Consider the following 57,173-nt stretch of genomic DNA (forward strand, 5'->3'; position numbering starts at 1 on the left):
CGGCATTGCGCCGAGGCGGGTTTTTTGTTTTTACATCAGCGGCATTGCTCGCTGCACGATATCAATCAGCGGCTGCGGATAGATACCGAAGATCAGCACCAGCAGCGCAGAGATAAGCACTACGATACCACCGGCGCTGTACTGCCAGTTGGATGGCGCATCGCGGTTGAGCTGCTGAGGCGCGCTCAGGTACAGGCTCACGGCCACGCGCAGGTAGTAGTAGAGACCAATCGCGGAGCCAATAACCACGCCCGCAGTCAGCCACCACAGGTGCGCCTGCACGCCGACGGCCAGCACGTAGAACTTACCGATAAAGCCGAGCGTCATCGGAATACCTGCCAGAGAGAGCATCATCACGGTCATCACCGCGGACAGGATCGGACGGTGCCAGAACAGACCACGGTAGGAGAACAGTGAATCGGCATCCGGGCCACGGTACGGGCTGGACATCAGGCTCACCACGCCGAAGGCGCCGAGGCTGCTGAACAGGTAACCGGCCAGATAGACGCCCACGGTTTCCATCGACATCTCACCGCTCTGCAGCGCAATCAGCGCCACCATCAGGTAGCCCAGATGAGAGATAGACGAGTAGCCCAGCAGACGTTTGATGTTGGTCTGGCTCAGCGCCATCAGGTTACCGAAGATGATGGAGACGAACGCGATGATGCCCAGCACCACGCGTACCGCTTCACTGTCACCCACCGGGGCGTACAGGAACAGACGCATGACCACACCGAAGATAGCGATTTTGCTCGCCGTCGCCAGGAAGGTCGACACCGGAGCCGGCGCACCCTGGTAGACGTCTGGCGTCCACAGGTGGAACGGAACCAGAGAGAGCTTGAAGCCAAGGCCCACGATCATCATGCCCAGACCCGCCAGCAGCAGCGGCTCATGCAGCATGCCATCACCGAGGCTCTTGCCGAGCGCCATGAAGGAGAGGTTACCGGACTGTGCGTACAGCAGCGCAATACCAAACAGCAGGAAGGACGACGCAGCAGCAGACAGAATGGTGTACTTGATGCTCGCTTCAAGAGAGCGCTTCTGACGGAAGGCGTAACCAATCAGGCCGAACAGCGGCAAAGAGATCAGCTCAATACCGAGGAACAGCGCGGCCAGGTGGTTGGCATTCGCCAGCAGAATGCCGCCCAGCGCGGCAATCAGAACCAGCAGGTAAAACTCTTCTTTGTTGTCGTTGTAGCCTTCGAGCCACGGGTACGCAAAGGTACAGGTTGCCAGGCTCGCCAGCAGCACCAGACCGGTATACAGCATGGCGTAACCGTCAACGCGCATCAGCGGAGTGACGTCCATCGCCCCGCCCTGGCCAACAAACCAGAGAGAGACTAACGCGGCGTTCAGGCCGATGACCGACAGCGTGGCATTCAGGAAGTGATTGCGTCGCCACGCAATGGAGAGCATCACAACCACCACCGTCAATCCGACGATCAGCAGCGGTAGCAGCGCGATCAGTTGTTGTGGAGTTATTGTCATGGCGAATTACGGCCTTGTAGTAGAAGCAGAATTAACAAACCACTGCTGGATGTTACCCATCGCACTATGCGAGGTATCCAGAATCGGCTGCGGGAAGAAGCCCAGCAGCACCAGCAGTACGACCAGCAGCAGGATGATGAACAGCTCACGCAGCGACATCCCCGGCAGTTCTTGTGCAGCAATTTCGCTCTTCGCTTTACCGAAGTAAGCGCGGTGCAGCATCGCCAGCGAGTAGACGGAAGCGAACACCAGACCAAAGGTGGAGATCACGGTAATCACCGGTACCACTTTGAAGCTGCCGAACAGAATCATAAATTCGCCGACGAAGTTACCGGTACCCGGCATCCCCAGGGTAGCAACAGCGAAGAACATGGAGAGCGCTGGCAGCCACTTAATTTTGCTCCACAGACCGCCCATCATGCGCATGTCGCGGGTATGCAGACGTTCGTACAGCTGACCACACAGGATGAAGAGACCGGCTGCGGACAGACCGTGCGCAATCATCTGGATCACCGCGCCCTGGTACGCCAGCTGGCTGCCGGTGTAGATAGCAATCAGCACGAAGCCCATGTGGGAAACGGAGGTGTAAGCAATCAGACGCTTGATGTCATACTGCGTGAAGGCCATCCACGCGCCGTAGAAGATACCGATCACACCCAGCCACATGGCAATCGGTGCGAACTCTGCGGAGGCGTTCGGGAACAGCGGCAGTGCGAAACGCAGCAGACCGTAGGCCGCCGTTTTCAGCAAGATGCCCGCCAGGTCAACGGAACCCGCCGTTGGTGCCTGAGAGTGCGCGTCTGGAAGCCAGCCGTGCAGCGGAACCACCGGCATTTTCACCGCGAAGGCAATGAAGAAGCCCAGCATCAGCAGGTATTCAACGCCGTGGGACATTGGCGTTTTAAGCAGATCTTCGTAGTTGAAGGTCCAGGTGCCGGTCGCGTTATGGTGAACAAACACCAGCGCCAGAATGGCAATCAGCATCACCAGACCACTCGCCTGGGTATAGATGAAGAACTTGGTGGCCGCCGTGATACGCGTTTTACCGTCGGAGGCCTTGTGGCCCCACAGCGCGATCAGGAAGTACATCGGCACCAGCATCATCTCCCAGAAGAAGAAGAACAGGAACATGTCGATGGCAAGGAACACGCCGATCACGCCGCCCAGGATCCACATCAGGTTCAGGTGGAAGAAGCCCTGGTATTTTTCGATTTCTCGCCAGGAGCAGAGTACCGCCAGAACGCCGAGCAGACCGGTCAGCACCACCATCAGCAGCGACAGACCGTCAATCGCCAGGTGGATCGTAATGCCGAAACGCGGGATCCACGGCAGGATGAACTCAGACTGCCACTGCGGAATGCCCGCAGACTGGGTCAGTGAGTAACCGCCCTGCAACCACAGTTGCAGGCCAAGCGCGAGCGTCAATCCCATGGTGATCAGCGCGATCCAGCGCGGCATCTTCACGCCAAAGCGTTCGGTCTGCCAGCACAGGAAGCCGCCGATGAAGGGAATTAATATTAGCCAGGGTAGTAACATGGCGATTTACATTCCTTTTTAAGGCCCCCAGCAGGGGCCTGATTTTCAACGAATTCGAATAAAATTCACTTAACGATCAACGCAACACCATCAGCAGCGCCAGCACGACAACCGCACCGATGCTCATGGACGCCACATACCAGCGCAGGTATCCGTTCTCGCTGTACAGCAGGCCTTTACCTGCAAAGCGGGAGAGGATCGCCGGGATGTTCATCAGGCTGTTCAGCGGGTCGCGTTTCAGCAGCCACGCAATGCCCAGGAACGGCTTAACGAAGATCATGTCGTACAGCCAGTCGAAGCCCCACGCGTTGTACCACCAGGTGCCCAGCAGACGGCCCGGCGCACTGTTGGCAACGGCAGTCACCAGCGTACGTTTGCCCAGCCACAGCCATGCTGCAATCAGGATGCCCGCGATAGCGACCACACCGGAGGTGATTTCAAGCGTCAGAACGCGACCGTGCTCAAGCTCGGTGGTGTCTGGCAGTACGCCCTGCAGCGGAGGCACAATCATCGCGCCAACGAAGGTGGAGAGTACCAGCAGCACAATCAGCGGCAGGTGGTGGGTAATCCCCTTCCCTGCGTGAGCGTGAATTTGTTCTTTACCGTGGAATACGATGAAAATCATACGGAAGGTATACAGGGAGGTCATGAACGCACCGACCAGACCCGCAACCATCAGATTGATATGACCATTCGCCATGGCACCGGCAAGGATTTCGTCCTTACTGAAGAAGCCCGCGGTAATCAGCGGCAGTGCCGCCAGCGCCGCGCCGCCCACCAGGAAGCAGACATACACCAGCGGAATGGACTTACGCAGTCCGCCCATCTTGAAGATGTTCTGCTCGTGGTGGCAGGCCAGAATCACGGAACCGGATGAGAGGAACAGCAGCGCTTTAAAGAACGCGTGCGTCATCAGGTGGAAAATGGCTGCGTCCCACGCCTGAACGCCCAGCGCGAGGAACATATAACCAATCTGGCTCATGGTGGAGTACGCGAGAACGCGTTTGATGTCGGTCTGCACCAGCGCGGCAAAGCCTGCCAGCACCAGCGTGACCGCACCGACGATACCCACCAGGTGCAGAATTTCCGGAGTCATCAGGAACAGGCCATGGGTACGCGCAATCAGGTACACACCGGCGGTAACCATGGTCGCGGCGTGGATCAGCGCGGAGACAGGGGTTGGACCCGCCATCGCGTCGGCCAGCCATGTCTGCAACGGCAACTGTGCGGATTTACCCACAGCACCACCCAGCAGCATCAGCGTTGCCCACCACAGCATGTTGTTGCCTGCAGCGAAGTGCGCTGGCGCCAGTTCCACCATTTCGCGGAAGTTCAGCGTGCCCAGTTCGTTGTAGAGAATGAACAGCGCGAAAGCGAGGAACACGTCACCCACGCGGGTCACGACGAACGCTTTCATGGCCGCTGCGCCATTCTTCGGATCGGTGTAGTAGAAACCGATCAGCAGGTAAGAACACAGACCTACGCCTTCCCAGCCCAGATACATCAGCAGCAGGTTATCGGCCAGAACCAATACCACCATGCTGGCGATAAACAGGTTGGTGTAGGCGAAGAAGCGGGAGTATCCCTCTTCACCGCGCATATACCAGGAGGCGAACATGTGGATCAGGAAGCCGACGCCGGTAACCACGGAAAGCATGGTCAGCGAGAGGCCGTCCAGCACCAGGTTGAAACCGATGTTGAAATCACCGACCGACATCCAGGTCCACAGCGGTACGCTGAAAGGCTGACGTCCGTTGTTAAAGAAGTCGATACCCGCATACGCTGTGACCAGCGCAGCCAGACCGACAGAGCCCATGCCAACGGCCGCAGACAGATTCTCAGACCAGCGGCCCCGAGAAAACGCCAGCAGCACGAAGCCAATCAGCGGAAAAATAATGGTTAAGGCAAGCATGTTCATCCACGCAACTCACTTACTGAATCGATGTTCAGATTCTGGCGGCGACGATGGAGCTGCAGCAACAGCGCCAGGCCAATACTCGCTTCGGCAGCCGCGAGGCTGATGGCGAGAATGTACATCACCTGACCATCGGTCTGGCCCCAGTAGCTTCCGGCGACCACGAAGGCCAGCGCGGAGGCGTTAATCATGATTTCCAGGCCGATCAGCATAAACAGCAGATTGCGGCGGATAACCAGACCGGTCAGACCCAGAACGAATAAAATCGCAGCGAGGATCAGTCCATGTGTTAAGGGGATCATGCGCGCTCCTCCGTTTTTCTTTTCGCGCGGTCGTCAGTGCGGTTGCTCAGCACCTCGCCAGCACGCTCTTCGCGGCCAACGTGGAAAGCCACAACCAGGCCTGCCAGCAGCAGCATTGAGGCCAGTTCCACCGCCAGAACGTATGGGCCAAAGAGTGTAATACCTACCTCTTTCGCGCCGATTGGCGTGCCGTCGATGCCCTGATCGTTAACACCCAGAATGGCGTAAACGATCACCACCAGCATGATGGCCGACAGAATTGCCGGACCAATCCACACCTGCGGTTTTAACCACTGACGTTCCTGCTCAATTTCAGAGCCGCCCAGGTTCAGCATCATCACCACGAACACGAACAGCACCATGATGGCCCCGGCGTAGACAATGATTTCCAGCGCACCGGCAAAGTGCGCGCCCAGTGCGAAGAACACCCCGGAAATGGCCAGCAGCGAGATAATTAAGTACAGCAGCGCATGCACCGGATTGGTGTGCGTGATCACTCGCAGCGTAGCCAGGATGGCGATAAGGCCACAGATATAAAAAGCGAATTCCATTGCCCTCTCCTTACGGTAACAGGCTCTTGACGTCGATAGGCTTAGCTTCGTTCTCTGCTTCGCCCTTATCTTTGCCGTCGATTGCCATACCCGCCATCCGGTAGAAGTTATATTCCGGGTATTTGCCCGGACCGGAAATCAGCAGATCCTCTTTCTCGTACACCAGGTCCTGACGCTTGTACTCACCCAGCTCGAAGTCTGGAGTCAGCTGAATCGCCGTGGTTGGGCACGCTTCTTCACACAGACCGCAGAAAATGCAGCGTGAGAAGTTGATGCGGAAGAACTCAGGGTACCAGCGGCCGTCTACCGTCTCTGCTTTTTGCAGAGAGATACAGCCCACTGGACACGCTACCGCACACAGGTTACAGGCAACGCAGCGCTCGGAACCGTCCGGGTCGCGCGTCAGCACGATACGTCCACGGTAGCGCGGCGGCAGATATACCGGCTCTTCCGGGTACATCCGGGTTTCGCGTTTGGCAAACGCATGCAGGCCGATCATCCAGATACTGCGTACCTGGGTACCGAAGCCTACCAGTAATTCTTTTAAGGTCATGGTCTATAGCCCCTTATGGCTGCTGCCAGAGAATGACAGCTGCCGTTACCAACAAGTTGACGAGCGTCAGCGGCAGGCACACTTTCCAGCCGAAGGACATTACCTGGTCATAACGCGGACGCGGTAACGCTGCGCGAATCAAAATGAACATCATCATGAAGAACGCGGTTTTCAGCGCGAACCAGATGAACGGCGGTAAGAACGGGCCATGCCAGCCACCAAAGAACAGCGTTACCATCAACGCGGAAATGGTGACGATACCGATGTACTCGCCCACGAAGAACAGACCGAACTTCATACCGGAATATTCAATGTGGTAACCGTCGGCCAGTTCCTGTTCGGCTTCTGGCTGGTCAAACGGGTGACGGTGACACACCGCCACGCCCGCGATAGCAAAGGTAATAAACCCAAAGAACTGCGGGATAACGTTCCAGATGTCGGCCTGGTTGTTGACGATGTCGGTCATGTTAAACGAACCGGCCTGCGCCACCACGCCCATCAGGGAGAGACCCAGGAACACTTCGTAGCTCAGCGTCTGCGCGGAAGCACGCATCGCACCCAGCAGGGAGTATTTGTTGTTACTGGACCAGCCTGCGAACAGCACCGCGTAAACCGCGAGGCCTGCCATCATCAGGAAGAACAGAATGCCGATGTTCAGGTCAGCGACCACCCAGGTCGGGCTGACCGGAACGATAGCAAACGCCAGCAGCAGCGAGGTGAAGGCGATCATCGGTGCCAGAGTAAAGATCACGCGGTCCGAGAAGCGCGGGATCCAGTCCTCTTTAAAGAACATCTTGATCATGTCCGCGACCAGCTGGAGTGAACCACCCCAGCCTACGCGGTTCGGTCCGTAACGGTTCTGGAACAGACCGAGCAGACGACGTTCACCAAAGCTCATGAACGCGCCGCAGGTGACCACCACCAGCAGGATAACAATCGCTTTCAGAATGCTCAGCAGGATGTCGATAAGATCCGGCGTTAACCAACTCATGCTTTTGCCTCCTGCAGATTATCAAGACGCGCACCCGCCAGTACCGGCGCGATGCCAGGCATACCCATCGGCAGACCCACCTGCCCTGCTGTCAGACCTTCAGAGATAATCAGCGGCAGGCTGATTGTCTGGCCGTCATAGCTAAAGGCGATGTTCGCACCCGCGTTGACGCCAAGCTTCGCGGCATCTGCCGGGTTGAGCTTGATGTACGGCTGCGGCATGCGGGTCTGGAAGACCGGTGAACGCTGGGACAGCTCGTCGCTACCAAACAGATGATAGTACGGCGCAATACGCCAGCTACCGTCCTGCGCCTGGAAACTCGCTGGAACGGTAGTGAAGAAGTCCAGACCGGTTTCGGAGGCTTCAATCAGACGCACGCCCGGATCGCCGTGCCGCAGGGAGCCACCCACTTCAGCCTGGAACTTGTTCCATGCCTGCGGGGAGTTCCAGCCCGGCGCCCATGCGAATGGGATTTGCGAACGCGGCGCAGACGGCTGGTTGTTCCCTTCCATGGAGAAGGCGAACATGGTGTCTTTATCCTGCGGCTGGCGCGGTTCGTGCACGCTGATATTGGCGCGCATCGCGGTACGGCCGCTGTAGCGGTGCGGTTCACGCGCCAGTTTCTGGCCGCGAATGCGGAAGCTTGCTTCAGGTGCGGCATCTTTAATGCCTGCCAGCTGAGGCAGTTTTTCGACTACCGCGTCGATAACGTGGTCAAGCTGCGTCCAGTCCACTTCACGGCTCTGCACGGTGCTGTGCAGGGAGTGCAGCCAGCGCCAGCTTTCCAGCATCACGGTGTTGCTGTCGTAGTACGCCGGGTCGTAAACCTGGAAGAAACGCTGCGCGCGGCCTTCGTTGTTGATAACGGTACCGTCGCTTTCTGCGAAGCTTGCCGCAGAGAGCACCAGGTGCGCTTTGTCCATGATCGCGGTGCGCTGATGGTCAATCACCATTACCAGCGGCGCTTTGGAGAGCGCGGCGTCAACGCGAGCGGCAGACGCGTGGCGATGCAGGTCGTTTTCCAGCACCACAACGGCGTCAGCAGAACCGGATTCCAGTTCGCTTAACGCTTCTTCCAGCGAACCGCCGCCAATCATACCCAGACCGATGCTGTTCACCGCACGGGCAATCATGGTGACGCCGACGTCCGCACCGCGGCCTTTCAGGGCTTTGGCAACGTTGGCTGCCGCCTGAATGATCTCGGCGCTGCCGGCGTTGGTACCGGAAATAATCAGTGGTTTCTTCGCCCCCGCCAGCGCCTGAACAATCACGTCGACCTTGTTTTGCAGGTCGCGATCCAGTTCGACGGCCGGAGAGTTGCTGTCCAGCGCGTGGGCAATGGCAAAGCCGAGGCGCGCCTGATCTTCAACCGGCGCGCAGTAGGTCCACGCGGCGATATCGTCCAGACGGGTGTTGTCGACGTTGGTCACAAACAGAGGATGCTTCGCGCGCTGGCCGATGTTGAGGATGGCCGCAATCTGCCAGTCAGCCACTTTCTGCGCCGCTGCCATTTCACGCGCTTTGCCCTTCACTGCCTGGCGAACCGCCAGAGCCGCGCGTGCGCCGGTTTGCGTCAGGTCTTCCCCCAGAACCAGAACCGCATCATAAGATTCGATTTCGCGCAGCGCAGGGGTATGAATACCGCCTTCACGCAGCACTTTCAGTACCAGCTGCAGACGTTCCTGCTCGCCCTGGGCGATACCGGTATAGAAGTTTTCCGCACCCACCAGCTCGCGCAGCGCAAAGTTGCTTTCGATGCTGGCGCGCGGGGAGCCGATACCGATCACTTTCTTCGACTGGCGCAGAATATCTGCCGCGCCCTGCATCGCCTGTTCAGCGTTCAGGGTAATGAAGTCGTCGCCACGGCGCTGAACTGGCTGACGCGGACGGTCTTTCAGGTTCACATAGCCATAGCCGAAACGACCGCGGTCGCAGAGGAAGTAGTGGTTAACAGTACCGTTGTATCGGTTTTCGATACGACGCAGTTCGCCGTAACGCTCACCCGGGCTGGTGTTACAGCCAAGGGAACACTGCTGGCAGATGCTTGGCGCAAACTGCATATCCCATTTACGGTTGTAACGCTCGGAGTGCGTTTTATCGGTGAATACGCCGGTCGGGCAGATTTCTACCAGGTTACCGGAGAATTCGCTTTCCAGCGTACCGTCTTCCGGACGACCAAAGTAGACGTTGTCATGCGCGCCATATACGCCCAGATCCTGTCCGTCTGCATAATCTTTGTAATAACGCACGCAGCGGTAGCAGGCGATGCAGCGGTTCATTTCGTGAGAGATGAACGGCCCCAGGTCCTGGTTACGGTGGGTACGCTTGGTAAAGCGATAGCGACGGAAGCTGTGACCGGTCATAACGGTCATATCCTGGAGGTGGCAGTTACCGCCCTCTTCACAAACCGGACAGTCGTGCGGGTGGTTGGTCATCAACCACTCCACCACGCTTTCACGGAACTGTTTGGCTTCTTCGTCATCAATCGAAATAAAGGTGCCTTCGGTGGCTGGCGTCATACAGGACATCACCAGGCGACCACGCGTGTCTTCCGCGTTTTGATATTGCTTCACCGCACACTGGCGGCAAGCACCGACGCTGCCCAGCGCCGGATGCCAGCAAAAGTACGGAATATCGAGGCCAAGAGACAGACAAGCTTCCAGCAGGTTGTCCGCCCCGTTGACTTCGTATTCTTTGCCGTCTACATGAATCGTAGCCATTAGCATGCTTCCAGTTGGCTCGGCCGAAACCGAGCGTTAATCAAAATTCTGTTTTTACCAGCGCGCTTTCAGCAGGTTCGGCTGAATACCATTGATTGAATGGGTATTGCTGAACGGCTGCTTGATGCCTGCTTCGAATTCGTCGCGGAAATATTTAATCGCGCTCTGCAGCGGCTCGACGGCACCCGGTGCGTGGGCACAGAAGGTTTTGCCTGGGCCTAAGAATCGACACAGTTGCTCAAGTGTCTCGATATCGCCAGGCTGGCCTTCGCCACGTTCGATTGCACGCAGGATCTTCACGCTCCACGGCAGACCGTCACGGCACGGTGTACACCAGCCGCAGGACTCGCGGGCGAAGAACTCTTCCAGGTTACGCACCAGCGAGACCATGCCGATCTCGTGGTCGACGGCCATCGCCAGCGCCGTACCCAGACGGCTGCCTGCTTTACCAATGCTTTCGAATTCCATCGGCAGATCGAGGTGGGCTTCGGTCAGGAAGTCAGTCCCTGCCCCACCCGGCTGCCAGGCTTTGAATTTCAGGCCATCGCGCATGCCGCCCGCGTAGTCTTCAAGAATTTCACGTGCGGTGGTACCGAACGGCAGTTCCCAGACGCCAGGATTTTTAACGCGACCAGAGAAGCCCATCAGCTTTGTACCGGCATCTTTGCTTGAGGAGATGCCCTGATACCACTCCACGCCGTTGGCGAGAATAGCCGGAACGTTACACAGGGTTTCGACGTTGTTTACGCAGGTCGGTTTACCCCATACGCCGGAGCTTGCCGGGAACGGTGGCTTAGAGCGCGGGTTCGCACGGCGGCCTTCCAGGGAGTTTATCAGCGCGGTTTCTTCACCGCAGATATAACGCCCGGCACCGGTGTGCACGAACAGTTCGAAGTCAAACCCGGTGCCCAGGATATTTTTCCCAAGCAAGCCCGCTTCGGTGGCTTCCGCAATCGCGCGACGCAGGTTTTCTGCCGCTTCGATGTACTCACCGCGCAGGAAGATGTAGCCACGGTAGGCTTTCAGCGCAAACGCGGAGATCAGCATGCCTTCCACCAGCAGGTGCGGCAGCTGCTCCATCAGCAGGCGGTCTTTATAGGTGCCCGGCTCCATTTCATCGGCGTTACACAGCAGGTAACGGATGTTCATGGATTCGTCTTTCGGCATCAGGCTCCACTTGAGACCGGTGGAGAAGCCCGCACCGCCGCGCCCTTTCAGGCCGGAGTCTTTCACCGCATTAACGATGTCATCCGGCGCCATGCCGCCGAGGGCTTTACGCGCACCGGCATAGCCGTTTTTGCTCTGGTATTCGTCGAGCCATACCGGCTGTTTGTCATCGCGCAGACGCCAGGTCAGCGGATGCGTCTCAGCAGTACGAATTACAGTTTTCATTTGTACTGCTCCAGCAGGTCAGGAATCGCTTCCGGCGTCAGATGGCTGTGAGTGTCCTCATCAATCATCATGGTCGGCCCCTTGTCGCAGTTACCCAGGCAGCAGGTTGGCAGCAGAGTAAAGCGTCCATCGAACGTGGTCTGGCCCGGCTTGATATTGAGTTTTTTCTCAATCGCAGCCTGAATACCCTGGTAACCGGTGATATGGCAGACCACGCTGTCACAGTAGCGGATCACATGGCGGCCAACCGGCTGACGGAAGATCTGGCTGTAGAACGTGGCTACGCCTTCTACGTCACTTGCCGGAATACCCAGCACTTTTGCGATCTCGTAGATCGCCCCATCCGGCACCCAGCCACGCTGTTTCTGTACGATTTTCAGCGCTTCAATGGACGCCGCACGCGGGTCTTCGTAGTGGTGCATCTCATGCTCAATGGCGGCACGTTCTGCTTCACTCAGCTCAAAAGCCTCGGTTTGTGGTTGTTGATTCTCGTGCATAATTAGCGGTCCACATCTGACATAACAAAATCGATACTACCCAGATACACAATCAGGTCGGAGACCAGACTGCCGCGGATGGCGGACGGGATCTGCTGCAGGTGCGCAAAGCTCGGCGTACGCACGCGGGTACGGTAGCTCATGGTGCTGCCGTCGCTGGTCAGGTAGTAACTGTTAATACCCTTGGTCGCTTCAATCATCTGGAAGGATTCTTGCGCCGGCATGACCGGACCCCAGGAAACCTGCAGGAAGTGGGTGATCAGGGTTTCGATATGTTGCAGCGTGCGCTCTTTCGGTGGCGGCGTCGTCAGCGGGTGATCCGCCTTGAACGGGCCTTCCGGCATGTTGTTGAGGCACTGCTCAAGGATGCGCAGACTCTGGCGCAGCTCTTCCACTTTCAGCATCACGCGGGTGTAGCAGTCGGACACGCCGCCGCCAACCGGGACTTCAAAGTCGAAGTTCTCGTAACCAGAGTAAGGACGGGCTTTACGCACGTCGAAATCAATACCCGTCGCACGCAGACCTGCACCTGTCGTACCCCACTCCAGCGCTTCTTTCGCGCCGTAGGCAGCAACGCCCTGGGAACGGCCTTTCAGGATGGAGTTACGCAGCGCGGCTTTCTCGTAAGACGCAAGACGTTTTGGCATCCAGTCGAGGAATTCACGCAGCAGACGGTCCCAGCCGCGCGGCAGATCGTGTGCCACACCGCCGATACGGAACCAGGCCGGGTGCATACGGAAACCGGTAATCGCTTCCACCAGATCGTAGATTTTCTGACGGTCGGTAAAGGCGAAGAACACTGGCGTCATCGCGCCGACGTCCTGAATGAACGTGGAGATGTACAGCAGGTGGCTGTTGATACGGAACAGTTCTGACAGCATCACGCGAATCACGTTAACGCGATCCGGGACGGTGATGCCTGCCAGTTTCTCAACGGCCAGCACGTATGGCATTTCGTTTACACAGCCGCCGAGGTACTCGATACGGTCGGTATACGGAATGTAGCTGTGCCAGGACTGACGCTCGCCCATCTTCTCAGCACCACGGTGGTGGTAGCCGATGTCAGGGACGCAGTCGACAATCTCTTCGCCATCAAGCTGAAGAATAATACGGAATGCACCGTGCGCAGACGGGTGGTTTGGACCGAGGTTGAGGAACATGAAATCCTCATTTTCGGTACCGCGCTTCATGCCCCAGTCTTCCGGCTTGAAGGTCAGCGCTTCCATCTCCAGATCCTGCTTGGCTTTGGTCAGCTCAAACGGATCGAATTCGGTTGCACGTGCCGGGTAATCTTTACGCAGCGGGTGGCCGGTCCAGGTCTGCGGCATCATGATGCGCGTCAGGTGCGGGTGGCCGTCGAAGGTCATGCCGAACATTTCCCAGGTTTCACGCTCATACCAGTTGGCGTTCGGGAAAAGTTTGGTGATCGTCGGCAGATGCATGTCGTTTTCAGACAATGCCACCTTGAGCATGATATCCGTGTTGCGGTCTATTGAGATCAGATGGTAGAAAACGGAAAAATCCGCAGCAGGGAGACCCTGGCGGTGCGTTCTCAGACGTTCGTCCATGCCGTGTAAGTCAAACAGCATGACGTAAGGTTTTGGCAATTTCTTGAGGAAATCGACAACTTCCAGCAATTGCTCACGCTTCACCCAAACAACGGGTACCCCGGTGCGGGTCGCCTGAACAGTAAAGGCATCCGGCCCAAAACGGTTGCGCAGTTCGCCAATGACCGGGTCATCGAGATGATCCCGGGTCTGCCATGCGGCTTCTTGCGCGGTTAAGTCGGTCATATTGTTCACCATTGCAAATGGTCCGTGGTGACTGTTGAGCCTGGCTTCGCGCTATTTGAGTAGTGATATGCGAAGGTGTTCTCCAGGCCTACAGGCGCAAATTAAATTTCGTCAGGCGTACGCAGGTTGGTGACGGCAATACGTTCACCACGTTTACGCTCGCGCTCAGACTGCATGTTCGCGCGATAAACACCCTGATCGCCAACAACCCATGAGAGTGGGCGGCGTTCTTTACCGATAGATTCCTGCAGCAGCATCAGCGCCTGCATATAGGCTTCTGGACGCGGCGGGCAGCCCGGGATGTAAACATCCACCGGAATGAACTTATCAACGCCCTGCACAACGGAATAAATGTCGTACATACCGCCAGAGTTTGCACATGCGCCCATGGAAATAACCCATTTTGGCTCCAGCATCTGGTCATACAGACGCTGAATAACAGGTGCCATCTTGGTAAAGCAGGTACCGGCGACCACCATCAGGTCAGCCTGACGTGGGGAAGCACGCAGTACCTCGGCCCCAAAACGCGCAACGTCATGCACCGCAGTGAATGACGTCACCATTTCAACGTAGCAGCAAGAAAGGCCAAAGTTGTATGGCCAGATGGAGTTCTTACGACCCCAGTTGACCATATCGTGCATGGCATGTTCGAGCTTGCCCATGTACACGCTTTTATTGACTTCTTGCTCCAGGGGGTCGGTTACGATCTCCTGTTTTTGCAGGGGGTAACGGTCATTCTCACCGTTAGGATCTATGCGGGTGAGCGTATAATCCATCTTATTGCCTCGCTGTTACTGCTGACGATTAGAGATACTGTTTTCCGGGTTGATGTGTTCACGACGTGAACGCGCAGGCGTCCAGTCAAGCGCGCCAATACGCACCAGATAAACCAGACCGGCCAGTAACACTAAAATGAAAATTGCGGCCTCGACAAAGCCCACCCAACCACTTTCGCGGATGGAGGTCGACCATGCGAACAGGTAAAGCGCTTCCACGTCGAAGATGACGAAGAACATCGCTACCAGATAGAACTTGGCAGACAGGCGTAAGCGAGCGGAACCTACTGAATCAATACCTGATTCGAAAGGTGTGTTTTTGTGCCTTGCACGGGCGCGACCGCCCAGGAACCAGCCGCCGACTAACATCAGGCAGCACAGGCCAATGGCTACAATAAGAAAGATTGCGAATGCCCAGTGATGAGCGATGACTTCTGTGGATGTTGACATACTCATTGCTTACTCATCAAAAGTGATACCGATGACACTGCTCTTGCTGGCAGATAGGCATCACATCGATTCATGGGGAGGAACAAATAACCTTACACTAACTGTCTGAAATGAGACGTAGACAGCAAAATGATGGGGTTTTTTACTCCTTTCTATAACCTATTGTCAACTTTAACAAAGGTTTCTTCACATTAAATTACATCGAGCGATTCTCATTAACATTTGGTGCCCTTTAACCCTGGTGGGTACATGACTTTCCGTCAAATGCATGTTGTTGAATCGTGTCCGTTTTGGAAGTAAAAAAAATAACCCTCCTATTTTGACAGGATTTGCCAACGATTCCTCCCCCCAAATAGGAGTATTTTCTTGATCTGAGACACGCTTTTGTTAATTCAACCAAAAAAACGGCAACATATTTGCTGTTTTTTTAACATTGATGGGTTATGGATGAACTTAGAACGGAAAGCGAACAACATTTAAGCAAAAGCATTTATGGCATTGATAAATAGCATGTATTTGTTAATCCCCTTCGCCTCAAGGGGATATCATTGCTAAAAAAAAGCCACTGCGTGCGAAAACGACACGAGTGGCTTTTTTTTACACTTACAATTTGTTACCAGAATTTTGAGCGATTGATCACTCAAAGTCACCTTCAACGATCAGGGAATCATCCCCTCCTTCGGAGGTAACATGCTCGAACTGCCACGGGTTATGGTAGTTTTGCATCGCCTCGAACACCACTTTCGCCAGCTCGTTATGACTGGATGCATTATGGCAAAGCAGGTACTCGGTATCCGGCAGCGCAGGTAGCCCGTCTGATTTACCGAGAACGCGCAGATCCGGGCTCATCATCTCCACCGGACGGGCCGTCACGCCAAGACCGGCTTTCACGGCGGCACGAACCGCAGGCAGAGTGGACGCCACATATGCCAGACGCCATGGAATGTTGGCTTCATTTAACGCCGTCAACACCATGTCGCGGAACGGGCTCGGATCGTCCAGTAATACCAGCGGAACGGGTTCCCCTTTTTGCAGCACATATTCAGCTGCGCAATACCAGTGCGTTGGCGATGTGCGCAAGGTCAGACAATCAAATTGTCCGGGACGATGCGTGGTGACCACCAGATCAACCTTATTCTCATTTAACATCTCAACCATAAAGGCGTTGCGTTTAACGCTAACATCCAGCGCAAGCTTCGGATAAACCGAACTAATTCGATTGAGAAGAAACGGCAATATAGTATCCGCTGACTCATCAGATGCCCCTAAAGTTAACACTCCCTGAAGGTTGCTAAACATTAATGACATACATGCTTCATCATTAAAGCGAAGAATTTTCCTGGCATAACCCAGAAGCTGAATACCGTGTTCCGTTAAGAGCTTATTACGCCCGTGTCGGGCAAAAAGCTCTTTACCAACCAGTTGCTCCAGCCGCTGCATTTGCTGGCTCACGGCGGACTGAGTTCGGCAGACGGCGGCAGCAGCAGCTGCAAAAGTGTTGAGATCGGCGACCGCAACAAACGTTCTCAGCAGATCGAGGTCGAGATTCATTATCGGACGATTTGCATTTATCATATCTATTCACTTTCAGGTTGCTCGTGCGGAGCTGCCCGGGTTGAAGCTGTGTGTAACAGTTAAGCAATTCCCTCTGAAGATTTTCCCTCGCATCCCGGCCCGGCAGACTGCCTGACAGATAGTTATTGTGCTGCTTTATATCAACAGTCAGAAAGCACGTTTCATGACGTTATTTTTATTCTCTTAAACGTTCAGGATATTTAGATGTTCGCAGGTGTATGTAAATTACATTAAAGGCGTAACACCTTTTCTGCCATCTGTATCGCAGCGTTGTCAACGTAGCAGGAGATGTTTGACACATCCCGGCCAGAGATAACTCCAACAATAACAATCAATTAAATCGGAAAATCAGTTTCAGATATACAAACCCAGTACATCTTTCATCAGCTTTCCCTAAAGACATCTTAACCCAAATCCACTTTATTTATAAGTCTTATTGCAATATTAAGGATTAAAGGGCTTTGTTAAGCTTCTAAACTAATTTTATTAAAATTAACTAAAGTTGCATTTTGTTCGTTAATAATAAATAAACTTTAATTTAGATTAAGGTCATTCATTAATAACACTTAACATTAATTTCACATGAGTAACTTTTAGCCTCCCCAGGCTATTACTGCAAGTTCTCGGCAACATTCAGGTTTTACGAAGTGTCACGCAACGTGATTTCTGTTGCCGATCTGCATGTCATTCATTTTACATCAGGACAATATACAAGATTTATAAAAACTCACAGCATAATAAACCTTAAAATCTGATTTGCGCATTGCATTTATGCACAAATATAGCGCACAGACAGCGTAAAAGATTCGCCATAATTTCGCGCCATGCACAAAATCTTCTCCTGCACACCCTTCAAAACGAAGCGTGGGGGGAGTACATTATTCCGTGCTGACTTCCACGGCAGGGAGTGGCGATAATAGCGAAAAGGTTAAAGGTTCATGTCCCCTATCGAAAAATCCAGCAAGCTAGATAACGTCTGTTATGACATCCGTGGCCCGGTTCTGAAAGAGGCAAAACGCCTTGAAGAAGAAGGCAATAAGGTTCTTAAACTCAACATTGGTAACCCCGCGCCATTTGGTTTTGAAGCGCCGGATGAGATTCTGGTTGATGTGATCCGCAACCTGCCTACTGCACAAGGCTATTGCGATTCAAAAGGACTTTACTCCGCACGAAAAGCCATCATGCAGCACTACCAGGCGCGCGGTATGCGTGATGTCACCGTTGAAGATATCTATATTGGCAACGGTGTCTCTGAACTGATTGTTCAGGCGATGCAGGCGCTGCTGAACAGCGGCGACGAAATGCTGGTGCCCGCGCCAGATTATCCACTGTGGACGGCGGCGGTGTCGCTGTCCAGCGGTAAAGCGGTGCATTATCTTTGCGACGAGTCCTCTGACTGGTTCCCGGATCTGGACGACATTCGCGCGAAAATTACGCCACGCACGCGCGGCATCGTGATTATCAACCCGAACAACCCGACGGGCGCGGTCTACTCAAAGGAGCTGCTGATGGAGATCGTAGAGATCGCCCGCCAGCACAACCTGATCATCTTCGCTGACGAAATCTACGACAAGATCCTGTATGACGCGGCGCAGCACCACTCTATTGCCGCGCTGGCGCCGGATCTGCTGACCGTCACCTTTAACGGCCTGTCTAAAACCTACCGCGTGGCCGGTTTCCGTCAGGGCTGGATGGTGCTGAACGGCCCGAAAAAGCACGCGAAAGGCTATATTGAAGGGCTTGAGATGCTGGCATCGATGCGGCTTTGTGCCAACGTACCGGCGCAGCACGCGATCCAGACGGCACTCGGCGGCTATCAGAGCATTAGCGAGTTTATCGTTCCTGGCGGTCGCCTGTACGAACAGCGCAACCGTGCGTGGGAACTGATCAACGATATCCCGGGCGTGTCCTGCGTCAAGCCGAACGGCGCGCTGTATATGTTCCCGAAAATTGACGCTAAGCGCTTCAATATCCACGACGACCAGAAAATGGTGCTCGATTTCCTGTTACAGGAAAAAGTGCTGCTGGTTCAGGGGACGGCATTTAACTGGCCGTGGCCGGACCACGTGCGTATCGTGACGCTGCCGCGCGAAGACGATCTCGAAATGGCGATTAGCCGCTTTGGGCGCTTCCTCTCTGGATATCATCAGTAATCTTAAAATCAGGCTACTTCGGTAGCCTGATTTGCATCTTCCCTCCCCTCCCCGCACAATGAAGTCCTGTCGCAGTGAAGACAAAAGGTAACCTATGAGTCAGAGTCATTTCTTCGCCCACCTCTCCCGCCTGAAACTGATCAACCGCTGGCCGCTGATGCGCAACGTGCGTACAGAGAACGTGTCTGAGCACAGTTTGCAGGTTGCTATGGTCGCTCATGCGCTGGCTGCGATTAAGAATCGCAAATTTAACGGGCAGGTGAATGCCGAGCGTATCGCCCTGCTGGCGATGTACCACGACGCCTCGGAAGTGCTGACCGGCGATCTGCCTACGCCGGTGAAATATTTCAACTCGCAGATTGCGCAGGAATATAAGGCTATCGAGAAGATTGCCCAGCAGAAGCTGATTGCTATGGTGCCCGAAGAGCTGCGCGATATCTTTGAGCCGCTCATCGACGAGCATCAGTATACGGAAGAGGAAAAGTCGCTGGTCAAGCAGGCCGACGCGCTGTGTGCCTATCTGAAGTGTCTGGAAGAGCTGTCTGCGGGCAATAATGAGTTTTTACTGGCGAAAACGCGTCTGGAAAAAACGCTGGAATCCCGCCGCAGCGAAGAGATGGACTATTTCATGCAGGTATTTGTGCCGAGCTTTCATCTGTCGCTGGATGAAATCAGCCAGGATTCGCCGCTTTAACTATTCGCCCAGCGCCGCTGGGCGATGTTCTCAGAACGGGAATAAAACCGGAATTAATACCACGCACACCACCATCACCAGCACGGTGAACGGCACGCCCAGCTTCACGAAATCGCTGAACTTATAATTCCCCGGACCCAGCACCAGCGTATTCACCGGCGATGAAACCGGCGTCATAAACGCCGCGGAGGCCGCCATCGCAACCATCATCGCAAACGGATAAGGTGAGACGCCCATGGATTTCGCCATCGCCAGCGCGATAGGCGCCATCAGCACCGCCGTCGCGGTATTGGAGATAAACAACCCAATTGAAGCGCACATGATAAACAGACAGACCATCATCATGTACGGCCCATACCCGCCGCCAACGTCCATTAAGCCTTTGACAATTAAATCTACCCCGCCGGTTTTTTGCAGCGCCAGAGCGAAGGGCATCATCCCGACGATAAGAATAATGCTCGGCCAGTGAATGGCTTTATAGGCGCTTTCGGCGTCAATGCAGCGGAATTTCCCCATCAGCAGGCAGGCGATAATAGCCGCGACCGGATTGGGGATCTCGTCGGTCAGCATCAGCGCGACCATCAGCACCAGACAGAAAATCGCATGGGGCGCCTGGCTGTGCGCCGGAGAAGCATCGCTCTCTTCTACCGGCATGTTGAGCACCACAAAATCGCGACCTTTTTGCCCGAGCTGGCTAATCAGCTTCCAGTTACCGACAACCAGAAAGATATCGCCCAGCAGGATCGGCTCATCCACTACCGCCCCTTCCATCGCCACGCCATCGCGCTTCAGCCCGACGACGTTAAGGCCATAGCGGGTACGGAACCCCATTTCACGCACGGTTTTACCCAGCAGTTCCGATTCCGGGATCAGAGATACCTCAGCCATGCCAACATCCAGCGCCTGATCGGAAAAATACTCCCCGCGCAGCACCATCGGCTCCAGCAGTTGTTCACTGCAAAACTCACGCAGATCCACTTCGGCGGTAGACATATCAATCAGCAGGACGTCTCGCGCGCGGAATTCGGACACCCCGTTAACATTAACGATCACCCGGCGGAAACGGCGCCAGCGCTCCACCCCGATCACGTTCGCGCCGTAGCGTTCACGCAGTCTGAGGTCGTCAAGCCGCTGGCCGACCATCGGCGAACCGGGGCGAATAGCCAGGCGGCGCGCTCGCCCGGTGAGACGGTACTCTTTAATCAGATCGCGGAAGGTGCGTCGTTTCCACCCTTCTTTGCTTTTATCCTGTTTGTCGCCTTTCAGAGCAAAACGGGTCAGCAGCATGTAAACCACGCCCATTGCAAGAATCACCAGCCCAAGCGGGGTGACGCTGAAAAAACTAAAGCCCTGAAATCCTTCCCGGATCAGCTCGCTGTTGACGACCAGGTTCGGCGGCGTCGCGACAAGCGTCATCATCCCGCTGATCAAACCGGCAAAGCTCAGGGGCATCATCAGGCGCGACGGCGAGCTCTGCATCCGCATGGAGACGCTCAGCACCACCGGAATAAAGATGGCGACCACGCCCGTTGAGCTCATAAACGCTCCCAGCCCCGCGACAGTCAGCATCAGGTAGATCAACATTTTGGTTTCACTGTTGCCGGCCACCTTGACCAGCCACGCGCCCATGATGGTTGCTACGCCAGTGCGGACAAGACCATCGCCGATGATAAACAGAGCAGCAATCAGGATAACGTTGGGGTCGCTAAACCCAGAGAAAGCTTCCGGAAGCGTGAGCGTGCCGCTCAGCACAAACGCGACGATGACAAACAGGGCGACGGCATCCATGCGCACCTTGCCCGTGGCGAAAAGAATAATGGCGATTAACAGCAGGCTCAGGACCCAAATCAGTTCACCGTTCACAACCTATCCTTGTCAGTGGAAGATGATGAATTTTGCCATAAAAAAGCCCCAGCAGCGTGGGGCTATATCATGGGATTACATTTTTAGCGAGACGGTTACAACTCCGTCTGGCGCTTTCGACACCACCAGCGCCGTCAGGGAATCAATCACAAAATCCGCCTCATCCAGCCGGTGGGACCCCGCCGGAACGTTAACGGCAATGACGTGGCTCCCGGCGTTCAGCCCTGCCAATACGCCCGCCGCCGCGTCTTCCACCACCACACAGTCTGCGGGTGCAAAACCCAGCTGTTCAGCCCCGAGCAGGAACGCATCGGGCTCGGGTTTCCCGCGCTTAACGCGTTCTGCGGTAATGAACACCTCCGGCGTCGGTAAACCGGCAGCCTTATGGCGCGCATGGGCTACAGGAATCGAACCGGACGTGACGATAGCCCACGGGATCTGTGCTTCGTTCAGATGCTCAAGCAGTTCGCGCGCGCCGGGCAGCGCGGCGATGCCATCGGTATCGGTGGCTTCAATTTGCTCAAGATATTTGAACTCTGCCTGAATCTCTTCCTCAGAACGCCCCGCTAAGAAGTGCCGCAATGAGGTAATGGCCTGTTTGCCATGGATGAAATTCAATACGTCCTGATGGTCGATGCCGTGCCGGTCGGCCCAATGGCACCACGAGCGCTCAACAACCGGCAGCGAATCCACCAGCGTACCGTCCAGATCAAACAGAAAACCTTTACACTGCACACGCACCTCCGTCAGGCATTAATGATTTGTTGAATTTCGTTGCTGCTTAAATGGTACTGACGCGGGCAGGCGTGCCACGCGCTCAGCATGCGCTGGTATTTATCCCACATTGGGGTCTGCGCGTTGAAGCCGTGAGTGCCCGCATCAAAGTGGGTATAACGTCCTTCGGTGTTCACCATAAAGCGAACGTAGCTCAGATAGCGCGCTTCCGTCGCGGCATCAAAGCCTAAGAAGGTCACACGACGTTCGTCAATGGTCTGCTGGTCTTTGAGATTAGTCCAGGACACATGCAGGGCGTGGTACATCTCCATAATGTCGATCACGATGCGGCAGGTTTCTTCTTTCAGCTCGCCAAACTCGCGGTCCAGTTCGCGCATTTGCAAACCAAACCCACGTTCGACGATGGTCTGCAGGCGGCTGTAGCGCGCAGCGTTATCGGGATCAAGCATTGTCATCATCTTGTACTGGTTAGACAAAATCAGACGTTGAGCATGGGTCATTTCCATCTTTCGACTCCTGTAGCGCATTGCACTGTAAAAAAAAGACACGGTAACGGTTTGTTACTGTGCCTTCTTTTGTTAGTCGTTTCGATGATCAATCACAAGTCATCGAGGAATGTTTTATCCAGCTGCTTAAAAGCACGCTTTAACGTGTCGGCCAGCGCCTGATAATCCGGCTTGCCTTCAACGGGTGCCAGCGCCTGTCCAGCCTCCTCCAGTTTTCCTCGCACTTCATAAAACCAGTGTAAAATAGAAGGCGGAAGCGGCGTGATGGATCGTTTACCTAACCACCACAATCCCTGCATCGGCAGGCTTAACGCAAACAGCGCCGTGGCAACGGCGGGGCCAAGCTGTCCACCCAGGGCGATTTGCCAGCACAGGGTAAAGATAGCGACAGGGGGCATAAAGCGAATCGCATAGCGCGTGGCGCGGATCGTGCGATTCTCAATAAACATCGGCGCGAGGCGCTTTTCCAGTGGCCACGTCTTTGAATAATGCTGCCCCCGGCGAAACAGACTGAAGAAGTTCACGGATGGGATTTCGGGTGTCGACATGGCTGTACCTCAACTTCACATATAAAAATTAAAATTTTCGTGCAAAACCACAACAGGCTATGACAACGTTCAAAATATTTTGTCATCGCTACCCCGTATCGGGTATTCTGTGCCAGCCTGATAGGGCCGTAGACGAGAAGCGGTAACTCGTCAAATTATCGCATATTATGCCATTGTCTGAAAAATGTTCAAAATGGCTTAAAATCATAGGTATTTCTTCCATCCTGCCAGAATGTTCGTTTGGCATGATGTTAATCATAAATGTCTGGGTCAGCATGCGTTACGCTTTTAGACTCACTGACGTTTTTTTAGCCACGTATCAATTATAGGTACTTCCATGTCGAGTAAGTTAGTACTGGTTCTGAACTGCGGTAGCTCTTCACTGAAATTCGCCATCATCGATGCGCTTAACGGTGACGAATACCTCTCTGGTTTGGCCGAATGTTTCCATCTGCCTGAAGCACGTATCAAGTGGAAGATGGACGGCAGCAAACAAGAAGCGGCTTTAGGTGCAGGCGCCGCTCACAGTGAAGCGCTGAACTTTATCGTTAACACTATTCTGGCACAAAAACCAGAACTGTCTGCTCAGCTGACCGCAATTGGTCACCGTATCGTCCACGGCGGCGAAAAATACACCAGTTCCGTGGTAATCGACGACTCCGTGATCCAGGGTATCAAAGACTCTGCGTCTTTCGCACCGCTGCATAACCCGGCGCACCTGATCGGTATCGCTGAAGCACTGAAATCCTTCCCGAGTCTGAAAGACAAAAACGTGGCTGTGTTCGACACTGCGTTCCATCAGACCATGCCGGAAGAGTCTTACCTCTATGCCCTGCCATACAGCCTGTACAAAGAGCACGGCGTTCGTCGTTACGGCGCACACGGCACCAGCCACTTCTATGTGACTCAGGAAGCCGCAAAAGTTCTGAACAAGCCGGTTGAAGAAGTGAACATCATCACCTGCCATCTGGGCAACGGTGGTTCTGTTTCCGCTATCCGCAACGGTAAATGTGTTGATACCTCCATGGGTCTGACCCCGCTGGAAGGTCTGGTGATGGGTACCCGTTCCGGTGACATCGACCCGGCGATTATCTTCCACCTGCACGACACCCTGGGCATGAGCGTTGACGACATCAACAAAATGCTGACCAAAGAGTCTGGCCTGCTGGGTCTGACCGAAGTCACCAGCGACTGCCGCTATGTTGAAGACAACTACTCCGAGAAAGCAGACGCTAAACGTGCAATGGACGTTTACTGCCACCGTCTGGCGAAGTACATCGGTTCTTACACTGCGCTGATGGACGGTCGTCTGGACGCGGTTATCTTCACCGGTGGTATCGGTGAGAACGCGGCAATGGTCCGTGAACTGTCCCTGGGCAAACTGGGCGTTCTGGGCTTCGATGTTGATCACGAGCGTAACCTGGCTGCCCGTTTCGGCAAGTCTGGCTTCATCAACAAAGAAGGTACCCGCCCTGCTATCGTTATCCCAACTAACGAAGAGCTGGTCATCGCGCAAGATGCGCACCGCCTGACTGCCTGATTCCACACCGCCAGCAATGCTGGCGGTGCTGTTTTGTAACCCGCCCAATCGCGGCGGTAACGAAAGAGGATAAACCGTGTCCCGTACTATTATGCTGATCCCTACCGGAACCAGCGTCGGCCTGACCAGCGTCAGCCTTGGCGTGATCCGTGCTATGGAACGCAAAGGCGTTCGTCTGAGCGTCTTTAAGCCTATCGCCCAGCCACGTGCCGGTGGCGATGCACCAGACCAGACCACCACCATCGTTCGTAAGAACTCCAATCTGCCAGCGGCTGAACCGCTGAAGATGAGCCACGTTGAGTCTCTGCTCTCCAGCAACCAGAAAGACGTGCTGATGGAAGAGATCATCGCCAACTACCACGCTAACGCGCAGGACGCGGAAGTGGTGCTGGTTGAAGGTCTGGTCCCAACCCGCAAACACCAGTTTGCCCAGTCTCTGAACTTTGAAATCGCGAAAACCCTGAACGCAGAGATCGTTTTCGTGATGTCTCAGGGCACTGACACCCCGGAACAGCTGAACGAGCGTATCGAACTGACGCGCAGCAGCTTCGGCGGGGCGAAAAACACCAGCATCACCGGCGTGATCGTGAACAAACTGAACGCACCGGTTGATGAGCAGGGCCGTACTCGCCCTGACCTGTCCGAAATCTTCGACGACTCTTCCAAAGCGAAAGTCATCAAAGTTGACCCGGCTAAACTGCAGGAATCCAGCCCGCTGCCTGTACTCGGCGCGGTGCCATGGAGCTTCGATCTGATTGCCACCCGTGCAATCGATATGGCGCGTCACCTGAACGCCACCATCGTTAACGAAGGCGACATCAACACCCGCCGCGTGAAGTCCGTGACCTTCTGTGCGCGCAGCATTCCGCACATGCTGGAACACTTCCGCGCAGGCTCCCTGCTGGTGACCTCCGCAGACCGTCCTGACGTGCTGGTTGCAGCCTGCCTCGCGGCGATGAACGGCGTAGAAATCGGTGCAATCCTGCTGACCGGTGCCTACGAAATGGACCCACGCGTCAGCAAGCTGTGCGAACGCGCGTTCGCCACCGGCCTGCCGGTCTTCATGGTGAACACCAACACCTGGCAGACCTCCCTGAGCCTGCAGAGTTTCAACCTGGAAGTGCCGGTTGATGACCACGAGCGTATCGAGAAAGTTCAGGAATACGTTGCGGGCTACATCAACGCAGACTGGATCGAATCCCTGACGGCAACCTCCGAGCGCAGCCGTCGTCTGTCTCCTCCTGCATTCCGTTACCAGCTGACCGAGCTGGCGCGTAAAGCGGGCAAACGCGTTGTTCTGCCAGAAGGCGACGAACCACGTACCGTTAAAGCGGCTGCTATCTGCGCAGAGCGCGGCATCGCAACCTGTGTGCTGCTGGGTAACCCGGATGAGATCACCCGCGTTGCGGCGTCTCAGGGCGTTGAGCTGGGCGCTGGTATCGAAATCGTTGACCCTGAGGTGGTTCGCGAAAGCTACGTTGCCCGTCTGGTTGAGCTGCGTAAGAGCAAGGGCATGACCGAAGCCGTTGCGCGCGAACAGCTGGAAGACAACGTGGTGCTGGGTACGCTGATGCTGGAGCAGGACGAAGTTGACGGTCTGGTTTCCGGTGCGGTTCACACCACAGCGAACACCATCCGTCCACCGCTGCAGCTGATCAAAACCGCTCCAGGCAGCTCTCTGGTTTCTTCCGTATTCTTCATGCTGCTGCCTGAACAGGTTTACGTTTACGGCGACTGCGCGATCAACCCGGATCCAACCGCAGAACAGCTGGCCGAAATCGCTATTCAGTCCGCGGACTCTGCGATTGCCTTTGGTATCGAACCGCGCGTAGCGATGCTCTCCTACTCCACCGGTACTTCTGGTGCAGGTAGCGACGTAGAGAAAGTGCGTGAAGCGACCCGCATTGCACAGGAAAAACGTCCTGACCTGATGATCGACGGCCCGCTGCAGTACGACGCCGCTGTAATGGCTGACGTTGCGAAATCCAAAGCGCCGAACTCGCCGGTTGCAGGTCGCGCGACCGTGTTCATCTTCCCGGATCTGAACACCGGTAACACCACCTATAAAGCGGTACAGCGTTCAGCAGACCTGATCTCCATCGGGCCAATGCTGCAGGGCATGCGCAAACCTGTGAACGACCTGTCCCGTGGCGCGCTGGTTGACGATATCGTCTACACCATCGCGCTGACCGCGATTCAGTCTTCGCAGCAGCAGTAATTAGAACCGTAGGCCCGGTAAGCGCGAGCGCCACCGGGCAACAAAAAGGCGACCACAAAGGGTCGCCTTTTTTATTTACATCAGCTCTCTTGCCGCCGACACAATGTCATGTGCCGTCAGGCCATACTCCTTCTGCAGGAAATCCTGCGTTCCCACCTGACCGTATCGCTCCTTAACGCCCACACGACGCATCGGTACCGGGCAGGTCTCCACCAGCACTTCCGCCACCGCCGACCCCAGCCCGTTGTGAATGCTGTGGTTTTCGCAGGTGACGATGCGCCCGGTTTTCTCGGCGTAGTTTTTCACCAGCATCCGGTCGATGGGCTTCAGGGTAAACATGTCGATGACCGCTGCGCTTACCCCCTCCTGCTCCAGCTGGCGCGCCGCCTCCAGCGCTTCCGCCACCATGATGCCGTTGGCGATCAGGGTAATATCGGTTCCTTCGCGCAGCACGTTGCCTTTGCCAATGGTGAAGGTTGAGCCCGGTGCATACACGCTCGGTGCCTGCTTACGGATGGTCCGCACCCAGTAGAAGCCTTCGAGGTCGATAAGCTGGCGCAGCACATCTTCGAACATCACCGCGTCGGTCACCTCCAGCACCACCGAGTGCGCCAGGCCGCGCACGATGCCCATATCCTCAAACGACATATGCGTCCCGCCGTTGTGGCAGGCCGTCACGCCCGCATCCGAGGCAATCACCTTCACGTTATTGCGCTGGTAGTCCAGGGACATAAACAGCTGGTCGAAGCAGCGGCGGCTGGCAAACGCGGTGAAGGTATGCACGAACGGTTTACGGCCGGTAAGCGATAGCCCCGCCGCGGTACCGATGACGTTGGCCTCCATAATGCCGCAGTTAATCACGTGCTGCGGATAATCGCGCGCCACGCCGTCCATCGCCATCGAGCTCATCAGATCCGCTTCCAGGGCGATAATCTCGCTTCCTGCTTCTATCTGTTTAGCCACAAAACCCGCGTAGACCTTACGCATCTCAACGGAATCTTTCTGTCCTGTCGGTGCAACCTTAATCATGTGAAGCCTCCAGTTGGCAAATCGTCTCGTTGAGGGCCGCTTTGCTCTCCGCCGTCAACCGCAGGTGGTGCGAGTTGCTGAGCTGCTCCAGGTACGGCACCCCCTGCCCCTTGATGCTGTCGAGGATAACGACTAACGGACGCGCATCAGCAGACGGGATCCGTGACGTCACCGCCAGCAGACCCGGAACGTCGTCGCCCTTCACCGTCGCCACGTCAAAGCCAAAGGCGCGGAATTTTCCCTCCAGATCGAACGCGCTGATAATCTCGTCCAGCTCGCCGTCGAGCTGCTGTTTGTTCCAGTCCACAAACACCGTCAGGTTGTTCAGGCGGTGGTGGGCGATAAACTGGAACGCTTCCCAGCACTGGCCTTCGTTCAGCTCGCCGTCGCCAACGATGCAGAAAACCCGGTTCGGTCTCCCTGCCAGCCTGTGCGACAGCGCCATGCCGCCCGCAATGGAGATCCCCTGCCCCAGCGAGCCGGTGGTGGCATCCACGCCGCGCGTTTTCAGGCGGTCCGGGTGGCTTGGCAGACGCGTGCCGTTCTGGTTCAGGGTGCTCAGCTCCTCCATCGGGAAGTAGCCCTTAATCGCCAGGGTGCTGTAGAGCGCCGGGCCTGCATGACCTTTCGAAAGCACAAAGTAATCGCGCTCAGGCCAGTCCGGATCCGCCGGGTCGATCTTCATCACCGCGCCGTACAGCACCGCCAGGGTTTCGACGACCGACATGCTGCCGCCGTAGTGCCCAAAGCCCAGATGCGTCAGGGATTTCAGCGTCTCAAGACGGATCTGACGCGCCAGTTCGGTTATCTCGTTCTCATTCATGATTTGGCTCCGGTATTTTCCTGCGCGTTACCGCCCGCAGGCTTATTTTTCGCGAATACGTTGTAGGCCACCAGCAGCGCGAACAGCGCCACAACCAGCCCGGTAATGGCAAGCGGTGACAGGAAGCGCGCCAGGTTGCCCAGCACAATCCCGACCGCGCCGAAGTCGGCGTCCGAGAAGGTGGTGTTGGCAAAGCCAATGGCGCCCAGCACCGGCAGCAGCAGGACCGGCAGGAAGGTAATCAGCAGGCCGTTGGCGAAGGCACCAATCATCGCCCCGCGGCGTCCACCGGTGGCGTTACCGAACACGCCCGCCGTTGCGCCGGTGAAAAAGTGAGGGACCACGCCCGGCAGGATCAGCACCCAGTTGAACTGTCCGCAGATGACCAACCCCACAATCCCGCCGAGGAAGCTGAACAGGAAGCCAATCAGCACCGCGTTTGGCGCATACGGGTAGACCACCGGGCAGTCCAGCGCCGGACGCGCGTTCGGCACCAGTTTTTCTGAGAAGCCGGTAAAGGCCGGGACGATTTCCGCCAGAATCAGGCGTACGCCCTGCAGAATGATGAATACGCCCGCCGCGAAGGTGATCGCCATGATGATGGCGTATACCAGGTAGTTCTGGCCGCCGCTGAAGGTCGCCTCGACGTACTCGCGTCCGGCGCTCACCGCCATGATCAGGTAGATAATCATCATGGTCAGAGAGATGGAGATCGAGCTGTCGCGCAAGAAGCTGAGGTTCTTCGGCAGGTTCATCTCTTCGGTCGAACGGGAGCCTTTGCCGACCTTGCTGCCAATCCAGCCGGACAGCACGTAGCCCAGCGTGCCGAAGTGGCCGAAAGCAATTTCATCGTTGCCGGTGATGCGCTTCATGTAGCGCTGCGCAATCGCCGGGAAGAAGGCCATAATCAGGCCGAGGATTAGCGAGCCGGTAAACACCAGCCCTACCCCTTCAAAGCCCGCCACCGTCAGGATCACGCCAATCATGCACGCCATGTAGAAGGTGTGGTGCCCGGTAAGGAAGATATACTTCAGTCGGGTAAAGCGCGCGACGATAATATTCGCCACCATGCCGAAAGCCATAATCAGCGCGGTCGCTGCACCGTATTTTTCCAGCGCAATTGACACAATCGCTTCATTGTTTGGAATAATGCCCTGGATAGTAAAGGCGTGCTCAAACATACCGCCTAACGGATTTAACGACCCCACCAGCACCGTGGCGCCACCGCCCAGCACAATAAAACCGAGAATCGTTTTAATTGTGCCTTTTACGACATCAGAAAACGCTTTTTTCTGTGCAACCAGACCAATTAACGCAATTAACCCCACCAGAACCGACGGGACTTTTAAAATATCGACAACGAAATTCAGCGTTTCAAGGATAAACATATCCACCTCGCCTTATCAGGGTTATTGTCTGTCGAACCATGCGCGCAGCTGCGCTTCGAGTTCGTTGATATCAATGATGTTATTGATCACCACCAGCTGGCTTTCCGGCACGCTGGCGCTGGCCGCAATGTCCTTCGCCATCACGAACAGGTCAGCCGCGCCCGGCGTGGCAGAGGAGAGATCGGAGTGTTCAACCTCGGCGTCAATGTCCAGCTTTTTGAGCACCTTTTTAATGTTCATTTCGACCATAAAACTGCTGCCCAGGCCGGAACCGCAAATAGCCATGATTTTCATTGTTGTCCCCTTATTTTGAGTAGAGCACGCCCCATCACGCTGGCGCGTAATGTTGTGAATAACCGGATTAAAAAGTTAAATCAGAAGCGGTCAATAATGGCTTTAATTTCCTCCAGGGTATTCGCCTGATGTAATTTTTCCATATCTTCGTCGCTGGAAAATAATTCAGCGAGCGCGGATATCATTTCGATATGGCTATGTTTATCCGGTGCCGCGAGCATAATAATCACATCGACAGGGTCAAACTCTCCGGCACCAAACGAGACGCCCTGTTTTAATTTTAATAAAGACAACCCCAGTCCTTTGGCTCCCTCCTCCGGCCGCGCATGCGGCATCGCCAGCCCTGGTGCCAGCACGTAATAGGGTCCTAACGCATGATGTTGTTCGACAATCGCCGTAATGTATTCCGGTGCAATCACCTGCAAATCCAGCAGCGGTTTTGCGCACAGCTCCAGCGCCTGCGGCCAGTTCTCGACGCTATCCTGCAGCGTGATGGTTGTATCATATATCCACTTTTTGAGCATTTTTTACTCCCGCGACACGACCAAGATGGGCAAACTTTATTCAACCCATCACACATTGACTGCGATCGCGATCACAAAGATAGCGCTACCAACAATCAACATGCAGAAGTGTGATAGCGCTATCAAATTATCATCATCGTGTGAAATCACAGCAAAAAAAGGGATTTAAGGCGTATACTGCGTGTCACGTGAAACGAAGGAAAAACGCGTCTGGTCAGCAGGAAGGTGTATGTCTTTAACCCGTAAACGGCGCAGTACCGGAAAAGTAACGCTCGCCGATGTCGCGCAGCTTGCCGGCGTAGGCACGATGACCGTCTCCCGTGCCCTTCGCACGCCCGAACAGGTCTCCGATAAACTGCGTGAAAAAATTGAAGCCGCGGTGCAGGAGCTGGGTTATATGCCCAATCTCGCCGCCAGCGCACTGGCATCCGCGTCCTCATGGACGATTGCGATGGTTGTTCCCAACCTTTCCGAAGCCGGTTGCTCTGAAATGTTTGCTGGCTTACAGCAGGTGCTTCAGCCTGCCGGATACCAGATTATGCTGGCAGAGTCCCAGCATCGGCTTGAGCAGGAAGAGAAACTGCTTGAGACCCTGCTGGCGTCAAATATCGCCGCCGCGATTTTGCTCAGCGTTGAGCACACCGACACCGTTCGCCACTGGCTGAAAAACGCCTCGATTCCGGTGATGGAGATGGGTGCCATGCGTGCCGACCCGATTGATATGAATATCGGCATCGATAACGTCGCCGCCATGTATGAGCTCACGGAAATGGTTATCCAGCGTGGCTATCAGAATATTGGCCTGCTGTGCGCCAACCAGGAACAATGGATTTTCCAGCAGCATTTGCAGGGCTGGTACAAGGCGATGCTGCGCCATCATCTGTCGCCGAACCGGGTGATTAACGCGGCGATGCCGCCGAGCTTCTCGACCGGCGCGTCACAGCTGCCAGAGTTCCTGCTGGCGTGGCCGGAGCTGGATGCGCTGGTGTGCGTATCAGACGAGCTGGCCTGTGGCGCGCTGTATGAGTGCCAGCGTCGACGCATTAAAGTGCCGGACGATCTGGCTGTCGTGGGCTTTGGCGACAGCGACGTGAGCCGCGTCTGCCAGCCGCCGCTGACGACGATGGCGGTACCGCATCGTAAGATTGGGATTGAGGCCGGGAAAGCGCTGCTGGAACGTCTGAATGATGGAGACTGGCGCGACCATAAACCCATCGCGTCCAGCCTCTGTTTGCGGGAAAGCTGTTAAGGCTTACTCAGCCTCTTCCTCTTTTTCCGCTTTATTTTCCGGCTTAGCAGATTCGTTTTTGGCGTTGCGGGTCATCCACAGCGCCAGCGCTTTTAACGAATCCGGGGTGAATTCGTCACAACGCGCGGTAATTTCTTCCGGCGTCATCCAGCAGACTTCGCTCACTTCCTCTTCCTGCAGAGCGAAAGGCCCGTGAGACACGCAGCTAAACAATCCGCCCCAGACGCGGCAGTTTTCGTCTTCGAAATAGAACTGGCCGTGCTCGGCAAACGGCACGCCCGCAATACCTAACTCTTCTTCCGCTTCACGACGCGCGGAATCCAGCAGCACTTCATCGGCCTGCACGACGCCGCCGGCGGTGGCATCCAGCATGCCGGGAAGAAAATCTTTGGTGTCCGTGCGGCGCTGGACCAGAATCTTGCCCATACCGTCATGCACAACGATGTACGTTGCACGGTGACGCAGACGCTCTGCACGCATTTGTTCGCGGCTCGCCTGCGCGATCACTTCATTTTCTTCGCTGACAATGTCAACCCATTCAGTACTTGCCAAATGATTCTGCTCCACCATCGGGAAACCTTCTCGTCTAAGCGCTCTTTCGGCGCGTTTGCAGTTGTGGTGTAACTTACGGATTAATCGCTACCTGCGCAATAACTTGCTGATCATTAAGTGCGATAACGCTCAGGGTATTTCCATCCAGCAGGCCGTAGCTCGCAGGATATCCGCCTTTCGGGATGCTGACCGACCCCGGGTTAAAGTGATAGATCTCACCGCGTTTTTCCGCCACCGGAATATGAGTATGACCGTAAACCAGGACATCGCCAGCCGCGAGCGCCGGGAGATTATCCGGGCCGAAAAGGTGTCCGTGGGTCAGGAACAGGCGGCTGTTTTCCAGCAGCACCTGTTGCCACGGCGCGGTAAGGGAAAAATGCAGCAGCATCTGGTCGACTTCGCTGTCGCAGTTACCGCGAACGGCGAGAATGCGCGAGGCAAACGGGTTAAGCTTTTCCGCCACCTGCGCCGGAGCATAGCCTTCCGGCAGCGCATTGCGCGGACCATGATTCAATACATCACCCAGAATAATCAGCCACTGCGCGCCGCTTTGCGCGAAAATGGAGAGAACACGCTCGGTAGCGGGCAGCGATCCATGGATATCCGACGCAAACATCAGTTTCATCAGTCACTCCTCGGGAAAACAGACTGCCCCTATCATACCTGAAGCGTCAGGGCTTATCAGCCCACGCGCTTAGCGGAGAGTGCCACATAGCGCTGTACGGAGGCCCGCTGCCACTGGAACGCCGCATAATCCACCAGCAGTTGCGGAACGTCGTCGCCGTTGAGGATTAAACGGTTTAACATCAGCGCCAGATCGGTATCGGCAATACACCACTCGCCAAACAGATTCGGATTGCCGTGAGCGAGCAGCGCGGTAGCGGTTTCAATCAGCTTTTGGGCGCTGTCGGCGCCTTCTGCGCTGAGCGCTGGCTTTTTAACCCCGGCAAACACCACATCCGTCGAGCGCTCGACGCGAATCGGCACCAGATCGCTACGCAGCCATGCCTGGATCTGCCGCGCACGGGCGCGCTTTTGCAGATCGTGAGGATAGATGCGCTCCCACTCCGGCGGCGCAAAACGATCTTCCAGATATTCATCAATCGCCGAGGATTCGCTCAGCGCAAAACCATCGATTTCCAGCACGGGCACGCGACGCGTCAGGTCGTAACCCTGCCACTGAGGTTTGAGGTGTTCACCACCGTCGAGATCGACGGTCTTCAGGGTAAAAGAGAGCCCCTTTTCGGCCAGCGCAACGTAAACGCTCATAACATAGGGAGAAAAGAAATTCGCATCGGACCACAACGTAATTACGGGCTGGTTCATAACATCCTCATTGGCTGATCGGTTTTTACTCAACATATAATCTCTTTGCTTCGCTGTCACTTGATGAAAACTCACGATTTACAACAAGCACCTATACTCATTTGTCATGGCACCACTATTCGCATGGACAGGAGTTGAGAATGATTGACCTTTATTACGCCCCTACCCCAAACGGCCATAAGATCACCCTCTTTCTCGAAGAAGCCGAACTGGATTACAGAATCATTCGCGTGGATATCAGTAAAGGCGAACAGTTCAACCCCGTGTTTCTGGCTATCTCGCCGAACAATAAAATCCCGGCCATTATTGATAACCAGCCAGCGGACGGAGGCAGGCCGTTGAGCCTGTTTGAATCCGGTGAAATTTTGCTTTATCTGGCGGAAAAAACCGGCAAGCTGCTGAGCAGTGAATTGCGCGAGCGTCACCACACCCTGCAGTGGCTCTTCTGGCAGGCAAGCGGCCTGGGGCCGATGCTGGGGCAGAACCACCACTTCACCGCCTTTGCGCCGCAGACCATTCCTTACGCCATCGAACGCTATCAGGTCGAAACCCAGCGCCTTTACGGCGTTCTGAATCAGCGGCTGGAGAAAACGCCGTGGCTCGGTGGCGACCATTACAGCATTGCCGATATCGCCTGCTGGCCGTGGGTGAACACACATGAAAAACACCGGATTGACTTAGCCTCTTACCCGGCGGTCAATAACTGGTTTGAGCGTATCCGTACCCGCCCGGCCACCGAACGCGCGATGCAAAAAATCCAGCAAATTTAAACTTGTAGGAGGCTGGGTGCCTGCAAGGCTCTCATGTATTATGGGCGGGAAATACTGACACGGAGAAGACCTGCAATGTCACAGCCCGACGCTATTATTCGTATAAAAAATTTACGCTTGCGCACGTTCATTGGTATCAAAGAGGAAGAGATTGCCAACCGTCAGGATATTATCATTAATGTGGTGATTCACTACCCGGCAGACAAAGCACGAGCCAGCGAAGACATCAATGATGCGCTGAACTATCGCACGATCACCAAAAACATTATCCAGTACGTGGAAAACAACCGCTTCTCTCTGCTGGAGAAATTAACTCAGGATGTGCTCGATATCGCACGCGATCATCACTGGGTCACTTATGCTGAAGTAGAGATCGATAAACTTCACGCCCTGCGCTATGCCGACTCCGTCTCCATGACGTTAAGCTGGCGACGCCAGGCATAAACCTGGAGGTTGTATGAAGATTCTGCTGACCGGCGGTACAGGCCTGATTGGGCGCCACCTCATTGCACGTTTGCAGGCGCTGCATCACGACATTACCGTGGTGACCCGCAGCCCGGAGAAAGCGCGCCAGGTGCTGGGTTCGGGTATCGACATCTGGAAAGGTCTGGCTGAACAGCAGAATCTGGACGGCTTCGACGCCGTCATCAACCTTGCGGGCGAGCCCATCGCCGACAAGCGCTGGACCGAAGAGCAGAAACAGCGATTGTGCAGCAGCCGCTGGAACATCACCGAGAAGCTGGTTGAGCTGATTCGCAACAGCCAGACCCCGCCGTCAGTGCTGATTTCAGGCTCTGCGACGGGTTACTACGGCGATCTTGGTGAAGTGGTGGTAACCGAAGAGGAGCCGCCACACAATGAATTTACCCATAAACTCTGCGCCCAGTGGGAGCGTATCGCCTGCGCGGCGCAGAGCGATCGTACCCGCGTCTGCCTGCTGCGTACCGGCGTGGTGCTTGCGCCGAAAGGCGGCATTTTGGGTAAAATGCTTCCTCCCTTTAAGCTGGGGCTTGGCGGGCCGATCGGCAACGGGCGTCAGTATCTGGCCTGGATCCATATCGACGATATGGTGAACGGCATCATATGGTTGCTGGATAACGATCTGCGCGGGCCGTTTAACATGGTTGCGCCCTATCCGGTACGTAATGAACAGTTTGCCCATGCGCTGGGGCATGCCCTGCATCGTCCGGCCATTTTACGCGTGCCTGCGACGGCGATTCGCCTGTTGATGGGGGAAGCGTCTGTGCTGGTGCTGGGCGGCCAGCGGGCGCTGCCCAAACGGCTGGAAGCGGCCGGGTTTGCCTTCCGCTGGTATGATTTAGAAGAGGCGCTGGGGGATGTGGTGCGCTGAATATGTTACAGTAATACGCCATGTTTCGATGAAATGGCGTAACAATGGCAACCATCACCACTCCCCGGCTTCATCTCACCCCTTTCGAACCTACTGACTGGGCCTTTTTCCGCACCCTGCGTGAAAATCCCGCCATCATGCGCTATATGGCCGCGATTGCGCCTGAAAAAGAGACCCGACGTGTCTTTGCCGCACGCCTGATGGCAGAGCATGTTTTCGTGATTCGTTTTCGAAATGACGGTACGCCGCTTGGCGATATTGGCCTGCAAATCAGCCCAGAGAACCGTGAAGAGGCGGATATCGGCTATACGGTGGTGCCTGCCGCTCAGGGAAAAGGGGTTGCCAGCGAGGCGTTAAGGGCGGTGTGCGAATACGCATTTAGCCAGACGGGCGTGAAGGCGATTAATGCGTACGTGCTGGCGGACAACGGCGGGTCTGTGCGCGTGCTGGAGAAAGCGGGTTTTGTGCGCACGCAGGTGCTGGAAAAAGCCTATGAGATTGACGGCGTGCGGTATGACGACTGGGTGTATCGGCTGGAGTGCGGTGCGGCCTGAGGCCCTCTCCCACGGGGAGAGGGTGAGGCAAAAACTACTTCAGCGATCCCTTGAGGAACTGCTGTAAACGCGGGCTTTGCGGGTTTGCTAACACCTCGTCAGGGTGCCCCTGCTCTTCAATTTTCCCCTGATGCAGGAAGATAACGTGGTTAGAAACGTTACGGGCGAAGCCCATCTCGTGCGTCACCACCACCATCGTTTTGCCCTCTTCCGCCAGCTTTTGCATGATGCGCAGTACTTCGCCAACGAGTTCAGGATCCAGCGCGGAAGTCGGTTCGTCAAACAGCAACACTTCCGGCTCCATCGCCAGCGCACGGGCGATAGAAACACGCTGCTGCTGCCCCCCTGACAGGTGCACCGGATATTTGATCTGCTGCCGCTCGTCGATACCCACTTTCGCCAGGTATTTGACCGCACGCTCGCGGGCTTCCTGCTTGCTTAAGCCGAGCACCTGAACCGGCGCTTCCATCACGTTCTCCAGCACCGTCATGTGGCTCCAGAGGTTGAAGTGCTGGAACACCATCGTCAGGCGCGTACGCAGCAGGCGCAGCTGATTTTTATCCGCCACCTTCAACTGCCCGTCTTTGTCACGCACCAGATTAATATTCTGCCCGCTCACCACAATCGAGCCTTCGCTCGGTTTTTCGAGGAAGTTAATACAGCGCAGGAAGGTACTTTTACCCGAACCGGACGAGCCGATGATACTGATCACGTCGCCCGCATTCGCCTGCAGCGACACCCCTTTCAGCACTTCATGTTCGCCGTAGCGTTTGTGCAAATCAATAACGTTTAATTTGTTCTCAGCCATCATCTTTCTCAGTGCGTCGAAGAAGGTTTTATATGCTGCAACCAGCGTTTTTCAGCCTTACGGAACAGGCTAATCAAAACATAAGAGATAATTAAATAAAGCACCGCCGCAATGCCAAACGCGGTAAACGGCTGATAGGTCGCGGAGTTGATATCGCGCGCGATTTTGAGCAGGTCCGGCACCGTCGCGGTGAAGGCGAGCGCGGTTGAGTGCAGCATCAAAATCACTTCGTTACTGTACGCAGGCAGCGCAATACGCAGCGCCGACGGCAGAATAATGCAGCGATAAAGCTTCACGGAGGAGAAGCCGTACGCACGCGCCGCTTCAATTTCACCGTAAGGTACGGAGCGAATTGCTCCCGCGAAAATCTCGGTGGTATAGGCGCAGGTGTTGAGCGTCAGCGCCAGCACCGTACAGTTCAGTCCGCTGCGGAAGAACGCATTCAGCATCTCGGTGCCTTTTACGATCTCAAGCGTATACATCCCCGAATAGAACACCAGCAGTTGCACGTACAGCGGCGTGCCGCGAAACACATAGGTAAACAGCCAGATCGGGAACTGGATAAATTTGTTGTTCGACACGCGGCCAATGGCGAGAAACACCGCCAAAATGCCGCCCATCACCACGGAAGAAATCAGCAGCCAGAGCGTAATAGCCACGCCGGTAAAGCGGTAGCCATCCGTCCACAGCAGGGATTTCCAGTATTCCTGAATAATCTCAATCACAGGTCAGCCCTCTTCACACCCACGGAGTAGCGCCGTTCGAGCAGAAGCAGCACACCATTGGAGACGGTCGTAAAGACCAGATAAATCACGCCGCAGACCACCGCAAAGTAGAACGGCTCCCAGGTGCTCTTGCCCGCCAGCTGAGTCGCTTTCACGACGTCTTCCAGACCGAGCAGCGAGACCAGCGCCGTCGCTTTGAGGATAACCTGCCAGTTGTTACCGATGCCCGGGAGCGCATAACGCATCATGGCCGGGAACATAATCCGACGAAACGTTTGTGAAGAGGTAAAACCAAATGCGGTTGCCGCCTCAATGTGGCCTTTCGGCACGGCCATGTAAGCACCGCGGAAGGTTTCCGTGAAGTAGGCACCGTAGATAAAACCGAGGGTAATAATACCGGCCACCATCGGGTCGATATCAATTTGTCCCATGCCCATCGCGTCCGTTACGCTGTTCAGCGCAATCTGCAGACCGTAAAAGATAAGCAGCATCAGCACCAGATCGGGAACGCCTCGAATAAGCGTGGTATAGCCTTCGAAAATGAGCGCCAGCGGTTTGTTAGCCGAAAGCTTCGCCCCTGCGCCCGCCAGACCTATCAGCACCGCCAGTACCACGGAGCTGATAGCCAGCTCAAGGGTGACAAGCGCGCCCTGTAAAATAACGCCAGAAAATCCGTACAGCATACCGCGAGCCCTGTCGTATCGTGAGTGGTAAACCGTGTCTTATCCCCTCCCACTGCGGGAGGGGCCGCACGTTATTTGACGGAGCGATTAGCCGCCGTACACATTAAAATCGAAGTACTTTTTCGCCAGCTTGTCGTAGGTGCCATCAGCGCGCATTTCAGCAAACGCTTTGTTCAGCGCTTCACGCAGTTCGTTGTCTTCTTTGCGCAGCCCCATACCGGTGCCCACGCCAAAGAGCTTCTCGTCCTTAATGGACGGACCGCCGAACTTGTAATCTTTGCCTACCGGCTGCTTCAGGAAACCTTCGCTTGCCGCAACCTCATCCTGGAAGGCAGCATCAATACGGCCTGCCGTCAGGTCTGCGTAAATATTTTCCTGACCCTGATAGGAGACGATTTCAATCCCCTTCGGTGCCCAGTGTTCGTTACCGTAGGTTTCCTGCGTGGTGCCCTGCAGCACGCCCACGCGTTTCCCTTTCAGCGACTCAAGCGTTGGCTGAATATCAGAAGATTTAGCTACCACCAGACGTGAATCGGCCGCATAGAGTTTGTCGGTGAAGGCAATCTCCTGCTGGCGTTTCTCGGTGATGGAAAGCGAGGACATAATCACGTCGATTTTTTTGGCTTTCAGGGATGGGATCAGCGCATCCAGTGGGTTTTCGACGTAGGTGCACTGCGCTTTGATGCGTTTGCACAGCTCGTTGGCCAGATCGATGTCAAAACCCACCAGTTCACCCTTTGAATTCTTCGATTCAAACGGGGCATAGGTTGGATCGGTACCGATACGGATTTTCTGCGGAATGGCTGCGAATGCCGCGGTGGCGCTGGAAAAGGCCAGTACCAGAGATAGTGACAACACGAGTTTTTTCATATTTGTCCTCAACAAACTGTCTTCATACGGTTTTTTACGACGACGGGGTGGCGTTAATGTGCCATTAATCCACGCTGTCAGGCAAAGAATAATGCCTTCCAGGCGGGAATTTTTGCATTATAAATGCTTAAGTATGCACGTGGCGACCCAATATGGTGCACAAATTGCACCATATTGAATCACCCACACCCGCGACGCACCACGCCGGTCCGTTAGTCACCGTAGACGTTGAAGTCGAAGTATTTCTTCGCCAGTTTGTCGTAAGTACCGTCTTTGCGCAGCTCCGTGAATGCTTTGTCAAAGGCGGCTTTCAGCTCTTTATCGTCCTTGCGCAGGCCGATACCGGTGCCGTCACCGAAGTATTTTTTGTCTTTCACGGACGGGCCCGCAAAGGCGTAATCTTTACCGGCCGGCTGCTTCAGGAAGCCTTCGCTCGCCGCGACTTCATCCTGGAACGCGGCATCCAGACGACCTGCCGCCAGGTCAGAGTAGATCAGATCCTGGTTCTGGTAAGCCACCACGTCGACGCCCTTCTCGCGCCAGTTGGCATTCGCGTAACCTTCCTGGGTCGAGCCCTGAAGCACGCCAACATGCTTGCCTTTCAGCGAGTCGATGGTTGGCTGGATCGGGGAACCTTTTGCGGCAATCAGACGTGAATCCGCAGCGTAGAGCTTGTCAGAGAAGGCAATCTCCTGCTGACGTTTTTCAGTGATGGAGAGAGAAGAGATAATGGCGTCGATTTTCTTGGCTTTCAGCGACGGGATTAATGCGTCGAAGTCGCTGCCCACCCATGTGCATTTCACTTCCATACGTTTGCACATTTCATTTCCCAGATCGATATCAAACCCCACGAAATCGCCTTTCGCATCCTTGGAAGAGAATGGCGCGTAGGTTGCGTCTGTACCGATACGAACCGTCTGTGGAAGCGCTGCGTAGCTACCTGCTGCCGCACTTAACCCCACGAGCAAAGACAGAGCCAGAACCGTCTTCTTCATACATTTACCCTCAAGTACCGTGATTTTATTATGTATTGTGTTGTGTGTTGTGTTGCAGGCTTCATCTTGCAGGTCTTATGCCACATTGCCGTCTGGTCAAAACTTCGACGTTAAATATGTTAATAAAACGTTGCGATATTGCCTTAATGGTGAAAGATAGCAGGTCTGCCGAACGAACCGGAGAGAGAAAAAGGGAAAAAGCGAATTAAATGTCGAGGATATGATCGCCGTTGCATAATTGCCCTGAAACAGGGCAACGTCTCTTTTCATGCACAGCATTTGTGCACAGTATCAGGCACCCTGCCAGCGGGCGAAGAGATCTTCCGGCAGGTCGATGTCAAACTGATCCAGCACGCGGTTAACGGTCTGGTTAATGACATCGTCCAGCGACTGCGGGCGATGATAGAACGCCGGAACCGGCGGCATGATCACCGCGCCCAGCTCGGCGGCCTGGGTCATCAGGCGAAGATGACCCAGATGCAGCGGCGTTTCCCGCACGCAGAGCACCAGCGGGCGGCGTTCTTTTAGCACCACATCCGCCGCGCGCGTCACCAGAGTGTCGGTATAGCTGTTCACAATGCCGGAGAGCGTTTTAATGGAACAGGGCAGGATAACCATACCGGCCGTTTTGAACGAGCCTGAGGAGATGCTGGCGGCGATATCGCGCGCATCGTGGACCACGTCCGCCAGCGCCTGAACATCACGCAGGGAGAGATCGGTTTCAAGGGAGAGGGTCTGCCGCGCCGCCTGGCTCATCACCAGATGCGTTTCCACTTCTGCCACGTTCCGTAAAACCTGTAGCAGACGAACGCCGTAAATCGCGCCGCTGGCACCGCTGATGCCTATGATGAGTCGTTTCATGATTTCGCCCTTGCTGAATTCTGGGCTGACTGTGCAGGATTTTGCAGGGAGTTGCAAGTGAGGGCGAGCGCCCTCACTTGCAGAGAGATTAACCTTCGTTGTGCATCTCTAAGCTTTCGAGATCGTTTTGCAGCTGAACGGCTTTCGCATCGTCATTGCGCAGCGAATCAAGATAGTCGAGGTACTGCTGGTCAACGTCTTTCGTCACGTAGACGCCGTTAAACACGGAGCATTCGAACTGCTGAATTTCCGGGTTCTCGGCGCGCACCGCGTCGATGAGATCGTTCAGATCCTGGAAAATCAGGCCGTCGGCACCGATGATCTGGCGAATTTCATCCACTTCACGTCCGTGAGCGATCAGCTCGTTGGCGGTTGGCATATCAATGCCGTACACGTTCGGGAAGCGAATCTCCGGCGCGGCAGACGCCAGGTAGACTTTCTTCGCACCCGCTTCGCGCGCCATCTCGATAATCTGTTCAGAGGTGGTGCCGCGAACAATGGAGTCATCCACCAGCAGAACGTTCTTGTCGCGGAATTCCGCACGGTTGGCGTTCAGCTTACGGCGCACGGACTTACGGCGCAGGTGCTGGCCCGGCATGATAAAGGTGCGGCCAACGTAGCGGTTCTTCACGAAGCCCTGACGGTACGGCTTGTCCAGAATACGAGCGATTTCCAGCGCGATATCGCAGGAGGTTTCCGGGATAGGAATAACCACGTCGATGTCGAGATCGTCCCACTCGCGGGCAATCTTCTCGCCGAGCTTCGTGCCCATGTTGACGCGCGCGCTGTAGACGGAGATCTTGTCGATGAAGGAATCCGGACGGGCGAAATAGACATATTCAAACAGGCACGGGTTGCTGACCGGGTCGTCGGCACACTGACGGGTAAACAGCTGGCCCTTCTCGGTGATATACACCGCTTCGCCCGGCGCAACGTCGCGCAGGAACTCGAAGCCCAGGGTATCCAGCGCCACGCTCTCAGAGGCAACCATATATTCGGTACGGCCATCGCCGAGGTCGCGCTTGCCCAGCACCAGCGGACGAATGCCGTTTGGATCGCGGAAAGCCACCATGCCGTGACCGATGATCATCGCCACGCAGGCGTAAGCGCCGCGGATCTGGCGGTTGGTCGCAGCAATGGCAGCGAAGATATTGTCTGCTTCCAGCGGGTAGTGACGGAAGTTATCCAGCTCGCTGGCGAATACATTGAGCAAGATTTCAGAATCAGAGGTGGTGTTAATGTGGCGACGTTTCTCTTCGAACAGCTTTTTACGCAGCTCATGGGCGTTAGTCAGGTTGCCGTTATGGGCAAGCGTGATGCCATACGGTGAGTTGACGTAGAAAGGCTGTGCCTCAGAGGCGCTGGAACTGCCAGCAGTAGGATAACGAACGTGACCGATCCCCATATTACCTTGCAGACGCTGCATATGGCGGGCTTCAAACACATCGTTTACCAGGCCATTCGCCTTACGTAAACGGAAGCAGTTGTTTGCATCAATGGTGATGATACCCGCAGCATCCTGCCCACGGTGCTGAAGCACCGTTAACGCGTCATAAATCGACTGGTTTACCGGCATGAAACCGGCGATACCGACAATACCGCACATTCGTCTTTTCCTCGTTAAGCCACATCTCAGGGTTTATGCCCTGGGCAAAAAACTCGACGAGCTTTGCAGATAGTCAAAGAACCATCTGATGATGAAGCTGAACTCTGGAATGAGCTGCGATTTCTGCCAGTCTTCGCTTTTGGAGAACCCGGTGAAGGTATCCAGGAAGAACAGGATCGCGGCCACAATCAGCACGCCTCGCAACGCCCCGAAACAGATGCCGAGTACCCTGTCCGTTCCTGACAGACCGGTTTTCTCGACCAGCTGACCTATCACGTAATTCACGATAGCGCCGACAATCAGCGTCGCGATAAACAGCACCGCGATGGCAATTCCGTTTCGGACCAGTTCATCTTCAAAGCCCGTGAACCAGACAGACAGGTAAGTGTAGTAATGACTGGCAACAAAGAAAGCACAACCCCAGGTTACCAGCGATAACGCTTCACGAACAAAGCCACGGATCAGGCTAACCAGACAGGAAAAACCAATCACCGCAATGATGGCGTAATCAATCCAGACCATATGTGTCCCACGATTAAACGCCCTGTCATCCAGTTCGGGGCGAATTCTAACAGAAAAAGAAAACGTTTGCGTAGGGATTTCCTTCCCGCGCGTAAATAAAAAAGGCGCTGAAAAAATGTTCAACGCCTTGGCTTATCGCCTCTCTCTAAAGGAGCAGGTCGTACTTAGTTCGCGCTGTAGCTCATCACCACACCACTCAGCCCGGAGATCTGCTTCAGCTCGCCCAGCGACCCTTTCAGCTTGTCTTTCGACGCTTCCGGCCCCACGAGGATACGGGTGATTTTACCCTGCACCGGCGTGGAAGGTGAAGTGTAAACGCGATAGCCCGCGCTGCGCAGTTTACCGACAACCTCGTTAACTTTATCGGCGTTTTTCAGCGCGCCCAGCTGCACAACATAAGCTTTACCGGTCGGCGCTGCGTCTTGTTTCGCCGGTGGCGGGGTTTCAGACGCTGCAGCCAGCTGCTCTGCTGCTTTATCTCGCTGTTGCTGAGGCTTCGGCTGCGGCTTCTCGACCGGCTTCGGTTTTTCAACAGGCTTAGGCTTCTCTACCGGCACCGGATCAATTTCGATGTTGTTATTCGCCGCCAGACGTGACGGGTCGAGTGACGGTGCAGCGGCATCGCCCGCGCGAACTTCTTCCGCCGCCCCTTCAGGCGGCTGAGCAGGCAGCGCCTGGGTCGCCGCAGGCAGCATATCCGGCTCATCGCGATCGCCCGGCTTCGGCACCAGCGGAATGGCTGCAAACTCGTCCTGATAATGCTTTTTCTGCCCGTCGAGCAGCCCGGGAAGAATAATTACCCCGAGCGCGACCAGCACAATGGTTCCTGTTAAACGGTTCTGAAACTTACTCGCCACCGGTTCTCCCCGCGTCCATCACTTCCATGACATGTGCCACCGTGTGGAATGAACCACACACCAGCACGGTATCTTCTGGTTTAGCATCCGCCATCGCGGCATGCCAGGCCTGCGCCACGCTACTGTAGATTGCGCCTTTGCTGAGATGTTCCATCAACTGCTCAGCCGTCGCGCCGCGCGGCCCCTCCAGAGGAGCACAATACCAGCTATCGACCACACTCTCCATGCAGGCCAGCGTGCCGCCGATATCTTTATCATGAAGCATACCGATAACCGCCAGCACTCGCCCGGTTTTTGGTAACGATTTGAGACGTCCTGCGAGATACGCCGCCGCGTGCGGATTGTGCGCCACATCCAGAATCAGACGCGGTGACTCGCTGACAATCTGGAAACGCCCCGGCAGCAGCGCATTCTGAATGCCGTCGCGGATCGCCTGTTCGCTTACCGCTAATCCGCTGGCGCGCAGTGCCGCGAGCGCAGTCGCCGCATTCGGCTGCGGTACCTGCGGCAGCGGCAGGTTGTCCAGCACGCCGCGGGCGTCGCTAAAGCGCCAGCCGTTGTCCTGCATCTCATAGTGCCAGTCAACGCCGCAGCGCAACAAATGTGCGCCCTTCTCTTTCGCCACGTCAGCAATGGTGTGCGGCATGTCCGGCTCACCCACCACGGCAGGCTTATTCGCGCGGAAAATGCCGGCCTTCTCACGGCCAATGCTTTCACGATCCGGACCCAGCCAATCGGTATGATCCAGCGCGATGCTGGTGACCACCGCCACGTCCGCATCCACCATATTGGTGGCATCGAGACGCCCGCCCAGCCCCACTTCCAGGATCACCACGTCCAGCTGCGCCTGTTTGAACAGCCACAGCGCCGACAGAGTGCCGTATTCGAAATAGGTTAATGAGGTTTCCCCGCGCGCAGCTTCGATAGCTGCAAACGACGCCGTATGTGCAGATTCCGCCAGCTCGGTATTCTGCACCCGCACGCGCTCGGTATAGCGCACCAGATGCGGTGAGCTGTAAACGCCAACCTTGTACCCTGCCGCCATCAGGACTGCCTCCAGCGTGCGGCAGGTGGTGCCTTTACCATTGGTACCTGCAACGGTGAACACGAACGGAGCCGGTTTCAACACGTCGAGACGCGCGGCAACCTGGCTTACGCGCTCAAGGCCCATATCGATGGTTTTACTGTGCAGGTTTTCCAGATAAGAAAGCCACGCGGCCAGGGGCGACGTGGCTTGGGGAATGCTTTTATTTTCCATAATGCCCGGTTGTCATTAACAGATTAGAAAGCAAAAGGGCAGCGCCAACCGGCCCTGCCCTTTTCAGTTATCAGGCCTCGGGTTCCTGATCCGGTACCACCACGCCTTCGCGCGGCTCATCCGGGTTCGGCGCTGGCAGATTCATCAGCTTCGCCAGGACGCTTGCCAGTTTCAGGCGCATTTCCGGGCGGCGGACGATCATATCGATGGCGCCTTTCTCTATGAGGAACTCACTGCGCTGGAAGCCCGGCGGCAGTTTTTCACGTACAGTCTGCTCGATAACGCGAGGACCGGCAAAGCCGATCAGCGCCTTTGGCTCAGCGATGTTCAGGTCGCCCAGCATCGCGAAGCTTGCAGAGACGCCGCCCATTGTTGGGTCGGTCAGCACGGAGATGTACGGCAGACCGCGCTCCTGCATTTTCGCCAGCGCCGCAGAGGTTTTCGCCATCTGCATCAGGGACATCAGCGCTTCCTGCATACGTGCACCACCAGAGGCGGAGAAGCAGATCAGCGGGCAGTTGTCTTCAAGCGCCTGCTCAACGGCACGCACGAAGCGCGCACCCACGACAGAACCCATTGAGCCCCCCATGAAGGAGAACTCAAACGCGGCGGCAACCACCGGCATCTCGTGCAGGGTGCCTTTCATGACGATCAGCGCGTCTTTCTCGCCGGTCTCTTTCTGTGCAGAGGCCAGACGATCTTTGTATTTTTTGGAGTCGCGGAACTTGAGCACATCTTTTGGCTCGAGCTCGCTGCCCAGCTCTACCAGAGAACCTTCGTCCAGCAGGCTATGCAGGCGGTTGCGCGCCGACATACGCATATGGTGGTCACATTTCGGACACACCTCAAGATTGCGCTCCAGCTCTGCGCGATACAGAACCTGGCCGCAGCTATCACACTTCGTCCATACCCCTTCAGGAATGCTCGCTTTGCGCGTTGGGGTAATGTTGCTTTTAATTCGTTCAATCCAGCTCATTGATAACCTTTCTGCCTGAACCTGGTCGTATGCCAGTTTTGCTGTAAGAGGCGAATAATGCCATTTTTGCCTCCAACAGACCATGAATGTTGCACATTAAAACATAACAGCCCGAAACTTTGGATAAAAAAGTGGTCGAACCGCCAGGGTGCATTTACTTCGCTTGTTTTGCCGCCGCGCGTTTGTGACGGATGATTTCGATGACGCCAGGCAGTACGGAAAGCACAATAATCGCTACAATCAGTAACTTAAGATTTTCCTGAACCACCGGCAAATCGCCAAACAGGTAGCCTGCGTAGGTAAACAGCAGCACCCACAGCAGCGCGCCTACTACGTTATACATCGCAAAATGACGATAGGACATATGGCCCATACCCGCCACAAACGGTGCAAATGTACGCACAATAGGCACAAAACGCGCAAGGATAATGGTTTTTCCGCCATGGCGTTCATAGAAGGCATGGGTCTTGTCTAAATAGCTGCGACGGAAAATTTTGGAATCAGGATTACTGAATAATCGTTCTCCAAAAACGCGGCCAATCGTATAGTTAACCGCGTCACCCACAATCGCCGCCACAATCATCAGCATGACCATAAGATGGACATTCAGGTCATTGGTTGGCAGCGCCGATAGCGCGCCGGCCACGAACAGCAACGAGTCTCCCGGCAGGAACGGCGTGACGACCAGACCGGTTTCACAGAACAGAATGAGGAACAGAATGGCGTAAACCCAGACGCCATACTGCGCGACCAGTTCCGCCAGGTGAACATCAATATGCAGAATGAAATCAATCAGAAAACGTATTACGTCCATATTGTCTAAACCTTAATTGCACCTTTGTTTAGTCCGCTAAAAACAGCGGCCCCATTGGCGGCTTTGGCAGGTCAAACCGATCCGGATAGTCTACCGAAACCAGATACAACCCTTCCGCTTTCGCCGTGGCTGCCGCAAGCGTTCTGTCCTTCGCTGCCAGCAGGTCTGCAATCCAGCTCTCCGGCTGGTGTCCGGCCCCCACTTCCATCAGGCTGCCTACAATATTCCGCACCATATGATGTACAAAGGCATTGGCTTTGATATCCACCACCACATACGCGCCAAAACGACTGACGTTAATGTGCATGACGTTACGCCACGGCGTGCGGGACTGACACTGCACCGCACGAAACGACGTAAAGTCATTTTCACCAATCAGACACTGCGCCGCGCGATGCATGCATTCAGCATCGAGCGGTTCATAAAAATGCGTCACGCCCTGGCTTAACACCGCCGGACGCAGACGCTGGTTGTAGATGACATAGCGATAGCGACGCGCCGTCGCGCTGAAGCGCGCGTGAAAATCATCCGGCACAGCTTTCACCCAACGCACCGCAATGTCACCAGGTAAATTCGCATTTACCCCCAGCGTCCAGGCGGCATCCTTACGCACGGCGGTGGTTTCAAAGTGAACCACCTGCCCCGTACCGTGAACCCCCGCGTCCGTACGCCCTGCGCACAGGACGTTAATCGGCTCGTTTGCCACCTGAGAGAGCGCTTTCTCCAGTTTTTCCTGGACGCTGCGCACCTCATTCTGACGCTGCCAGCCATAGTATTTACTGCCATCGTACTCAATACCGAGGGCAATTTTATGAACCGGCTTTTGTTCCACTTCGGACATCAGTACAGATACTCCTGCACCAGCTTCTCAGCGATCTTGACCGCCATCAGCGCGCCGCCAAAGCGAACGTTATCCGCAACGGACCAGAACTGAACCTGCTCCGGCATACCGTAATCGTTACGCACGCAGCCAACGGAGAGATGCGCGCTGCCGGTGGCATCACCCACCTGGGTCGGGAATTCGCTCTCTTCGGAAAGGACAATGTCCTCACCGCGGCCAAACGCGTCGCGCGCTTCTTCAGCCGCCAGCGGGCGCAGGGCTTCAAAACCGACCATCTGCGCGTGGCCGTAGAAAACCGGGGACTGCACGACGTTCGCGGAGATCATCAGGCCATCATCCTGCAGAATTTTACGCACTTCATCGACGATACGACGCTCTTCGCGCACGGAGCCCTCGCGGTCCGGCAGCAGCGGCAGCATGTTGAATGCCAGCTGGCGGCCAAAGAAATCATCTTCGTCGATCGGGATGCCGTTCAGCAGCTTCGCACTCTGCCCTGCCAGCGCATCGACCGCTTTTTTACCGTTCGCCGATGCGGACAGCAGGCTGGTCACGGTAATACGCGACAGGCCGCCGTCGTCGATCAGTGGCTTCAGCGCGGTCAGCAACTGGCTGGTCAGGCTGTTCGGTACCGCAATGATGTTGCGGTTGCGGTAGTCAGCCAGCACAAACGGGTTGACGTCCGGCACCACCAGCGGCACGTCCGGCTCAAGGGAGAACAGACCGCTCAGGTCGATCACCAGACAGCCTGAATTGGTCGCTTCTTCAATATAAGACGCCGTCGCCTCTGCACCCGCGGCAAAAAACGCCAGCTGCGCCTGGGTCCAGTCAAACGCGGCCGCATCCTGAACCATCACAGATTTACCGCTAAAACGCAGATGCTCGCCCGCGCTGTCGGTGCGCGCCAGGGCATAAATTTCTCCCACCGGGAACTGACGCTCGGCAAGGGTTTCGAGCAGGGCTTCACCCACAGCACCCGTGGCACCTAAAATGGCAATGTTCCAGCCTTCAGACATGGTGGTTTACTCCAGAAATAAAAAAGCGTCCCTGTCGGAGTATCCGACAGGGAGCATTAAGAAGACATTAATGCGCCGGGTGATGGACGGCGTTAAAACCCAGTTTTTTCAGCAGCGTCGCAGCCGCTGCGTCATCGCACATCACATACAGGGAAGACCACTCGCGACGCTCAACGTAGTTCTTGCGCAGCTTGTCAAACTCACCCGGGATCCCCGCCACCTTACGCAGCAGCGCATCATCGCGGCGCACATCATACACCAAATGCACCAGCCTTTTCAGCGTTGCCTGATCGAGCGTGCCGTGCAGGGTGATACGGCCAAATTCAGGCGCGGGGAGTAAGGTATCCAGCGCCACCTGCTGCGGATGACCGATAAAGGCGCTGTAAGCTTCAAACACCTGCGTCGTGCCACGCGCCTTGCCTTCAAGCGTATAGCCCGCGATGTGCGCGGTAGCCACATCCACCTTGTTCAGCAGCTCAACGTTGAGATCCGGCTCCGGCTCCCAGACGTCCAGCACCACGCTGAGATCTTGCCCTTCATTCAGACATTTCAGCAGCGCGGCATTATCCACCACCGGGCCACGGCAGGCATTTATCAGAATAGTGCCAGCTTTCAGACGGCGAATTAGCGCCTCATCGGCCAGATGCAGAGACTTATACGGCCCCTCTTTAAACAGCGGCGTGTGGAACGTCAGCACATCACACTGCTCAACCAGCTCATCCAGCGCGCGGAAATCCCCTTCCTCACCGTTATCTTTGCGCGGTGGGTCACAGAGCAGCGTGCGGATCCCTAACGCCTCAAGGCGCTTTTGCAGGCGTCCACCAACGTTACCCACGCCGACAATCCCCACGGTGCGGTCCTTCAGCGCAAAACCGTCGCGCTCGGCCAGCATCAGTAACGAGGAGAAAACGTATTCCACTACGGCAATGGCGTTACAGCCCGGCGCGGCGGAAAACCCGATCCCCGCCTGCTTAAGCCATTTATCATCCACATGATCGGTCCCTGCCGTTGCGGTTCCGACAAACTTAATCGCTTTACCGGCAAGCAACGCCTCATTTACTTTGGTTACCGAGCGCACCATCAGCGCGTCTGCGTCATCCAGTTCGTTGACCGGGATTGGGCGACCAGGGACAGCCTTAACGTTACCCAGGCGGCTAAACAGCTCACGGGCATAAGGCATATTTTCATCAACGAGGATTTTCACGTCTGAGTACCTGTTTGAGAGGAAGAAAACCTGCCAAGTGTGCCATAATCTGGCCGCCAGGCATATATGTATGCCGGGTTTACGCTGAGTTTTGACTTTAAGGATTTTTGACGATGCAGCCTATTTCAGGTACGCCGCCACGCCCTCCGGGTGAAGGCCCTGTCACGCCAAACGTTGCAGGTGAACAACCGCTATCCACGCAACAGCGCACCGTGCTGGAGCGACTGATCACGCGCCTGATTGCGCTGACTTCACAGCAAAATGCGGAAGTCTGGGCTGGGGTAAAGCATGATTTAGGCGTGAGAAACGACGCACCGCTGCAGTCGCGCCATTTCCCTGCCGCCGAGCAAAACCTGAACCAGCGTATTACTACCGCGCAGCAGAACCACACCACGCGCCAGATTGTCGCGCAGCTGACCGAGCTGCTGGGCCAGGGGAATAACCGCCAGGCGGTCAGTGATTTTATCCGTCAGCAGTACGGCCAGACCGCCCTGGGTCAGCTGACGCCAGACCAGCTGAAAACCGTGCTGACGTTACTGCAAAATAATCAGCTGACCATCCCGCAGCCGCAGCAGCGTCCGTCAACCGAGCGTCCGCTGCTGCCTGCCGAACACAACACGCTGAATCAGATGGTGACGAAACTGGCTGCCGCTACCGGCGAGTCGACGAAGCTTATCTGGCAATCCATGCTGGAACTGTCCGGCGTGAAGGACGGCGAACTGATTCCGGCGAAGCAGTTTACCCATCTGGCGACCTGGCTCCAGGCGCGCCAGACGCTCAGCACTCAGATCGCCCCTACCCTGCACAGCATCCAGGCGGCGCTGAAACAGCCGCTGGAACCGCACGAGTTCGATATGATTCGGGATTACGCCCAACAGAACTGGCAGGCTACGCCGCAAACGGTGCTGACCACCGCGCAGGTGCAGGATGTGCTCAATCAGATCTTCGTTCGCCGCGCCGAGCGGGAAGGCGGCGCGCCGGAGGTAAGAAACATTCAGCCGATCTACAGTCCGCTGTTTGCGCCAGTCGTCGAGACGTTCAAAACGCTCTCTGCGCGTCCGGGGTTGATGTTTATTGCGCTACTGATCGCACTGGCAATTTTCTGGCTGGTTGCCTGAGTTTTGCCCGGTGGCGCGACGCTTACCGGGCCTGCAACGGCTCAAGTCCTGCGAAACGCCACCAGCGTCACCACAATCCCCACCACCGCAGAAACCGCACCAGCCAGGAAGACGGACGGGTAGCCAAACGAGGTGGCTAACATCCCGGCCAGCGGCCCGGTGACCCCGTATGAGATATCCTGAAACGCCGCATAGCCGCCCAGCGCCGTACCGCGCACCTGCGGGGCCACGCGTTTCACTACCTCCACGCCCAGCGCCGGGAAGATCAGCGAGCAGCCGCAGCCGGTAAGCGCCGCACCCAGCAGCGCAACGGAGGCGACCGGTGCCTGCCAGAGCAGCACCAGCCCAATGGTTTCAATCACCAGTGACGCTACCGCCACCTTCACGCCGCCAAAGCGATCCGGCATCCAGCCGAACAGGACGCGCATCAGCACAAACGCGCCGCCAAAGGCGGTGAGCGTAAAGCCCGCCATCGCCCAGCCGCGGCTCATAAAATAGAGCGAGACGAAGGTGCCAATCACCGCGAAGCCTACGCCCTGCAGCGCCAGCCCGAGTCCCGGCTGCCAGATTTGCCCCACCACGCTCCACAGGGAAGGACGCTCGCCTTTGTGAGCGGGCACCTTACGTACCGAACCGTTAAACGCCCACGCCAGCAGCGGCAACACCATCGTCGTTGCGGCCAGCGCCGCAAATCCAAACTGGCTATTGATGAGCAGCCCAAGCGGTGCGCCTGCGGCCAGCGCGCCGTAGATGGCCATGCCGTTCCAGGACATCACTTTGCCGGAACGCGCAGGCCCTACCAGACCCATTCCCCAGGTCAGGGTGCCGGTCAGCAACTGGCTTTCACCAAAGCCAAGGATTAAACGCCCCAGCACCAGCAGCGCAAATTTATACGCGGCATCGACCGGCAGGAGAGCGGCCAGCAGCCACGCGCCACCTGCCAGCCCGCAGGCAAACATGCCCTGCAACGCCGAGCGTTTTGCACCGTGCTGATCCGCCAGCCGACCGGCGTAACCGCGGGTTAACACCGTGGCTAAAAACTGAATGCCCACCGCTATACCGACCATGGCGTTGCCATAGCCCAGCTCCTGATGAACGAACAGCGGGATCACCGGCAGCGGCAGCCCGACGGTCATGTAGGTCAGGAATACCGCAAAGGCGATGCGGAAAAGGGAAAGGTTCCCGGAAGGAGTGCGCTTCTCGGGGATAACAGCCTTCATGCATAACTCCGTGTTCAGGCATAAAAAAGGGAGCCTTCCGGCTCCCTTCTATTATACATTCAAACGCTTATGCTTTCAGCTTGCGCATAACCAGCGTGGCGTTGGTGCCGCCGAAACCGAAGCTGTTGGACATAACCGTGGTCAGCGTCGCGTCCATTGGTTTGGTCACGATGTTCAGGCCAGCAGCCTGCTCGTCCATCTCTTCGATGTTGATGCTTGGCGCGATAAAGCCGTTTTCCAGCATCAGCAGAGAGTAGATCGCTTCCTGCACGCCAGCCGCACCCAGAGAGTGGCCGGTCATGGCTTTGGTCGCAGAGATAGCCGGGCTGTTGTCGCCGAACACTTCACGGATCGCACCCAGCTCTTTCACGTCGCCTACCGGAGTAGAAGTACCGTGGGAGTTCAGGTAGTCGATTGGGGTGTCAACGCCGTGCATCGCCATCTTCATGCAGCGCACTGCGCCTTCGCCGGACGGTGCAACCATGTCGGCGCCGTCAGACGTGGCGCCGTAGCCCACGATTTCAGCGTAGATGTGCGCACCGCGTGCCAGCGCGTGCTCCAGCTCTTCAACCACAACCATACCGCCGCCGCCTGCGATGACGAAACCGTCGCGGTGCGCGTCATAGGTACGGGAGGCTTTGTCTGGCGTCTCGTTATATTTGGTGGACAGTGCGCCCATTGCGTCGAACTCACAGGCCATTTCCCAGCCCAGCTCTTCGCCGCCGCCAGCAAATACGATGTCCTGTTTACCCAGCTGGATCTGCTCAACCGCGTTACCGATACAGTGTGCGGAAGTTGCACACGCGGAGCTGATGGAGTAGTTCACACCGTGGATTTTGAACGGGGTCGCCAGGCACGCGGAAACCGCAGAACCCATGGCTTTAGTGACCACGTACGGACCAACCGCTTTCAGGCCACGAGGGCTACGCATTGCGTCAGCGCCGAATACCTGCGCTTTTGATGAGCCGCCGGAACCGGCAATCAGACCCACGCGCGGGTTGTTCTGATAAACCTCTTCACTCAGGCCAGAATCTTTGATCGCTTCCTGCATGGAGAGATAAGCATAAATAGAGGCATCGTTCATGAAACGAACCACTTTACGGTCAATCAAACCGGTGGTGTCCAGTTTGACGTTACCCCATACGTGGCTACGCATACCTGAATCTTTAAACTCTTCAGAGAAAGTGATCCCGGAGCGTCCTTCACGCAGAGATGCCAGGACTTCCTGCTGGTTATTACCGATGCTGGAAACGATGCCCAGGCCAGTAATCACTGCACGTTTCATTCAATACCTCTGTAAGTCGCACTATAAAAGTTTCGAGTCGCACAATAGCGTACACTTGTACGCCGAACAAGTCCGATCAGACATTTTCTGCGGAAATTTGCACCGATGGACTCACATCGTTAAGATCGTGCCACTGCCTGTCAGACGAGTAACTTACGTGAAACAAAACGCTATACAACCCGCCAACCTCGAATTCAACGCTGAGGGTACACCTGTTTCCCGAGATTTTGATGACGTCTATTTTTCTAATGATAACGGACTCGAAGAAACCCGCTATGTTTTCCTCGACGGAAACCAGCTCAGCACCCGCTTCCCTGCGCACCCGCGCAGACTGTTCGTTGTCGCGGAAAGCGGATTCGGCACCGGGCTCAATTTTCTGACCCTCTGGCTGGCGTTTGACCAGTTTCACGCTGCCCACCCTGAGGCTACGCTCCAAAGATTACATTTCATCAGTTTTGAAAAATTTCCGCTGACCGCACACGATCTGCGGCTCGCCCATCAGCGCTGGCCGGAACTTGCAGTCTGGGCCGAACAGCTTCAGGCGCAGTGGCCGCCTCATATCGGCGGCTGCCACCGTCTGATTCTGGACGGCGGACGGGTGACGCTGGATTTATGGCTGGGTGACATCAATGACCTGACCGATACGCTCGATGATTCGATGAATCAGACGGTGGACGCGTGGTTCCTTGACGGCTTTGCCCCCGCCAAAAATCCGGATATGTGGAGCCAGCATCTGTTTAGCGCAATGGCGCGTCTGGCGCGTCCTGGCGCAACGCTTGCCACCTTTACCTCGGCAGGTTTTGTCCGCCGCGGGCTGCAGGAGGCGGGCTTTACCATGCAGAAAATGAAAGGCTTTGGCCGCAAGCGCGACATGCTGATCGGCAGGATGGAGCAGACGCTGGATATTCCCGCTCAGGCCCCCTGGTTTGCGCGCAGCGCGAGCGCATCGCGCGAAGTGGCAATGGTTGGTGGGGGGATCGCCAGCGCCCTGCTCTCGCTCGCGCTTGTGCATCGTGGCTGGGAGGTAACGCTCTATTGTGCTGACGAGATGCCCGCCGGCGGGGCCTCCGGCAACCGTCAGGGCGCGCTTTACCCGCTTTTAAGCGCGCACGATCCGGCACTGTTCCAGTTTTTCCCTGCGGCGTTTACCTTTGCTCGTCGCCTGTATGATGCCCTTCCGGTGGCGTTCGACCATGACTGGTGCGGCGTGACGCAGCTTGGCTGGGATGAGAAGAGCCAGCAAAAAATCACCCAGATGCTGTCGCTGGGTCTGCCGGAGGAGATTGCTCACGAGGTAAGCGCGCAGGAGGTGGCAAACACCGCTGGCGTGAACTCCGGCTGTGGCGGCATTCAGTATCCGCTCGGCGGCTGGCTGTGCCCGGCTGAACTGACCGCAGCGGCGATTAGCCTGGCGCAGTCACGCGGGCTGACGGTGCATTATGCCCACAAGGTTGAATCGCTTAGCCGGTCAGAACGGTGGACTCTGCATTTTGCTGATGGCAAAGCAGCGCAGCATGCCAGCGTTGTGCTGGCAAACGGACATAACATCAGCCAGTTTATCCAGACAGAGACGTTGCCGGTTTATCCGGTCGGCGGCCAGGTAAGCCATATCCCGACTGCGCCCGAGCTGAGCAAGCTGCGACAGGTGCTGTGCTATGACGGGTATCTGACGCCGCAAAACCCATCTAACGGCCATCACTGCATCGGCGCCAGCTATCATCGTGGCGTAACGGATATGCGCTACAGCGACGAGGATCAGCAGCAAAACCGTCAGCGCCTGATTGACTGTTTCCCGGAGGCGGCGTGGGCGAAAGAGGTTGACGTCAGCGAGGGTGACGCGCGCTGCGGCGTGCGCTGTGCGACCCGCGATCATCTGCCGATGGCGGGAAACGTGCCGGACTATGAGGCAACGCTTCAAGCCTATCATGAACTGGCTGAAAACAAGGAAACGGCGGTGAGTGCCCCGGTTTATCCGGAACTGTTCATGCTGGGCGGATTAGGGTCGCGAGGATTGTGCTCCGCGCCGCTGCTGGCAGAGGTGTTAGCCGCGCAAATGAGCGGCGAGCCTGTTCCGCTGGACAGAACCACGCTTGCAGGACTGAACCCGAATCGGCTGTGGGTACGGAAGCTGCTGAAGGGGAAAAGGGTTAAGTAGGGTGCGGTCAAATCCCCTCTCCCCAAAGGGAAGAGGGAAGAGTAAGCGGCGGCTTAGCGTTTAGCCTGCTGGAACAAATTGTCCCACATGCCCAGCACCAGAGACTGGTCGCGCGGAGAGAGCTCCCCGGCCAGAATGGCTTTTTCCAGGCTGCGAGTGACTTCAGCGTGAACGGCGTCGGCAGAGTGATCGTCACCTGCTTCAAGCTCAGCGACTGCCAGCGTCAGGTGACCACGCAGATAACCGCTGGCGAACAGCTCATCATCACTGGCGTGTTCCACCATGTCATCAATTAACGCCAGAATGCGTGATTCAAATTCTGCGATCATCTTCTTTCCTCTGTTAAAGATCTTCCGGCCAAGGGAAGCATTCCGCCGTGATCTCCGGCGTGTGGTAATAATTCTGTAAAGCCTCAATCAGGCGCGCCGGACGTTCCGGGATGCCTTTCTCAAGATATTCCATCACCTGCGCATGCACGCGGCGCTGGAAAACGATACGGTCTGGCTCGAAGTCGCCTTCGAGGTTGTCACAGCTCACGTTGAACGGGAAGCCTGCAGCCACGCAGAACAGCCATTCCAGCGCCTGTGGCTTCACTTCGACATCCTCAAACTGGCCCTGGGTTGCGGCGTCACGCCCGTCCGGGCAGTACCAGTAGCCGAAGTCCACCAGCTCGCGCCGGGCTTTCCCCGCGATGCACCAGTGTGAA

The 57,173-nt window shown here is 56.0% G+C and carries 56 protein-coding genes (1 of these 56 running past the window's edge); 11 read left to right on the forward strand and 45 right to left on the reverse strand.

The features are described 5' to 3' along the window. Window positions 1–30: 30 nt before the first annotated feature. The 14 genes from nuoN to lrhA all read right to left on the reverse strand — a co-directional run bounded on the left by nuoN (window position 31) and on the right by lrhA (window position 16,539). The gene (gene nuoN / locus ACWKXT_RS11535) at window positions 31–1,488 is read right to left on the reverse strand and encodes an NADH-quinone oxidoreductase subunit NuoN (RefSeq protein ID WP_454528981.1); all 1,458 of its coding nucleotides are present in this window, start codon (window positions 1,486–1,488) and stop codon (window positions 31–33) included. A gap of 6 nt (window positions 1,489–1,494) precedes the next feature. Then, on the reverse strand, window positions 1,495–3,024 hold the full coding sequence (gene nuoM, locus ACWKXT_RS11540) for an NADH-quinone oxidoreductase subunit M (protein ID WP_023312532.1): 1,530 nt from the start codon (window positions 3,022–3,024) through the stop codon (window positions 1,495–1,497). Between the two features lie 76 nt (window positions 3,025–3,100). Continuing rightward, entirely contained in the window at window positions 3,101–4,942 is a 1,842-nt protein-coding gene (gene nuoL, locus ACWKXT_RS11545; protein ID WP_454528982.1) for an NADH-quinone oxidoreductase subunit L, read from the reverse strand. Then, on the reverse strand, window positions 4,939–5,241 hold the full coding sequence (gene nuoK / locus ACWKXT_RS11550) for an NADH-quinone oxidoreductase subunit NuoK (protein WP_003861496.1): 303 nt from the start codon (window positions 5,239–5,241) through the stop codon (window positions 4,939–4,941). Before nuoK ends, nuoL begins: the two co-directional genes overlap by 4 nt. Then, window positions 5,238–5,792, reverse strand: a complete 555-nt coding sequence (nuoJ, locus tag ACWKXT_RS11555) for an NADH-quinone oxidoreductase subunit J (protein WP_008500212.1) — start codon at window positions 5,790–5,792, stop codon at window positions 5,238–5,240. Before nuoJ ends, nuoK begins: the two co-directional genes overlap by 4 nt. 10 nt (window positions 5,793–5,802) lie before the next feature. Next, complete coding sequence (nuoI, locus tag ACWKXT_RS11560) at window positions 5,803–6,345, reverse strand: NADH-quinone oxidoreductase subunit NuoI (protein ID WP_003861491.1); 543 nt, start codon at window positions 6,343–6,345, stop codon at window positions 5,803–5,805. A 13-nt stretch (window positions 6,346–6,358) separates the two neighbouring features. Then, window positions 6,359–7,336: an NADH-quinone oxidoreductase subunit NuoH gene (nuoH, locus tag ACWKXT_RS11565; protein WP_008500211.1), complete on the reverse strand. Its 978-nt coding sequence runs from the start codon at window positions 7,334–7,336 to the stop codon at window positions 6,359–6,361. After that, on the reverse strand, window positions 7,333–10,056 hold the full coding sequence (gene nuoG, locus ACWKXT_RS11570) for an NADH-quinone oxidoreductase subunit NuoG (RefSeq protein WP_454532495.1): 2,724 nt from the start codon (window positions 10,054–10,056) through the stop codon (window positions 7,333–7,335). Before nuoG ends, nuoH begins: the two co-directional genes overlap by 4 nt. Window positions 10,057–10,110: 54 nt before the next feature. Then, window positions 10,111–11,448: an NADH-quinone oxidoreductase subunit NuoF gene (nuoF, locus tag ACWKXT_RS11575; RefSeq protein WP_006811381.1), complete on the reverse strand. Its 1,338-nt coding sequence runs from the start codon at window positions 11,446–11,448 to the stop codon at window positions 10,111–10,113. Continuing rightward, on the reverse strand, window positions 11,445–11,945 hold the full coding sequence (nuoE, locus tag ACWKXT_RS11580; protein ID WP_006176513.1) for an NADH-quinone oxidoreductase subunit NuoE: 501 nt from the start codon (window positions 11,943–11,945) through the stop codon (window positions 11,445–11,447). The genes nuoF and nuoE overlap by 4 nt, the downstream gene beginning before the upstream one ends. Window positions 11,946–11,947: 2 nt before the next feature. Continuing rightward, window positions 11,948–13,750 (reverse strand): NADH-quinone oxidoreductase subunit C/D, encoded by a 1,803-nt coding sequence (nuoC, locus tag ACWKXT_RS11585; protein WP_148419923.1) that lies wholly within the window; start codon window positions 13,748–13,750, stop codon window positions 11,948–11,950. A gap of 89 nt (window positions 13,751–13,839) precedes the next feature. Next, complete coding sequence (nuoB, locus tag ACWKXT_RS11590) at window positions 13,840–14,514, reverse strand: NADH-quinone oxidoreductase subunit NuoB (protein WP_003861482.1); 675 nt, start codon at window positions 14,512–14,514, stop codon at window positions 13,840–13,842. 15 nt (window positions 14,515–14,529) lie between these two features. Next, entirely contained in the window at window positions 14,530–14,970 is a 441-nt protein-coding gene (gene nuoA / locus ACWKXT_RS11595; RefSeq protein WP_014171000.1) for an NADH-quinone oxidoreductase subunit NuoA, read from the reverse strand. A 630-nt stretch (window positions 14,971–15,600) separates the two neighbouring features. Continuing rightward, a complete protein-coding gene (gene lrhA, locus ACWKXT_RS11600) occupies window positions 15,601–16,539 on the reverse strand; it encodes a transcriptional regulator LrhA (RefSeq protein ID WP_080328555.1) in 939 nt (312 codons plus the stop codon). Window positions 16,540–17,477: 938 nt separating this feature from the next. On the opposite strand from lrhA, the gene alaA reads away from it, so the two are divergent. Together alaA and yfbR are read left to right on the forward strand one after the other, a co-directional pair. Continuing rightward, window positions 17,478–18,692, forward strand: coding sequence for an alanine transaminase AlaA (gene alaA, locus ACWKXT_RS11605; protein WP_003861471.1), 1,215 nt, complete (start codon window positions 17,478–17,480; stop codon window positions 18,690–18,692). Window positions 18,693–18,786: 94 nt separating this feature from the next. Beyond that, the gene (yfbR, locus tag ACWKXT_RS11610; RefSeq protein WP_454528984.1) at window positions 18,787–19,386 is read left to right on the forward strand and encodes a 5'-deoxynucleotidase; all 600 of its coding nucleotides are present in this window, start codon (window positions 18,787–18,789) and stop codon (window positions 19,384–19,386) included. A 30-nt stretch (window positions 19,387–19,416) separates the two neighbouring features. Here yfbR and ACWKXT_RS11615 read toward each other — a convergent pair whose 3' ends face one another. From ACWKXT_RS11615 to yfbV, 4 genes are all read right to left on the reverse strand, one after another. After that, window positions 19,417–21,249: an SLC13 family permease gene (locus ACWKXT_RS11615; protein WP_080328554.1), complete on the reverse strand. Its 1,833-nt coding sequence runs from the start codon at window positions 21,247–21,249 to the stop codon at window positions 19,417–19,419. A gap of 75 nt (window positions 21,250–21,324) precedes the next feature. Continuing rightward, window positions 21,325–21,984 (reverse strand): sugar phosphatase, encoded by a 660-nt coding sequence (locus ACWKXT_RS11620; RefSeq protein WP_454528985.1) that lies wholly within the window; start codon window positions 21,982–21,984, stop codon window positions 21,325–21,327. A gap of 11 nt (window positions 21,985–21,995) precedes the next feature. Continuing rightward, window positions 21,996–22,490: a YfbU family protein gene (locus ACWKXT_RS11625; protein ID WP_003861461.1), complete on the reverse strand. Its 495-nt coding sequence runs from the start codon at window positions 22,488–22,490 to the stop codon at window positions 21,996–21,998. A 92-nt stretch (window positions 22,491–22,582) separates the two neighbouring features. After that, window positions 22,583–23,038: a terminus macrodomain insulation protein YfbV gene (yfbV, locus tag ACWKXT_RS11630; protein WP_045339250.1), complete on the reverse strand. Its 456-nt coding sequence runs from the start codon at window positions 23,036–23,038 to the stop codon at window positions 22,583–22,585. 337 nt (window positions 23,039–23,375) lie between these two features. Between yfbV and ackA the strand changes: the two genes are divergently transcribed. Together ackA and pta are read left to right on the forward strand one after the other, a co-directional pair. Further along, complete coding sequence (gene ackA, locus ACWKXT_RS11635) at window positions 23,376–24,578, forward strand: acetate kinase (RefSeq protein WP_454532496.1); 1,203 nt, start codon at window positions 23,376–23,378, stop codon at window positions 24,576–24,578. Between the two features lie 76 nt (window positions 24,579–24,654). Then, a complete protein-coding gene (gene pta / locus ACWKXT_RS11640) occupies window positions 24,655–26,796 on the forward strand; it encodes a phosphate acetyltransferase (RefSeq protein ID WP_454528986.1) in 2,142 nt (713 codons plus the stop codon). Between the two features lie 75 nt (window positions 26,797–26,871). On the opposite strand, the gene ACWKXT_RS11645 is transcribed toward pta, so the two are convergent. From ACWKXT_RS11645 to ACWKXT_RS11665, 5 genes are all read right to left on the reverse strand, one after another. Next, window positions 26,872–27,825, reverse strand: a complete 954-nt coding sequence (locus ACWKXT_RS11645) for a transketolase family protein (RefSeq protein ID WP_454532497.1) — start codon at window positions 27,823–27,825, stop codon at window positions 26,872–26,874. Next, entirely contained in the window at window positions 27,818–28,648 is an 831-nt protein-coding gene (locus ACWKXT_RS11650; protein ID WP_454532498.1) for a transketolase, read from the reverse strand. Before ACWKXT_RS11650 ends, ACWKXT_RS11645 begins: the two co-directional genes overlap by 8 nt. Next, the gene (locus ACWKXT_RS11655) at window positions 28,645–30,036 is read right to left on the reverse strand and encodes a PTS ascorbate transporter subunit IIC (protein ID WP_131634872.1); all 1,392 of its coding nucleotides are present in this window, start codon (window positions 30,034–30,036) and stop codon (window positions 28,645–28,647) included. Before ACWKXT_RS11655 ends, ACWKXT_RS11650 begins: the two co-directional genes overlap by 4 nt. 21 nt (window positions 30,037–30,057) lie before the next feature. Further along, window positions 30,058–30,330, reverse strand: coding sequence for a PTS sugar transporter subunit IIB (locus tag ACWKXT_RS11660; RefSeq protein WP_116338550.1), 273 nt, complete (start codon window positions 30,328–30,330; stop codon window positions 30,058–30,060). Between the two features lie 80 nt (window positions 30,331–30,410). Then, on the reverse strand, window positions 30,411–30,854 hold the full coding sequence (locus tag ACWKXT_RS11665; protein WP_454528991.1) for a PTS sugar transporter subunit IIA: 444 nt from the start codon (window positions 30,852–30,854) through the stop codon (window positions 30,411–30,413). Between the two features lie 229 nt (window positions 30,855–31,083). Between ACWKXT_RS11665 and ACWKXT_RS11670 the strand changes: the two genes are divergently transcribed. Further along, window positions 31,084–32,103, forward strand: coding sequence for a LacI family DNA-binding transcriptional regulator (locus tag ACWKXT_RS11670; RefSeq protein WP_454528992.1), 1,020 nt, complete (start codon window positions 31,084–31,086; stop codon window positions 32,101–32,103). A gap of 3 nt (window positions 32,104–32,106) precedes the next feature. On the opposite strand, the gene yfcD is transcribed toward ACWKXT_RS11670, so the two are convergent. Genes yfcD through yfcF form a run of 3 tightly spaced genes read right to left on the reverse strand, consistent with a single transcriptional unit; the run spans window position 32,107 to window position 33,981 of the window. Continuing rightward, window positions 32,107–32,673 (reverse strand): NUDIX hydrolase YfcD, encoded by a 567-nt coding sequence (gene yfcD / locus ACWKXT_RS11675; RefSeq protein ID WP_454528993.1) that lies wholly within the window; start codon window positions 32,671–32,673, stop codon window positions 32,107–32,109. Window positions 32,674–32,728: 55 nt separating this feature from the next. Beyond that, on the reverse strand, window positions 32,729–33,280 hold the full coding sequence (gene yfcE / locus ACWKXT_RS11680) for a phosphodiesterase (protein ID WP_454532499.1): 552 nt from the start codon (window positions 33,278–33,280) through the stop codon (window positions 32,729–32,731). Window positions 33,281–33,336: 56 nt separating this feature from the next. Continuing rightward, on the reverse strand, window positions 33,337–33,981 hold the full coding sequence (gene yfcF / locus ACWKXT_RS11685) for a glutathione transferase (RefSeq protein ID WP_454532500.1): 645 nt from the start codon (window positions 33,979–33,981) through the stop codon (window positions 33,337–33,339). Window positions 33,982–34,121: 140 nt separating this feature from the next. Between yfcF and yfcG the strand changes: the two genes are divergently transcribed. The 4 genes from yfcG to ACWKXT_RS11705 all read left to right on the forward strand — a co-directional run bounded on the left by yfcG (window position 34,122) and on the right by ACWKXT_RS11705 (window position 36,656). After that, window positions 34,122–34,751 carry a GSH-dependent disulfide bond oxidoreductase gene (gene yfcG, locus ACWKXT_RS11690; protein WP_454528995.1) on the forward strand — a complete coding sequence of 210 codons (630 nt, stop codon included), beginning with the start codon at window positions 34,122–34,124 and terminating at the stop codon, window positions 34,749–34,751. A gap of 75 nt (window positions 34,752–34,826) precedes the next feature. Beyond that, a complete protein-coding gene (gene folX / locus ACWKXT_RS11695; RefSeq protein WP_454528996.1) occupies window positions 34,827–35,195 on the forward strand; it encodes a dihydroneopterin triphosphate 2'-epimerase in 369 nt (122 codons plus the stop codon). Window positions 35,196–35,208: 13 nt separating this feature from the next. After that, a complete protein-coding gene (locus ACWKXT_RS11700) occupies window positions 35,209–36,102 on the forward strand; it encodes a TIGR01777 family oxidoreductase (protein ID WP_454528997.1) in 894 nt (297 codons plus the stop codon). Between the two features lie 44 nt (window positions 36,103–36,146). Continuing rightward, complete coding sequence (locus ACWKXT_RS11705; protein WP_454529000.1) at window positions 36,147–36,656, forward strand: GNAT family N-acetyltransferase; 510 nt, start codon at window positions 36,147–36,149, stop codon at window positions 36,654–36,656. Between the two features lie 34 nt (window positions 36,657–36,690). Here ACWKXT_RS11705 and hisP read toward each other — a convergent pair whose 3' ends face one another. The 15 genes from hisP to pdxB form a co-directional block, all read right to left on the reverse strand. Further along, window positions 36,691–37,464 (reverse strand): histidine ABC transporter ATP-binding protein HisP, encoded by a 774-nt coding sequence (hisP, locus tag ACWKXT_RS11710; RefSeq protein WP_182274551.1) that lies wholly within the window; start codon window positions 37,462–37,464, stop codon window positions 36,691–36,693. A gap of 8 nt (window positions 37,465–37,472) precedes the next feature. After that, window positions 37,473–38,189 carry an ABC transporter permease gene (locus ACWKXT_RS11715; protein ID WP_008502590.1) on the reverse strand — a complete coding sequence of 239 codons (717 nt, stop codon included), beginning with the start codon at window positions 38,187–38,189 and terminating at the stop codon, window positions 37,473–37,475. Next, window positions 38,186–38,872: a histidine ABC transporter permease HisQ gene (locus ACWKXT_RS11720; protein WP_014832782.1), complete on the reverse strand. Its 687-nt coding sequence runs from the start codon at window positions 38,870–38,872 to the stop codon at window positions 38,186–38,188. Before ACWKXT_RS11720 ends, ACWKXT_RS11715 begins: the two co-directional genes overlap by 4 nt. Before the next feature lie 87 nt (window positions 38,873–38,959). Beyond that, entirely contained in the window at window positions 38,960–39,742 is a 783-nt protein-coding gene (hisJ, locus tag ACWKXT_RS11725; protein ID WP_047367997.1) for a histidine ABC transporter substrate-binding protein HisJ, read from the reverse strand. 212 nt (window positions 39,743–39,954) lie between these two features. Next, window positions 39,955–40,737, reverse strand: coding sequence for a lysine/arginine/ornithine ABC transporter substrate-binding protein ArgT (gene argT, locus ACWKXT_RS11730; RefSeq protein WP_028013956.1), 783 nt, complete (start codon window positions 40,735–40,737; stop codon window positions 39,955–39,957). Window positions 40,738–41,028: 291 nt separating this feature from the next. Beyond that, window positions 41,029–41,598 carry a UbiX family flavin prenyltransferase gene (locus tag ACWKXT_RS11735; RefSeq protein ID WP_454529001.1) on the reverse strand — a complete coding sequence of 190 codons (570 nt, stop codon included), beginning with the start codon at window positions 41,596–41,598 and terminating at the stop codon, window positions 41,029–41,031. A gap of 88 nt (window positions 41,599–41,686) precedes the next feature. Next, entirely contained in the window at window positions 41,687–43,204 is a 1,518-nt protein-coding gene (purF, locus tag ACWKXT_RS11740) for an amidophosphoribosyltransferase (RefSeq protein WP_454529002.1), read from the reverse strand. A gap of 33 nt (window positions 43,205–43,237) precedes the next feature. Next, on the reverse strand, window positions 43,238–43,726 hold the full coding sequence (cvpA, locus tag ACWKXT_RS11745; protein ID WP_000262116.1) for a colicin V production protein: 489 nt from the start codon (window positions 43,724–43,726) through the stop codon (window positions 43,238–43,240). A gap of 164 nt (window positions 43,727–43,890) precedes the next feature. After that, a complete protein-coding gene (gene dedD / locus ACWKXT_RS11750; RefSeq protein WP_045259684.1) occupies window positions 43,891–44,583 on the reverse strand; it encodes a cell division protein DedD in 693 nt (230 codons plus the stop codon). After that, on the reverse strand, window positions 44,573–45,841 hold the full coding sequence (folC, locus tag ACWKXT_RS11755) for a bifunctional tetrahydrofolate synthase/dihydrofolate synthase (RefSeq protein ID WP_454532501.1): 1,269 nt from the start codon (window positions 45,839–45,841) through the stop codon (window positions 44,573–44,575). The genes dedD and folC overlap by 11 nt, the downstream gene beginning before the upstream one ends. Before the next feature lie 70 nt (window positions 45,842–45,911). Then, entirely contained in the window at window positions 45,912–46,817 is a 906-nt protein-coding gene (accD, locus tag ACWKXT_RS11760) for an acetyl-CoA carboxylase, carboxyltransferase subunit beta (RefSeq protein ID WP_014884667.1), read from the reverse strand. Window positions 46,818–46,971: 154 nt separating this feature from the next. Continuing rightward, entirely contained in the window at window positions 46,972–47,631 is a 660-nt protein-coding gene (locus ACWKXT_RS11765; protein ID WP_252001982.1) for a DedA family protein, read from the reverse strand. A gap of 28 nt (window positions 47,632–47,659) precedes the next feature. Then, window positions 47,660–48,472 (reverse strand): tRNA pseudouridine(38-40) synthase TruA, encoded by an 813-nt coding sequence (truA, locus tag ACWKXT_RS11770; RefSeq protein WP_454532502.1) that lies wholly within the window; start codon window positions 48,470–48,472, stop codon window positions 47,660–47,662. Continuing rightward, window positions 48,472–49,485, reverse strand: a complete 1,014-nt coding sequence (locus ACWKXT_RS11775; protein WP_454532503.1) for an aspartate-semialdehyde dehydrogenase — start codon at window positions 49,483–49,485, stop codon at window positions 48,472–48,474. The genes truA and ACWKXT_RS11775 overlap by 1 nt, the downstream gene beginning before the upstream one ends. Before the next feature lie 67 nt (window positions 49,486–49,552). Then, entirely contained in the window at window positions 49,553–50,689 is a 1,137-nt protein-coding gene (gene pdxB / locus ACWKXT_RS11780) for a 4-phosphoerythronate dehydrogenase PdxB (RefSeq protein WP_454529005.1), read from the reverse strand. Window positions 50,690–50,802: 113 nt separating this feature from the next. Between pdxB and flk the strand changes: the two genes are divergently transcribed. Next, on the forward strand, window positions 50,803–51,807 hold the full coding sequence (gene flk / locus ACWKXT_RS11785; protein ID WP_454529006.1) for a flagella biosynthesis regulator Flk: 1,005 nt from the start codon (window positions 50,803–50,805) through the stop codon (window positions 51,805–51,807). 41 nt (window positions 51,808–51,848) lie between these two features. On the opposite strand, the gene ACWKXT_RS11790 is transcribed toward flk, so the two are convergent. After that, window positions 51,849–53,027, reverse strand: a complete 1,179-nt coding sequence (locus ACWKXT_RS11790; protein ID WP_454532504.1) for an arabinose transporter — start codon at window positions 53,025–53,027, stop codon at window positions 51,849–51,851. 67 nt (window positions 53,028–53,094) lie between these two features. Beyond that, window positions 53,095–54,312, reverse strand: coding sequence for a beta-ketoacyl-ACP synthase I (gene fabB / locus ACWKXT_RS11795; protein ID WP_028016207.1), 1,218 nt, complete (start codon window positions 54,310–54,312; stop codon window positions 53,095–53,097). A 157-nt stretch (window positions 54,313–54,469) separates the two neighbouring features. On the opposite strand from fabB, the gene mnmC reads away from it, so the two are divergent. After that, complete coding sequence (gene mnmC / locus ACWKXT_RS11800; RefSeq protein WP_454532505.1) at window positions 54,470–56,467, forward strand: bifunctional tRNA (5-methylaminomethyl-2-thiouridine)(34)-methyltransferase MnmD/FAD-dependent 5-carboxymethylaminomethyl-2-thiouridine(34) oxidoreductase MnmC; 1,998 nt, start codon at window positions 54,470–54,472, stop codon at window positions 56,465–56,467. A 53-nt stretch (window positions 56,468–56,520) separates the two neighbouring features. Here the strand turns inward: mnmC and ACWKXT_RS11805 are convergent, their stop codons facing one another. Together ACWKXT_RS11805 and ACWKXT_RS11810 are read right to left on the reverse strand one after the other, a co-directional pair. Beyond that, entirely contained in the window at window positions 56,521–56,796 is a 276-nt protein-coding gene (locus tag ACWKXT_RS11805) for a YfcL family protein (protein WP_028013966.1), read from the reverse strand. A gap of 13 nt (window positions 56,797–56,809) precedes the next feature. Beyond that, a protein-coding gene (locus ACWKXT_RS11810; RefSeq protein WP_045330974.1) for an elongation factor P hydroxylase crosses the window boundary here: on the reverse strand, window positions 56,810–57,173 show its 3' portion. The gene runs 182 nt beyond the window's last position; 364 of the gene's 546 nt are visible here — the last part of the coding sequence; the start codon falls outside the window, past its right edge; its stop codon occupies window positions 56,810–56,812.

It is taken from the genome of Enterobacter sp. UPMP701 (genome assembly GCF_053709515.1).

What these genes read in the sequence shown, in the direction of transcription:
- nuoN (WP_454528981.1), bottom strand. Translation starts at nt 1,488, where the DNA reads ATGACAATAACTCCACAACAACTGATCGCGCTGCTACCGCTGCTGATC.
- nuoM (WP_023312532.1), bottom strand. Translation starts at nt 3,024, where the DNA reads ATGTTACTACCCTGGCTAATATTAATTCCCTTCATCGGCGGCTTCCTG.
- nuoL (WP_454528982.1), bottom strand. Translation starts at nt 4,942, where the DNA reads ATGAACATGCTTGCCTTAACCATTATTTTTCCGCTGATTGGCTTCGTG.
- nuoK (WP_003861496.1), bottom strand. Translation starts at nt 5,241, where the DNA reads ATGATCCCCTTAACACATGGACTGATCCTCGCTGCGATTTTATTCGTT.
- nuoJ (WP_008500212.1), bottom strand. Translation starts at nt 5,792, where the DNA reads ATGGAATTCGCTTTTTATATCTGTGGCCTTATCGCCATCCTGGCTACG.
- nuoI (WP_003861491.1), bottom strand. Translation starts at nt 6,345, where the DNA reads ATGACCTTAAAAGAATTACTGGTAGGCTTCGGTACCCAGGTACGCAGT.
- nuoH (WP_008500211.1), bottom strand. Translation starts at nt 7,336, where the DNA reads ATGAGTTGGTTAACGCCGGATCTTATCGACATCCTGCTGAGCATTCTG.
- nuoG (WP_454532495.1), bottom strand. Translation starts at nt 10,056, where the DNA reads ATGGCTACGATTCATGTAGACGGCAAAGAATACGAAGTCAACGGGGCG.
- nuoF (WP_006811381.1), bottom strand. Translation starts at nt 11,448, where the DNA reads ATGAAAACTGTAATTCGTACTGCTGAGACGCATCCGCTGACCTGGCGT.
- nuoE (WP_006176513.1), bottom strand. Translation starts at nt 11,945, where the DNA reads ATGCACGAGAATCAACAACCACAAACCGAGGCTTTTGAGCTGAGTGAA.
- nuoC (WP_148419923.1), bottom strand. Translation starts at nt 13,750, where the DNA reads ATGGTGAACAATATGACCGACTTAACCGCGCAAGAAGCCGCATGGCAG.
- nuoB (WP_003861482.1), bottom strand. Translation starts at nt 14,514, where the DNA reads ATGGATTATACGCTCACCCGCATAGATCCTAACGGTGAGAATGACCGT.
- nuoA (WP_014171000.1), bottom strand. Translation starts at nt 14,970, where the DNA reads ATGAGTATGTCAACATCCACAGAAGTCATCGCTCATCACTGGGCATTC.
- lrhA (WP_080328555.1), bottom strand. Translation starts at nt 16,539, where the DNA reads ATGATAAATGCAAATCGTCCGATAATGAATCTCGACCTCGATCTGCTG.
- alaA (WP_003861471.1), top strand. Translation starts at nt 17,478, where the DNA reads ATGTCCCCTATCGAAAAATCCAGCAAGCTAGATAACGTCTGTTATGAC.
- yfbR (WP_454528984.1), top strand. Translation starts at nt 18,787, where the DNA reads ATGAGTCAGAGTCATTTCTTCGCCCACCTCTCCCGCCTGAAACTGATC.
- ACWKXT_RS11625 (WP_003861461.1), bottom strand. Translation starts at nt 22,490, where the DNA reads ATGGAAATGACCCATGCTCAACGTCTGATTTTGTCTAACCAGTACAAG.
- yfbV (WP_045339250.1), bottom strand. Translation starts at nt 23,038, where the DNA reads ATGTCGACACCCGAAATCCCATCCGTGAACTTCTTCAGTCTGTTTCGC.
- ackA (WP_454532496.1), top strand. Translation starts at nt 23,376, where the DNA reads ATGTCGAGTAAGTTAGTACTGGTTCTGAACTGCGGTAGCTCTTCACTG.
- ACWKXT_RS11645 (WP_454532497.1), bottom strand. Translation starts at nt 27,825, where the DNA reads ATGATTAAGGTTGCACCGACAGGACAGAAAGATTCCGTTGAGATGCGT.
- ACWKXT_RS11650 (WP_454532498.1), bottom strand. Translation starts at nt 28,648, where the DNA reads ATGAATGAGAACGAGATAACCGAACTGGCGCGTCAGATCCGTCTTGAG.
- ACWKXT_RS11655 (WP_131634872.1), bottom strand. Translation starts at nt 30,036, where the DNA reads ATGTTTATCCTTGAAACGCTGAATTTCGTTGTCGATATTTTAAAAGTC.
- ACWKXT_RS11660 (WP_116338550.1), bottom strand. Translation starts at nt 30,330, where the DNA reads ATGAAAATCATGGCTATTTGCGGTTCCGGCCTGGGCAGCAGTTTTATG.
- ACWKXT_RS11665 (WP_454528991.1), bottom strand. Translation starts at nt 30,854, where the DNA reads ATGCTCAAAAAGTGGATATATGATACAACCATCACGCTGCAGGATAGC.
- ACWKXT_RS11670 (WP_454528992.1), top strand. Translation starts at nt 31,084, where the DNA reads ATGTCTTTAACCCGTAAACGGCGCAGTACCGGAAAAGTAACGCTCGCC.
- yfcD (WP_454528993.1), bottom strand. Translation starts at nt 32,673, where the DNA reads ATGGTGGAGCAGAATCATTTGGCAAGTACTGAATGGGTTGACATTGTC.
- yfcE (WP_454532499.1), bottom strand. Translation starts at nt 33,280, where the DNA reads ATGAAACTGATGTTTGCGTCGGATATCCATGGATCGCTGCCCGCTACC.
- yfcF (WP_454532500.1), bottom strand. Translation starts at nt 33,981, where the DNA reads ATGAACCAGCCCGTAATTACGTTGTGGTCCGATGCGAATTTCTTTTCT.
- yfcG (WP_454528995.1), top strand. Translation starts at nt 34,122, where the DNA reads ATGATTGACCTTTATTACGCCCCTACCCCAAACGGCCATAAGATCACC.
- folX (WP_454528996.1), top strand. Translation starts at nt 34,827, where the DNA reads ATGTCACAGCCCGACGCTATTATTCGTATAAAAAATTTACGCTTGCGC.
- ACWKXT_RS11700 (WP_454528997.1), top strand. Translation starts at nt 35,209, where the DNA reads ATGAAGATTCTGCTGACCGGCGGTACAGGCCTGATTGGGCGCCACCTC.
- ACWKXT_RS11705 (WP_454529000.1), top strand. Translation starts at nt 36,147, where the DNA reads ATGGCAACCATCACCACTCCCCGGCTTCATCTCACCCCTTTCGAACCT.
- hisP (WP_182274551.1), bottom strand. Translation starts at nt 37,464, where the DNA reads ATGGCTGAGAACAAATTAAACGTTATTGATTTGCACAAACGCTACGGC.
- ACWKXT_RS11720 (WP_014832782.1), bottom strand. Translation starts at nt 38,872, where the DNA reads ATGCTGTACGGATTTTCTGGCGTTATTTTACAGGGCGCGCTTGTCACC.
- hisJ (WP_047367997.1), bottom strand. Translation starts at nt 39,742, where the DNA reads ATGAAAAAACTCGTGTTGTCACTATCTCTGGTACTGGCCTTTTCCAGC.
- argT (WP_028013956.1), bottom strand. Translation starts at nt 40,737, where the DNA reads ATGAAGAAGACGGTTCTGGCTCTGTCTTTGCTCGTGGGGTTAAGTGCG.
- ACWKXT_RS11735 (WP_454529001.1), bottom strand. Translation starts at nt 41,598, where the DNA reads ATGAAACGACTCATCATAGGCATCAGCGGTGCCAGCGGCGCGATTTAC.
- purF (WP_454529002.1), bottom strand. Translation starts at nt 43,204, where the DNA reads ATGTGCGGTATTGTCGGTATCGCCGGTTTCATGCCGGTAAACCAGTCG.
- cvpA (WP_000262116.1), bottom strand. Translation starts at nt 43,726, where the DNA reads ATGGTCTGGATTGATTACGCCATCATTGCGGTGATTGGTTTTTCCTGT.
- folC (WP_454532501.1), bottom strand. Translation starts at nt 45,841, where the DNA reads ATGGAAAATAAAAGCATTCCCCAAGCCACGTCGCCCCTGGCCGCGTGG.
- accD (WP_014884667.1), bottom strand. Translation starts at nt 46,817, where the DNA reads ATGAGCTGGATTGAACGAATTAAAAGCAACATTACCCCAACGCGCAAA.
- ACWKXT_RS11765 (WP_252001982.1), bottom strand. Translation starts at nt 47,631, where the DNA reads ATGGACGTAATACGTTTTCTGATTGATTTCATTCTGCATATTGATGTT.
- truA (WP_454532502.1), bottom strand. Translation starts at nt 48,472, where the DNA reads ATGTCCGAAGTGGAACAAAAGCCGGTTCATAAAATTGCCCTCGGTATT.
- ACWKXT_RS11775 (WP_454532503.1), bottom strand. Translation starts at nt 49,485, where the DNA reads ATGTCTGAAGGCTGGAACATTGCCATTTTAGGTGCCACGGGTGCTGTG.
- flk (WP_454529006.1), top strand. Translation starts at nt 50,803, where the DNA reads ATGCAGCCTATTTCAGGTACGCCGCCACGCCCTCCGGGTGAAGGCCCT.
- ACWKXT_RS11790 (WP_454532504.1), bottom strand. Translation starts at nt 53,027, where the DNA reads ATGAAGGCTGTTATCCCCGAGAAGCGCACTCCTTCCGGGAACCTTTCC.
- fabB (WP_028016207.1), bottom strand. Translation starts at nt 54,312, where the DNA reads ATGAAACGTGCAGTGATTACTGGCCTGGGCATCGTTTCCAGCATCGGT.
- ACWKXT_RS11805 (WP_028013966.1), bottom strand. Translation starts at nt 56,796, where the DNA reads ATGATCGCAGAATTTGAATCACGCATTCTGGCGTTAATTGATGACATG.